This is a genomic window from Hydrogenimonas cancrithermarum, assembly GCF_030296055.1.
Lineage (GTDB): Bacteria > Campylobacterota > Campylobacteria > Campylobacterales > Hydrogenimonadaceae > Hydrogenimonas > Hydrogenimonas cancrithermarum.
In genome coordinates, this window is record NZ_AP027370.1 from 1352501 (window position 1) to 1410171 (window position 57671).

The 57671-nt window shown below is 52.0% G+C and carries 55 protein-coding genes, 1 tRNA gene and 1 rRNA gene (2 of these 57 running past the window's edge); 25 read left to right on the forward strand and 32 right to left on the reverse strand.

The window, feature by feature from the left end:
* Positions 1 to 762 (reverse strand): 16S ribosomal RNA (locus QUD54_RS06945) (it extends 767 nt beyond the left edge of the window).
* Positions 763 to 1148: 386 nt separating this feature from the next.
* On the opposite strand from QUD54_RS06945, the gene QUD54_RS06950 reads away from it, so the two are divergent.
* Both QUD54_RS06950 and QUD54_RS06955 read left to right on the forward strand, forming a co-directional pair.
* Positions 1149 to 1871, forward strand: coding sequence for a Bax inhibitor-1/YccA family protein (locus tag QUD54_RS06950; RefSeq protein ID WP_286336033.1), 723 nt, complete (start codon positions 1149 to 1151; stop codon positions 1869 to 1871).
* Entirely contained in the window at positions 1855 to 2262 is a 408-nt protein-coding gene (locus QUD54_RS06955; RefSeq protein ID WP_286336034.1) for a thiamine-phosphate pyrophosphorylase, read from the forward strand. The genes QUD54_RS06950 and QUD54_RS06955 overlap by 17 nt, the downstream gene beginning before the upstream one ends.
* Here the strand turns inward: QUD54_RS06955 and QUD54_RS06960 are convergent.
* The 9 genes from QUD54_RS06960 to QUD54_RS07000 form a co-directional block, all read right to left on the reverse strand.
* On the reverse strand, positions 2259 to 3200 hold the full coding sequence (locus tag QUD54_RS06960; RefSeq protein WP_286336035.1) for a D-2-hydroxyacid dehydrogenase: 942 nt from the start codon (positions 3198 to 3200) through the stop codon (positions 2259 to 2261). The two genes, QUD54_RS06955 and QUD54_RS06960, sit on opposite strands and share 4 nt — an antisense overlap.
* Entirely contained in the window at positions 3200 to 4027 is an 828-nt protein-coding gene (gene galU / locus QUD54_RS06965) for a UTP--glucose-1-phosphate uridylyltransferase GalU (RefSeq protein ID WP_286336036.1), read from the reverse strand. The genes QUD54_RS06960 and galU overlap by 1 nt, the downstream gene beginning before the upstream one ends.
* A 3-nt stretch (positions 4028 to 4030) precedes the next feature.
* Positions 4031 to 4846, reverse strand: coding sequence for a metal ABC transporter permease (locus tag QUD54_RS06970; protein ID WP_286336037.1), 816 nt, complete (start codon positions 4844 to 4846; stop codon positions 4031 to 4033).
* The gene (locus tag QUD54_RS06975; RefSeq protein ID WP_286336038.1) at positions 4839 to 5621 is read right to left on the reverse strand and encodes a metal ABC transporter ATP-binding protein; all 783 of its coding nucleotides are present in this window, start codon (positions 5619 to 5621) and stop codon (positions 4839 to 4841) included. Before QUD54_RS06975 ends, QUD54_RS06970 begins: the two co-directional genes overlap by 8 nt.
* Positions 5618 to 6364 (reverse strand): metal ABC transporter solute-binding protein, Zn/Mn family, encoded by a 747-nt coding sequence (locus QUD54_RS06980; protein ID WP_286336039.1) that lies wholly within the window; start codon positions 6362 to 6364, stop codon positions 5618 to 5620. Before QUD54_RS06980 ends, QUD54_RS06975 begins: the two co-directional genes overlap by 4 nt.
* 149 nt (positions 6365 to 6513) lie before the next feature.
* The gene (gene aroC, locus QUD54_RS06985) at positions 6514 to 7593 is read right to left on the reverse strand and encodes a chorismate synthase (RefSeq protein WP_286336040.1); all 1080 of its coding nucleotides are present in this window, start codon (positions 7591 to 7593) and stop codon (positions 6514 to 6516) included.
* Positions 7590 to 8273 carry a ribonuclease III gene (gene rnc / locus QUD54_RS06990; RefSeq protein WP_286336041.1) on the reverse strand — a complete coding sequence of 228 codons (684 nt, stop codon included), beginning with the start codon at positions 8271 to 8273 and terminating at the stop codon, positions 7590 to 7592. The genes aroC and rnc overlap by 4 nt, the downstream gene beginning before the upstream one ends.
* Positions 8266 to 8700 (reverse strand): ribonuclease HI, encoded by a 435-nt coding sequence (rnhA, locus tag QUD54_RS06995; RefSeq protein WP_286336042.1) that lies wholly within the window; start codon positions 8698 to 8700, stop codon positions 8266 to 8268. The genes rnc and rnhA overlap by 8 nt, the downstream gene beginning before the upstream one ends.
* Positions 8675 to 9715 (reverse strand): tetratricopeptide repeat protein, encoded by a 1041-nt coding sequence (locus QUD54_RS07000; RefSeq protein ID WP_286336043.1) that lies wholly within the window; start codon positions 9713 to 9715, stop codon positions 8675 to 8677. Before QUD54_RS07000 ends, rnhA begins: the two co-directional genes overlap by 26 nt.
* Before the next feature lie 134 nt (positions 9716 to 9849).
* On the opposite strand from QUD54_RS07000, the gene dnaG reads away from it, so the two are divergent.
* From dnaG to feoB, 7 genes are all read left to right on the forward strand, one after another.
* Positions 9850 to 11544 (forward strand): DNA primase, encoded by a 1695-nt coding sequence (gene dnaG / locus QUD54_RS07005; RefSeq protein WP_286336044.1) that lies wholly within the window; start codon positions 9850 to 9852, stop codon positions 11542 to 11544.
* Complete coding sequence (locus QUD54_RS07010; RefSeq protein WP_286336045.1) at positions 11522 to 12502, forward strand: argininosuccinate synthase domain-containing protein; 981 nt, start codon at positions 11522 to 11524, stop codon at positions 12500 to 12502. The genes dnaG and QUD54_RS07010 overlap by 23 nt, the downstream gene beginning before the upstream one ends.
* A 37-nt stretch (positions 12503 to 12539) precedes the next feature.
* Positions 12540 to 12615: transfer RNA gene (locus QUD54_RS07015), tRNA-Ala, on the forward strand.
* A gap of 193 nt (positions 12616 to 12808) precedes the next feature.
* Positions 12809 to 14071 carry an OprD family outer membrane porin gene (locus QUD54_RS07020; protein ID WP_286336046.1) on the forward strand — a complete coding sequence of 421 codons (1263 nt, stop codon included), beginning with the start codon at positions 12809 to 12811 and terminating at the stop codon, positions 14069 to 14071.
* 1 nt (position 14072) lies between these two features.
* The gene (locus QUD54_RS07025) at positions 14073 to 14294 is read left to right on the forward strand and encodes a FeoA family protein (protein ID WP_286336047.1); all 222 of its coding nucleotides are present in this window, start codon (positions 14073 to 14075) and stop codon (positions 14292 to 14294) included.
* Positions 14284 to 14568 (forward strand): hypothetical protein, encoded by a 285-nt coding sequence (locus QUD54_RS07030; protein WP_286336048.1) that lies wholly within the window; start codon positions 14284 to 14286, stop codon positions 14566 to 14568. Before QUD54_RS07025 ends, QUD54_RS07030 begins: the two co-directional genes overlap by 11 nt.
* Positions 14565 to 16631 (forward strand): ferrous iron transport protein B, encoded by a 2067-nt coding sequence (gene feoB, locus QUD54_RS07035; protein WP_286336049.1) that lies wholly within the window; start codon positions 14565 to 14567, stop codon positions 16629 to 16631. The genes QUD54_RS07030 and feoB overlap by 4 nt, the downstream gene beginning before the upstream one ends.
* A 131-nt stretch (positions 16632 to 16762) precedes the next feature.
* On the opposite strand, the gene QUD54_RS07040 is transcribed toward feoB, so the two are convergent.
* The 7 genes from QUD54_RS07040 to dnaA form a co-directional block, all read right to left on the reverse strand.
* Positions 16763 to 19150 carry an HD domain-containing phosphohydrolase gene (locus tag QUD54_RS07040; protein WP_286336050.1) on the reverse strand — a complete coding sequence of 796 codons (2388 nt, stop codon included), beginning with the start codon at positions 19148 to 19150 and terminating at the stop codon, positions 16763 to 16765.
* Positions 19151 to 19154: 4 nt separating this feature from the next.
* The gene (locus tag QUD54_RS07045; protein WP_286336051.1) at positions 19155 to 19772 is read right to left on the reverse strand and encodes a hypothetical protein; all 618 of its coding nucleotides are present in this window, start codon (positions 19770 to 19772) and stop codon (positions 19155 to 19157) included.
* Between the two features lie 2 nt (positions 19773 to 19774).
* The gene (gene queF, locus QUD54_RS07050; protein WP_286336052.1) at positions 19775 to 20164 is read right to left on the reverse strand and encodes a preQ(1) synthase; all 390 of its coding nucleotides are present in this window, start codon (positions 20162 to 20164) and stop codon (positions 19775 to 19777) included.
* Positions 20161 to 21597 (reverse strand): EAL domain-containing protein, encoded by a 1437-nt coding sequence (locus QUD54_RS07055; protein ID WP_286336053.1) that lies wholly within the window; start codon positions 21595 to 21597, stop codon positions 20161 to 20163. Before QUD54_RS07055 ends, queF begins: the two co-directional genes overlap by 4 nt.
* Positions 21597 to 23915, reverse strand: coding sequence for a DNA topoisomerase (ATP-hydrolyzing) subunit B (gyrB, locus tag QUD54_RS07060; RefSeq protein ID WP_286336054.1), 2319 nt, complete (start codon positions 23913 to 23915; stop codon positions 21597 to 21599). Before gyrB ends, QUD54_RS07055 begins: the two co-directional genes overlap by 1 nt.
* A gap of 13 nt (positions 23916 to 23928) precedes the next feature.
* Complete coding sequence (dnaN, locus tag QUD54_RS07065; RefSeq protein ID WP_286336055.1) at positions 23929 to 24996, reverse strand: DNA polymerase III subunit beta; 1068 nt, start codon at positions 24994 to 24996, stop codon at positions 23929 to 23931.
* A 205-nt stretch (positions 24997 to 25201) separates the two neighbouring features.
* The gene (dnaA, locus tag QUD54_RS07070; protein ID WP_286336056.1) at positions 25202 to 26536 is read right to left on the reverse strand and encodes a chromosomal replication initiator protein DnaA; all 1335 of its coding nucleotides are present in this window, start codon (positions 26534 to 26536) and stop codon (positions 25202 to 25204) included.
* Between the two features lie 122 nt (positions 26537 to 26658).
* On the opposite strand from dnaA, the gene ruvC reads away from it, so the two are divergent.
* The gene (ruvC, locus tag QUD54_RS07075) at positions 26659 to 27129 is read left to right on the forward strand and encodes a crossover junction endodeoxyribonuclease RuvC (RefSeq protein WP_286336057.1); all 471 of its coding nucleotides are present in this window, start codon (positions 26659 to 26661) and stop codon (positions 27127 to 27129) included.
* Positions 27130 to 27152: 23 nt separating this feature from the next.
* Here the strand turns inward: ruvC and thyX are convergent, their stop codons facing one another.
* Positions 27153 to 27767 (reverse strand): FAD-dependent thymidylate synthase, encoded by a 615-nt coding sequence (gene thyX, locus QUD54_RS07080; RefSeq protein WP_286336058.1) that lies wholly within the window; start codon positions 27765 to 27767, stop codon positions 27153 to 27155.
* A 54-nt stretch (positions 27768 to 27821) separates the two neighbouring features.
* Between thyX and QUD54_RS07085 the strand changes: the two genes are divergently transcribed.
* Positions 27822 to 28919 carry a deoxyguanosinetriphosphate triphosphohydrolase gene (locus tag QUD54_RS07085; RefSeq protein ID WP_286336059.1) on the forward strand — a complete coding sequence of 366 codons (1098 nt, stop codon included), beginning with the start codon at positions 27822 to 27824 and terminating at the stop codon, positions 28917 to 28919.
* Here the strand turns inward: QUD54_RS07085 and QUD54_RS07090 are convergent, their stop codons facing one another.
* From QUD54_RS07090 to fliK, 4 genes are read right to left on the reverse strand one after another with little or no spacing between them, the layout of a single operon-like run.
* Positions 28920 to 30677, reverse strand: a complete 1758-nt coding sequence (locus tag QUD54_RS07090; protein ID WP_286336060.1) for a flagellar hook-basal body complex protein — start codon at positions 30675 to 30677, stop codon at positions 28920 to 28922. It abuts the gene before it with no gap.
* A gap of 56 nt (positions 30678 to 30733) precedes the next feature.
* On the reverse strand, positions 30734 to 32032 hold the full coding sequence (locus tag QUD54_RS07095; protein ID WP_286336061.1) for a flagellar hook protein FlgE: 1299 nt from the start codon (positions 32030 to 32032) through the stop codon (positions 30734 to 30736).
* Between the two features lie 2 nt (positions 32033 to 32034).
* Positions 32035 to 32700 (reverse strand): FlgD immunoglobulin-like domain containing protein, encoded by a 666-nt coding sequence (locus QUD54_RS07100; protein ID WP_286336062.1) that lies wholly within the window; start codon positions 32698 to 32700, stop codon positions 32035 to 32037.
* A 14-nt stretch (positions 32701 to 32714) separates the two neighbouring features.
* Complete coding sequence (gene fliK, locus QUD54_RS07105) at positions 32715 to 34283, reverse strand: flagellar hook-length control protein FliK (RefSeq protein ID WP_286336063.1); 1569 nt, start codon at positions 34281 to 34283, stop codon at positions 32715 to 32717.
* A gap of 146 nt (positions 34284 to 34429) precedes the next feature.
* Between fliK and typA the strand changes: the two genes are divergently transcribed.
* From typA to QUD54_RS07125, 4 genes are all read left to right on the forward strand, one after another.
* Entirely contained in the window at positions 34430 to 36238 is a 1809-nt protein-coding gene (gene typA / locus QUD54_RS07110) for a translational GTPase TypA (protein ID WP_286336064.1), read from the forward strand.
* A 102-nt stretch (positions 36239 to 36340) separates the two neighbouring features.
* On the forward strand, positions 36341 to 36895 hold the full coding sequence (locus QUD54_RS07115; RefSeq protein ID WP_286336065.1) for a LemA family protein: 555 nt from the start codon (positions 36341 to 36343) through the stop codon (positions 36893 to 36895).
* Positions 36892 to 37839 carry a DUF3137 domain-containing protein gene (locus tag QUD54_RS07120; protein WP_286336066.1) on the forward strand — a complete coding sequence of 316 codons (948 nt, stop codon included), beginning with the start codon at positions 36892 to 36894 and terminating at the stop codon, positions 37837 to 37839. The genes QUD54_RS07115 and QUD54_RS07120 overlap by 4 nt, the downstream gene beginning before the upstream one ends.
* A gap of 2 nt (positions 37840 to 37841) precedes the next feature.
* The gene (locus QUD54_RS07125) at positions 37842 to 38471 is read left to right on the forward strand and encodes an NAD(P)H-dependent oxidoreductase (RefSeq protein WP_286336067.1); all 630 of its coding nucleotides are present in this window, start codon (positions 37842 to 37844) and stop codon (positions 38469 to 38471) included.
* Here QUD54_RS07125 and QUD54_RS07130 read toward each other — a convergent pair.
* The 7 genes from QUD54_RS07130 to secG form a co-directional block, all read right to left on the reverse strand.
* Positions 38468 to 39244 (reverse strand): TIGR04219 family outer membrane beta-barrel protein, encoded by a 777-nt coding sequence (locus QUD54_RS07130; RefSeq protein WP_286336068.1) that lies wholly within the window; start codon positions 39242 to 39244, stop codon positions 38468 to 38470. The two genes, QUD54_RS07125 and QUD54_RS07130, sit on opposite strands and share 4 nt — an antisense overlap.
* 35 nt (positions 39245 to 39279) lie before the next feature.
* Positions 39280 to 40392 carry an MFS transporter gene (locus QUD54_RS07135; RefSeq protein ID WP_320051515.1) on the reverse strand — a complete coding sequence of 371 codons (1113 nt, stop codon included), beginning with the start codon at positions 40390 to 40392 and terminating at the stop codon, positions 39280 to 39282.
* Positions 40393 to 40403: 11 nt separating this feature from the next.
* Complete coding sequence (locus QUD54_RS07140; RefSeq protein WP_286336069.1) at positions 40404 to 40889, reverse strand: RDD family protein; 486 nt, start codon at positions 40887 to 40889, stop codon at positions 40404 to 40406.
* Between the two features lie 9 nt (positions 40890 to 40898).
* Entirely contained in the window at positions 40899 to 41507 is a 609-nt protein-coding gene (pyrE, locus tag QUD54_RS07145; protein WP_286336070.1) for an orotate phosphoribosyltransferase, read from the reverse strand.
* A 92-nt stretch (positions 41508 to 41599) separates the two neighbouring features.
* Complete coding sequence (gene frr, locus QUD54_RS07150; RefSeq protein ID WP_286336071.1) at positions 41600 to 42163, reverse strand: ribosome recycling factor; 564 nt, start codon at positions 42161 to 42163, stop codon at positions 41600 to 41602.
* A gap of 11 nt (positions 42164 to 42174) precedes the next feature.
* Positions 42175 to 43125, reverse strand: a complete 951-nt coding sequence (locus tag QUD54_RS07155; protein ID WP_286336072.1) for a polysaccharide deacetylase family protein — start codon at positions 43123 to 43125, stop codon at positions 42175 to 42177.
* Positions 43125 to 43463 carry a preprotein translocase subunit SecG gene (secG, locus tag QUD54_RS07160; protein ID WP_286336073.1) on the reverse strand — a complete coding sequence of 113 codons (339 nt, stop codon included), beginning with the start codon at positions 43461 to 43463 and terminating at the stop codon, positions 43125 to 43127. The genes QUD54_RS07155 and secG overlap by 1 nt, the downstream gene beginning before the upstream one ends.
* A 76-nt stretch (positions 43464 to 43539) precedes the next feature.
* Between secG and QUD54_RS07165 the strand changes: the two genes are divergently transcribed.
* The 5 genes from QUD54_RS07165 to QUD54_RS07185 all read left to right on the forward strand — a co-directional run bounded on the left by QUD54_RS07165 (position 43540) and on the right by QUD54_RS07185 (position 50633).
* Entirely contained in the window at positions 43540 to 44226 is a 687-nt protein-coding gene (locus QUD54_RS07165) for a methyltransferase domain-containing protein (protein WP_286336074.1), read from the forward strand.
* A gap of 156 nt (positions 44227 to 44382) precedes the next feature.
* Positions 44383 to 45495: a M20 family metallopeptidase gene (locus tag QUD54_RS07170; RefSeq protein ID WP_286336075.1), complete on the forward strand. Its 1113-nt coding sequence runs from the start codon at positions 44383 to 44385 to the stop codon at positions 45493 to 45495.
* Positions 45492 to 46388 (forward strand): ATP-grasp domain-containing protein, encoded by an 897-nt coding sequence (locus tag QUD54_RS07175; protein ID WP_320051516.1) that lies wholly within the window; start codon positions 45492 to 45494, stop codon positions 46386 to 46388. Before QUD54_RS07170 ends, QUD54_RS07175 begins: the two co-directional genes overlap by 4 nt.
* 17 nt (positions 46389 to 46405) lie before the next feature.
* Positions 46406 to 47926: a helix-hairpin-helix domain-containing protein gene (locus tag QUD54_RS07180; RefSeq protein ID WP_286336076.1), complete on the forward strand. Its 1521-nt coding sequence runs from the start codon at positions 46406 to 46408 to the stop codon at positions 47924 to 47926.
* A 106-nt stretch (positions 47927 to 48032) separates the two neighbouring features.
* On the forward strand, positions 48033 to 50633 hold the full coding sequence (locus tag QUD54_RS07185) for a M14 family zinc carboxypeptidase (RefSeq protein ID WP_286336077.1): 2601 nt from the start codon (positions 48033 to 48035) through the stop codon (positions 50631 to 50633).
* Here QUD54_RS07185 and QUD54_RS07190 read toward each other — a convergent pair.
* A complete protein-coding gene (locus QUD54_RS07190) occupies positions 50602 to 52875 on the reverse strand; it encodes a sensor domain-containing protein (protein WP_286336078.1) in 2274 nt (757 codons plus the stop codon). The two genes, QUD54_RS07185 and QUD54_RS07190, sit on opposite strands and share 32 nt — an antisense overlap.
* Before the next feature lie 111 nt (positions 52876 to 52986).
* On the opposite strand from QUD54_RS07190, the gene QUD54_RS07195 reads away from it, so the two are divergent.
* Positions 52987 to 53367, forward strand: a complete 381-nt coding sequence (locus QUD54_RS07195; protein ID WP_286336079.1) for a DoxX family protein — start codon at positions 52987 to 52989, stop codon at positions 53365 to 53367.
* A 4-nt stretch (positions 53368 to 53371) separates the two neighbouring features.
* On the opposite strand, the gene QUD54_RS07200 is transcribed toward QUD54_RS07195, so the two are convergent.
* Complete coding sequence (locus QUD54_RS07200) at positions 53372 to 54184, reverse strand: EI24 domain-containing protein (protein ID WP_286336080.1); 813 nt, start codon at positions 54182 to 54184, stop codon at positions 53372 to 53374.
* Entirely contained in the window at positions 54162 to 54842 is a 681-nt protein-coding gene (locus tag QUD54_RS07205) for a hypothetical protein (protein WP_286336081.1), read from the reverse strand. Before QUD54_RS07205 ends, QUD54_RS07200 begins: the two co-directional genes overlap by 23 nt.
* 98 nt (positions 54843 to 54940) lie before the next feature.
* On the opposite strand from QUD54_RS07205, the gene QUD54_RS07210 reads away from it, so the two are divergent.
* The 4 genes in view from QUD54_RS07210 to QUD54_RS07225 are tightly spaced (each overlapping or abutting the next) and all read left to right on the forward strand, a layout consistent with a single transcriptional unit that may run on beyond the window.
* A complete protein-coding gene (locus tag QUD54_RS07210) occupies positions 54941 to 56554 on the forward strand; it encodes an FAD-dependent oxidoreductase (protein ID WP_286336082.1) in 1614 nt (537 codons plus the stop codon).
* Complete coding sequence (locus QUD54_RS07215; RefSeq protein WP_286336083.1) at positions 56551 to 56763, forward strand: hypothetical protein; 213 nt, start codon at positions 56551 to 56553, stop codon at positions 56761 to 56763. The genes QUD54_RS07210 and QUD54_RS07215 overlap by 4 nt, the downstream gene beginning before the upstream one ends.
* Positions 56760 to 57470, forward strand: a complete 711-nt coding sequence (locus QUD54_RS07220; protein WP_286336084.1) for a succinate dehydrogenase/fumarate reductase iron-sulfur subunit — start codon at positions 56760 to 56762, stop codon at positions 57468 to 57470. Before QUD54_RS07215 ends, QUD54_RS07220 begins: the two co-directional genes overlap by 4 nt.
* Positions 57470 to 57671, forward strand: partial view of a Crp/Fnr family transcriptional regulator gene (locus QUD54_RS07225; RefSeq protein ID WP_286336085.1) — the start only. It continues 476 nt past the right edge of the window; the window shows 202 of its 678 coding nt (coding positions 1-202); its start codon is at positions 57470 to 57472; its stop codon lies beyond the right edge, outside the window. Before QUD54_RS07220 ends, QUD54_RS07225 begins: the two co-directional genes overlap by 1 nt.

The window sequence follows — 57671 nt, forward strand, 5'->3', positions numbered from 1 at the left end:
ACGCTTTCACGCCTCAGCGTCAGTACTGTTCCAGCAGATCGCCTTCGCCATCGGTATTCCTGGTGATCTCTACGGATTTTACCCCTACACCACCAATTCCATCTGCCTCTCCCAGACTCTAGGTTCACAGTTTCAAGTGCAGTTCCACGGTTGAGCCGTGGGCTTTCACACCTGACTTACGAACCCGCCTACGCGTCCTTTACGCCCAGTGATTCCGAGTAACGCTTGCACCCTCCGTATTACCGCGGCTGCTGGCACGGAGTTAGCCGGTGCTTATTCCTGTCATACCGTCATTATCTTCCGACAGAAAAGGAGTTTACACACCGAAATGCGTCATCCTCCACGCGGCGTTGCTGCATCAGGGTTTCCCCCATTGTGCAATATTCCCCACTGCTGCCTCCCGTAGGAGTCTGGACCGTGTCTCAGTTCCAGTGTGGCTGATCATCCTCTCAGACCAGCTACGCGTCATCGCCTTGGTGGGCCATTACCCCACCAACTAGCTGATACGATACAGGCCAATCCCTTGGCGGAATAAACCGTTTCCCTATACGACTTGACGTCCTATAGGAATATGGGGTATTAGCAGCCGTTTCCAGCTGTTATCCCCCTCCAAGGGGCATGTTACCTATACATTACTCACCCGTGCGCCACTTAGCTGACACTCGAATCCCCCGAAGGTTCATCGAGCCGTTCTCGTTCGACTTGCATGTGTTAGGCACGCCGCCAGCGTTCACTCTGAGCCAGGATCAAACTCTCCATAAATGGACAATTTAAACCTTGTCGACTGTTTGTGTTGACTTTTACTTGAAAGTCACAAAAGCTTAAAAGCTCAAAGGTTCTTACTTATCTCTTACTTGGTTGTCAAAGATCTCGTCTGTCACTCTCGCAAATGACTCACTCACGACCTCTCGAAGTCCCTTACTCAAGGGCTCCATCGTTTGTGGACGGGAATTATAGCACCATACAAACCTCTTGTCAAGAGTTTTTTCACCGAATTTCGGAAAAAATTCGAAAAATTTCGAAATGTACCAGTTTTCTAAATTTTCTTTATTCTTTTAATATAATGTATACAGCTATCTTGATTTTCAAATGAACATAAGCTATAATCGCTTCGTAATAAATCTTAAATAAAAATAAAAGGAGACGATGTGTCACTCTACAACCGTGATTACGTTCACAACCAAGGTGCACACCGCCAGACAGAACGTGCATACGAAGAGCCGCAGATCAAAACAGAATCGGATCTTGCCGCGTTTGTAAAAAAGACTTATCAACTTTTTGCGGCTTCCTGTATCGCAGCAACGGCAGGTGCCTACCTCGGTACTGGTATGGCTGCAGCGATCCAGTCATGGTACTGGGGTCTAGTCATTCTTGAGTTCGCCATGCTCTTTGGGCTGATGTTCACACGAACCAAACCCGGCCTCAATCTGCTCATGCTGTTTGGCTTTACATTCATGACGGGTCTGACGCTTGCGCCGCTGCTTTCCACCATTCTGGCTCTACCGGGAGGAGGAAGCATTGTCGGTCAGGCATTTTTCCTGACAGCGGTCATCACAGGCGGACTCAGCCTCTTTGCGATGAACACGACCCGTGACTTCAGCGGAATGGGCAAAGGTCTTTTGATCGCCCTCGTCATTGTCATCATCGCATCGGTCATCAATATTTTTCTCGGCAGTCCGATGCTGCAGGTTGTCATCGCAGGTGTTGGGGCACTGCTTTTCAGTGCCTTTATCCTCTATGATACCCAGCGCATCATTCAAGGAGAGTTCGCAACACCGGTTGAAGCGGCGGTAGCGATCTATCTCGATGTTCTGAATCTCTTCATTTCACTACTGCAGCTTCTTGGTATTTTCGGTGGACGCGAAGAGTAACCCTCTCCAGTCGAAACTTTTTCGGCTGGTCGATGCGAATCTCAACCGCCTGAAGGAGGGGATTCGCGTCATCGAAGACATCAACCGATACCTCTACGATAATCAATCAATCGCTTCAAAGCTAAAATCACTCCGTCATCTTGCCAAAATCGACAACTACCTTGAACTACTTCCGCACAGAGACATTCAAAACGATGTGTTGAAAAAGAGTGTGAAGACAGAGATGGAACGTGAAGATATAACGAGTCTGCTCCTGGCCAACTACAAACGCGCCCAAGAAGCGGCACGCGTGCTCGAAGAGAGCTTCAAGCTGATCGATCCGGCAAAATCGGAAGATTTCAAGACGATCCGATACGAACTCTATGCGCTCGAGCAGGAAAATCTTGTTTAAATCGTGTGTTTTTTCAAAAACACGGCGATATTGTTGAAAATCCCTTTCACCAGTTCCTGACGTGCCTCGATACTCGTCCAGGCGATATGTGGCGTGATGAAAAGTCGATCGGGATTGGCCGCTTCAAAGAGAATGGAGTCTTCCGGCAGTGGCTCAATTTCTGTCACATCCAGCCCCACATAGATCTCTTTATCATCCATTACATGGACCAGATCGGTTTCATTGATGATACCACCGCGTCCAAGGTTGAGGAGGATCGATCCGGCCTGAATCTTTTCAAGACGCGTAAAATCGAGCAGATCTCTGGTCTTTTCATTGAGTGGTGCATGGATGGAGACAATATGCGAGGTGCTTAGAAGCGTATCGAGCTCCATGCGTGGATAGAGGGGATCATCGTTTTCGCCGCTGGTGGAGTAGTAGACGACCGTGGCACCAAACGCTTCGGCCACTTTGGCCACCTCTTTGCCGATCGTTCCGAAACCGATGATGCCCCACTGCTTGCCGCGAAGTTCGTGAAATGGCCGGTCGATACAGGTGAAGATACCCGATCGGCTCCAAGCTTTGCTTTTGACGTGGTTGTCGTAATAGGAAAGTTTTTCCATGAGATAAAAGAGCATCGCGAAGGTGTGCTGGACGACGCTGTGTGTGGAGTATCCGGCGACATTTTTGACTTCGATACCTTTTTCGTTGGCATATTCGATATCGACATTGTTCATCCCCGTCGCGGCGACACAGATGAGTTTGAGTGAGGGGGATGCGTCGATGACATCTTTATCGATAACCACTTTGTTGGTAATGACGATACCGGCATCTTTGCAGTGTTCAATCCTTTCACCCGGTGTCGTCGTCTGGTAGATCGTCACATCACCGAATGTCTCAAAGACGCTCAGGTCAATATCGTCACCCACTGTTTTTGCATCGAGAATGACCAGTTTCATCACTTTTCCTTGCTTTTCTCATAGAAATAGTTGGTCGCTTCGACAAAACCGTCGATGCTTCCGCAATCGAAACGGCGTCCCTTGAATTTGTACGCCATCACCATCCCCTTCTTCGCCTGTGCCATCAACGCATCGGTAATCTGTATCTCGCCCCCTTTGCCGGGTTCGGTCTGTTCAATCAGCTCGAAAATATCAGGAGTGAGGATATAACGGCCGATAATGGCGAGATTCGACGGTGCCTCTTCAGGCTCCGGTTTCTCGACCATCGTGTCGACCATATAGAGCCCGCTGTCGATTTCCTTTCCGGAAATCACGCCGTATTTGTTTACCTGATCCATCGGAACCTCCTGAACCGCGACAATGGAACATCTGTATTTTTCATACACCTTGACCATCTGTGCAAGAACACCGTCCCCTTCCGTATTGGTGCAGAGGTCATCGGCAAGAAGAACAGCGAAAGGTTCATTACCGATAAGCACGCGTCCTTTGTAGATCGCATCACCCAGACCTTTCATTTCGATCTGACGGGTATAGGTAAAAGTGCATTTGTTGATCAATTCCCTGATATCGTCGAGCAGGTGTTCCTTGGAACTCCCTTTGATCTGATGTTCGAGTTCATAGCTGATGTCGAAATGATCCTCGATTGCACGTTTTCCGCGACCTGTGATAATCGCCATGATATCCATACCGGCTTCGACTGCCTCTTCGACCCCATACTGAATCAGCGGTTTGGCCATCACGGGCAGCATCTCTTTCGGCATCGCTTTGGTAGCAGGAAGAAAACGGGTACCATAACCGGCAGCTGGAAAAAGACATCGTTTGATCATAGATTAACCTTTTTGAAATTTTAAAGTGTTTTTCATCATAAATAACGCAATTGTACCAAAGGCGGCCACGAGAATGACTGAAGCACCGGAAGAGAGGTCATACCAATAAGCGAAAAACAGACCCCCTACAATATAGCAAGCCGAAAGAAGGATAGAAAAAAGCATCATCCCCCCAAGCGACTTGACATAGCGTTCACTCGAAAAACTCGGCATTGTCAGCAGTGCAATGACCATGATAAGTCCCACAAGACGCATTGCCAGTACGACTGTAATGGCTACAAGTCCCAGTAAAAGCAGATGGAGCAGTTGTGTCTTCACCCCCTGAAGTTTCGCAAAGACCGGATCGAAACTAAGCGCCATAAAGTCATAATAAAAGAACCAAACCAGACCGAGTGCCACAATGTCGAAAAAGCCCATAATCCAGAGGTCGTCACTGCCGACAGCGAGGATGGAACCGAAAAGGAAACTCATCAGGTCGACATTGTAGCCCGGCGTCAAATCGCTCAAAATGACACCGATCGCCATACCGACGGCCCAGACGATTCCGATGGCGGTATCGGCACGGTGTGCATAACGGTAGGAGATGACGGAGATGACGGCGGCTGCCAAAAGTGCGGCAAGCGTCGCACCGAGCAGAATCGAAAAGCCGAAAAAGATGGCGGCACCGACACCGCCGTAGGTGGCATGGGCGATCCCGCCGCTCATGAAGGTCATTTTGTTGGCCATCGTCAAAGGACCGATGAGCCCGATCGCCACGGCGATCAGCACTCCGGCGATCAGCGCATGCTGGAAAAATGGCATCTGAAGCGCTTCAAGCATGTTTGCACTCCTCGGTACATTCGATTTTTCGGCCCATATCCTGCCAGAACTCCGCCCCGCAGTAGTGCCCTTCGTGGCCTTCGAGCTCATGTTTGATCTGGTATCGGGTATGGGGATCGATCGTGTGCATGACGACCGTTTTGTTGACATAGGCGGCATGCCTTGCGTATCCCATCACCATACTCATATCATGGCTGACGACGATCACTGTCATCGTTTTGTTGAGTATTTCGAGAAGTTCGAATATTTCGTGCTGACCATTGAAATCGATACTCGCCGTCGGTTCATCGAGCATCAGGATATCGGGATCGCTGCAGAGTGCTCTGGCGATAAGCACTCGCTGCCGCTGCCCGCCGGAAAGTTCGGCGATGCGGCGGTCGGAAAATTGATCCATCTTCACTTTTTCAAGTGCATCCAGCGCTTTTTTTCTCAAGTCACCGTCGTAGCGTCGTAACAGATTGCGACGGTGAAGTACCCCCATCAGCACTACATCGAGCACCGTGATGGGAAAATCGAGATTATGCCCCGTCTCCTGCGGTACATATCCAATGACCGCTCCGCTTGTCCGGGGCGGCTTTCCAAACAGAAGCACTTCACCGCGATCGGGCTTCAGGATGCCCATCATCAGCTTTAAAAGCGTGCTCTTTCCGCCGCCGTTTGGGCCGATTATCGCAAGGAAATCTCCTTTTTCGACCTGGAAAGAGACATCTTCGAGTACCGGCTGCTCGTTGTAGGAGAAGTAAAGATGTCGAACCTCGGCAGCAACCTGACTCATCGGGCGACTTCACAAACTTTTTTGGCGATACGAAGCAGGTTGTCGGACCAGTCGGGTGCCAGAGGATCGGCCATTACGATTTTCGCTCCAATCGACTCGGCGATCACCCTGGCCGTCCGTTTGGAAAATTGCGGTTGCACGAAGAGGGCTTTGACTCCCTCCTCTTTCGCTTCGCGTATCAGATGAACCAGTTCCCTTGACTTCGGCTCTTTTCCTTCGATTTCGATCGGAATTTGCTTGAGACCGTAAGCGTGTGCAAAATAGCCCCAAGAGGGGTGAAAAACCATCATCGCATTGCCATGGCACGGCTTGAGAATCTCACGAAGTTTCAGATCGAGTTCATCGATTTCCAACTCGAACTTTTCCAGATTTTTTTTATAGACCGCTTTGTGTGCCGGGTCGATGTTTCCGAGTGCTTCGGCGATATTTCTGGCCTGAATTTTGACAAGAGGTGGGGAGAGCCAAACGTGGGGATCGAGAGAGTGTTGAGTGTTGAGTGTTGAGTGTTGAGGATGTTTATGGTGATGATGGCTGGCCATGGGAAGTTTTTTTATGCCCCTGGTCGTATCGATGATTTGCATTTTGGGGTTTTGGGTCTTAAATCTTGGTAACCACGCTTTTTCGAAAGGGACACCTATGGCGAAATAGATTTGGGCTTTGGTCACCTTTTTCATCTGCGAAGGTTTTGGCTCATAGGTTGCAGGACTAGCTCCCGGTGCCACCATTACTGTAATATCAGCCAAATTTCCTGCTATCTTTTCTACAAAAGTCTTTTGAGGAATCACACTGACAACAACATTCACCTTACCCAACATAAAACTCGGCACAAAAACCAGAAATACTACGAAAAACCGTCTAATCCAAAATCCAAAATCCAAAATCCAAAATCCTTTCATTGCGCATAAGCGCGGCGCACCTGTTCCATCTTCCGCCCCATGTTCAGAAGGAGCATATCAGCCAGCACCAAAGCAGCCATCGCTTCGGCGACGACGGAGCCGCGGATGGCGACACAGGGGTCGTGGCGACCTTTGAGTTCACAGGTAACCTCTGCGCCATGAATGTCGAGGGTCTGCATCGGCTTGAAAATCGACGGGGTCGGCTTGAAATAGACTTTGATATCGAGTGTGTCTCCACTGCTGATGCCCCCCAGGATTCCGCCGGCATGGTGGCTGAGAAAACCTTCGTGCGTCATCTCGTCGTTGTTTTCACTGCCAAGCAGTTCAGCGCTGTGGATCCCTTCGCCGATTTCGACCCCTTTGACGGCGTTGATTCCCATCATCGCTTCGGCCAGGACGGCGTCGAGTTTGTAGTAGATGGGCTCGCCGAGACCCACCGGGACGCCGGTGGCACGAACGAGGGCCGCACCGCCGATACTGTCGTGCGCCTCTTTGGCGCGAAGCACGGTATCTTTCTGCGCCTGCTCCATCGACGAGTCGAGCGCGAAGATTTCACTGTTTCTGGCGTAGTCGAAGTCGTACTTCCTCGCTTCGACGTCACCGATTTTGAAAATGCCGCTTTCGACTTTCATACCGATCTCGCGCAGCATCAGCTTCGCCACAGCACCTGCTGCCACGCGTGCGGCGGTCTCACGCGCACTGCTCCGTCCGCCGCCGCGGTAATCACGGATACCGTACTTCTCCCAGTAGGTGAAGTCGGCGTGACCGGGACGGAAAAGATCCTTGATGTTGCCATAGTCTTTGGACTTCTGGTTGGTATTGAAGATTACCATCGCGATCGGCGTACCGGTACTTTTGCCTTCAAAAACACCGCTGAGAATCTCGACACTGTCGGGCTCTTTTCGTGCTGTGGCATAAGCGTTTTTACCCGGACGGCGACGATCGAGTTCACTCTGGATAAAGGCTTCGTCTATCTCGAGCCCTGCCGGTACCCCATCGAGAACGCAGCCGATCGCCTTGCCATGCGACTCGCCGAACGTGGTCATACGAAATCTCTTACCAAATGTATTGCTCATGACTTATCCTCATCTTTCAGCAGCTTGAGTGCTGTATGTGCCGCCTCCTGCTGCGCAGCTTTTTTACTCTTGCCTTTGGCTGTAGCGAGCAATCTGTCGTTGACGAAAACCTGTACTTCGAACTCTTTGTTGTGGTCGGGGCCTGTCGCATCTTTGAGGATATAGTCGGGAATGACGCCGAACTTCGCCTGCGTCAACTCCTGCAATGTCGTCTTGTAATCTTTAAAAAGCGAACCCAGATCGATCTTCGGATAGCACGCCTCGATCAGGTCGATTGTAATGCGTCGTACCTCATCGAGACCCGATTCGAGATAGATCGCCCCCATCAGCGCTTCGAAGGCGTTGGAAAGCAGTGAAGGTTTTTCACGCCCTTTGTTGTTCTCTTCCGCGGCGGAGATATAGATATAATCACCCAGATGCAATGCGTCGGCCAACTTCTTGAAACCCGCTTCGTTGACGAGCGATGCACGCATCTTGCTCAATTCCCCCTCTTTCGCTTTCGGGAATTTGTCGTAAAGATATTCACCGACCACCAAATCGAGCACCGCATCTCCTAAAAATTCAAGGCGCTCGTTATTGTAAGGCTTTTTGTAACTTTTGTGGGTTAACGCTTCTACAAGCTTTTGCCGGTCTTTGAACTTGTATCCAAGCTGATCTTCAAGAGGCTTAAGCTCATCCATGTAAATTCTCCTTAAATTTTTCCGCGGTCGTGCGTGCCAGCTCGTCACACCGCTCGTTTTCCGGGTGACCGTTGTGGCCGCGTACCCATATCGCCTTGACTCTGTGCGGCTTAGCCGCTTCGATATAGGCTTTCCACAAGTCGGGGTTTTTCACCTTTTTAAAATCCTTTTTGATCCAGTTGTCAAGCCACTCGTTGATCGCATTGACAACATAACTGGAGTCGCTGTATATCGTCACGTCACACGGCTCTTTGAGAGCTTTGAGACCTTCGATGACAGCCAACAGTTCCATTCTGTTGTTGGTCGTCATCGGCTCACCGCCGGTGAGTTCCTTCTCTCTATCACCGTAACGAAGAATCGTTCCGTAACCACCCGGGCCAGGATTGCCCAGACTCGAACCGTCAGAGAAGATTGTAACCTGTTTCATTTCCCGCCTTTGTAATTTCCCTCTCCACGACTACACTGTCGAGCGCCATGCATCTCGGACAACGCTCAAACGGCACCGGAAACTGCTGTTTGCAACTTTTGCACAGATAAGCGAACTGCAACGTCGCTTCGTTGAAGCCTGTCTTTTTCAGATGGTTGAGCATATCGATCAAAAACCACCCGATCGGAGGACTCGGCTCGATATCGCCGCGCGCCCCGTAAATGGCACGCAGCTTTGGACTCTCCTTGATTCTGTCATAATCCATAAAGGAGGCCGGAAGAAACCAGAAGATGTCGATGAGCCGCTCTATATTGGCCTCCTGCACCATCTCCCATGCCCGCTGCGGTTCGTTTTTGAGCAAATATTCAAACACTGTCCGTTCATATTTTTTGTGGGCTTTGTAGAGCGATATCACCTTTTCGATCTTCTTTTCATGTTCGATCTGCGAATCGGCCAGAACGATCTTGAGATCGAGATAGAGTTTGAGGTCATCGACCTCGACTCCAAGCGCCTCGAGCGGTTCGATCACCTCTTTGGCACGTTTGAAATCCTGCAGTCGCTCATAGACCACCATCAGATCGTTGAGTACCTTCTTGTTGCGCGGATTCGACTTGAGAATCTGCAAAAAAGTGGAACGTGCCCGCTCCAGAAAACCGGCATGCATATAGGTTGTGCCCACGAGCTCCATCAGCTCGTATGTGGTCGGTTCATCCTGGCAGTGTTCGAGCAGATAGCGCCCGATCTCGATCGCGTTGTTGTATTCGCCACTCTTTTCATAAGCGCGCGCCAGCAACACCAACGGCTGAGTCATTGCCGGCGTATAGGGCATCGATTCGAGACTCTTCCTTACCCCATGCGTTTCGAAACGCTTCAAAAAGCGCTGCAGGCGGCGTGATTTGCGTGACTTGACGTAGACACCCCACCAGTAACTGACGAAAGCGATGACAAAGACCATCCCTGCAATCAGCAGCACGGCAAACAACGGATCACGATAATCTATGAGGAGCGCATCCACTGACCGACCTTTTCGAGCGTAGGTAGTGGGTAGTGGGCAGTAGGTAGCATCGAACGCTTTTCGCTTTTCGCTACGCACTACTCACCACTCACCGGCACTCTGCAAAGAGTACTTATTTATTATATAATAAAACAATGATAGATAACAACTCCATTGAGCAGCTGAAGCAGACCATCGACATCGTCGACGTGGTCGGCAACTATGTCGAACTCAAAAAAAACGGCTCCAATTTCAAAGGGCTCTGCCCCTTTCATGACGAGAAGACACCGAGCTTCATCGTCAGTCCCACCAAACAGTTCTACAAATGTTTCGGATGCGGTGCCGGCGGGGATGCGATCAAATTTCTGATGGAGTATGAAAAGCTCAATTACCCCGAAGCGATCGAGAAACTGGCGCAGATGTACAACTTCACGCTCCGATACACGGAAGGCAGAGAAGGCGGTGGTGAAGAGAAACGGATTCTCGAGACGGTCGGCCAGTGGTACCGTGCCAACCTCGAGCACCATGAAGGGGCGAAAAACTACCTGAAAGCGCGCGGCGTCTCGCTTGCGAGCATCGAGAAGTTCTCGCTCGGTTACGCCCCCTCCTCCGAAGAGACGCTTCATTTTCTGCAAAAAGCGATGATCCCGATGCAAAAAGCTGAAGAGGTGGGCATATTGGGCCACGACCGCGGGCGCTACTATGCCAGACTGATCGACCGCATCATCTTTCCGATTCACTCGCCGTCGGGTATGCCCGTCGGTTTCGGCGGTCGGACGATGGGCAGCCATCCTGCCAAATATATCAATTCCCCACAGACGAAACTCTTTAACAAGTCGCGTCTTCTTTACGGCTACCACCTGGCCAAGGAGCAGATCTACCGCAAAAAACGGCTCATCGTGGTAGAAGGGTACATGGATGTCATCATGCTCCACCAGGCAGGTTTCGGCACCGCCGTCGCGACGCTGGGAACGGCATTAACGAACGATCATTTGCCTCTTTTGAAAAAAGGGGAGCCCGAAGTGATCGTCGCCTACGACGGTGACAATGCGGGTATCAACGCCGCGATGAAAGCGGCCCTGCTGCTGAGCAGCCACAACTTCGAAGGAGGCGTGGTTCTCTTTGGCAACGGGATGGATCCGGCCGACATGGTCAATGCCGGCAATGCCGATGCCATCGAAGCGCTTTTCTCCAAACCGATCCCCTATGCACAGTTCGTGATCGACCAGATCGTCTCGCAGCACAATATTCATACGCCCAAAGGGAAAGAGGATGCTTTCCATACGGTGAAAAACTACCTCGCTACACTCTCGCCGTTCGTACAGGAGAAGTATCTTCCCTACGCGGCACTGCGTCTTGGCGTCAACGTGGCGATGCTCGCACCCAAAACGGAGAAACCGGTATATCGCCAATATTCACACGACAGAAGAGGGACACAACAGCCGTCCCAACCGCAACCGTTTCTCACCCTTACGGATGTCGCCGAAGAGAGTATCATCAAAACACTGCTCAAGATCCCGACGCTTACCGATATGGTACTCGATACGATGGACAGCTCGATGTTCGGTGTCCACCGCGAAGCTTTCGAAGCGCTACTCCAAGGTGGAGAACATGAAGATCTACTGCGTATCGAACTGGATGATACGATCGTCACCTACAGTGAAGAGGAGCTCAAAAAACAGCTCGTCTACTTTCTGCAGCGCTACTACAAAAAAGCACTTGACAATATAAAAAAAGATGATAGACTTCCATTCGAAAAAAAGATTTTTTATATTCGCAAATATCAAGATTATATCAACCATTTGAAACGAGGAGAACTTGTCCCTTATGAAAGCAATCGCACTTTTTAGCGGCGGTCTCGACAGTACCCTGGCGATCAAACTGATCAAAGACCAGGGGATCGAGGTGATCGCTCTGAATATCGATATCGGATTCGGCAGTACCAAAAGCAAACTGGAGCATATGCAGAATATGTGTGATCAAGTCGGGGTGGAGCTACGCACGCTCGATATCCGAGATCAGTATCTGCGTGAAATCCTTTTCGACCCGAAGTACGGCTACGGCAAAAACTTCAACCCCTGCATCGACTGCCACGGTAACATGTTCAAGATCGCCAAAGAGTTGATGGAGCCGTGGGGAGCCAGTTTCCTCATCAGCGGCGAGGTGGTGGGCCAGCGGCCGATGAGCCAGCGGCGCGATGCGCTCGACCTGGTGGCGGGCCTGTCGGAGACCGAAGATATCCTGCTTCGGCCGATGAGTGCGAAAGTACTGCCGCCGACACTTCCCGAGCGCGAAGGGTGGGTCGACCGCGAGAAGCTGCTCGGCATTACCGGACGAAATCGGGAAGTGCAACTGAAGATGGCGGAAGAAATCGGGCTCAAAGATTTCGAAAAACCGGGTGGGGGCTGTCTTTTGACCGATGAAAACTTTTCCAAAAAAATCGAAGAGTTCATCAAATACGATACGCTGGAAGTCGAAGATATCGCACTTTTAAAATGCGGGCGCCATCTTCGTCTCCCTGACGGCTCCAAACTGGTGATCGGACGGCACAAAGAGGACAACGAGATGATCGATGCGGCAATCACACCGAAATACAGAAAAATTCGCCTGATCGATGCCATCGGCCCCATCGCAGCCATCTCTGCCAATGCCGGCGAAGCCGACAAAGAACTCGCTGCCAAACTGACGGCAACCTACGGAAAAACTAAACCCGAAGAGATGTATGAAGTCGCTGTCGGAGATCAAATCTACACCGTAAGTCCTTACGATTCGAAAGAACCTGCCCAAAAATATTTTATCAAAACTTAAGAGAATTTGAAGTAAAATTCGATTCTCTTAAGCATGTGGGGCATTAGCTCAGCTGGGAGAGCGCCTCGCTGGCAGCGAGGAGGTCAGCGGTTCGAGCCCGCTATGCTCCACCATTTTCTTCTATTTATTTTATTTCTCCATTTCATAAATACAATCATTGTTTTTACCCAGCCTACCTTTCCCATTTTCCATATTTTTCGATATTTTATATGATAACCATTATCATTTTAATCATTTATTAAGCTTGTTTTCGTCATGATGCCGACATAACTTTTGATATCGATTATCATTTTAAAGGATTACGTTATGAAACTTTCACTCTGTTCCATCGCTGTTGCGACACTCCTCTGTACCTCTCTTATGGCAGAAGTTGTGACAGAACAGTCCATCGAAATCACGACGGTCCGTGGCATTCTCGGTAAAGTGGAGCCACTGGAACATACGACAGCCCAGCTTCGTGCCGGCTACATCGACCTGAATATGAAAGGCTCCAGCACCGATCCCGACAGCGACGCCTTCGCCGTCGGCGGCCATGTGCACCTGGACTCGAAACGGTGGTACGGCATCATGGTGGGTGCCGAAGGATATTTCGTCGAGGATATGGGGCTGCAAAGCGACAACCCCGACAAGGTCAACGGCGACTTCTTCGATGACGGCAAAGAGGGATTCGCCACACTCAGCCAGGCTTTTCTAGACGGCAAATGGGGCAACACCGAAATCAAGATCGGACGGCAGATGATCGACACGCCCCATGCCGACAGTGACGACATCCGTATGATGCCCAACTACTTCATGGCCTACCTGCTCACCAACACCGACTGTGAGGGCCTCACACTCACACTCGGACAGGTAGATCAGATGGCCGGATGGGAGAACGGCGTGGACGCCAAAAAATTCGTCCCCGTCGAAAAAGTGATGGGAAGCGACGAGAAGACGAACGGCATCTATCTGGCTTCCGCCATCTACGAGGGCTTTGACAACCTGACGCTTCAGGCGTGGTACTACGACATCGACGACATCGCCGACGTCATCTATCTGGAAGCGGGCTACGAGCTTCCCACGGAGCTGGCCACCTTCACTTTCGGAGCGCAATACGACACCGCCGGTGAGCGGGGCGACGAAGTGCTGGGTGACATCGACAGCCAAACCTGGGGTGTGAGCTTGGAAGCGGCCTTTGAAAACGGTCTGATGCTGCTGACAGCCTACAACGCCGCGGGCGGCGACACGGGCGCTTTCGGAAGTCTGGGCGGCGGACCCTTCTTCACCTCGCTGGAGGATCAGACCCTCGATGCCGTGGGGCAAAAGGGTGACGCATGGATCGCGGGGGCGGGCTACGACTTCGCCGGGCTGGGCCTCGATGGGCTGAATGTGGGCGTGGTCTACGGACATTTTGCAGCCGACGAGAGTGACGACTACGAAACCGCCGAAACCGACATCGCCGCCGAATACGCCATCGGCGAACGTTTCACCGCTACCCTGGCCTACGCTCTCATAGACGACAAAACCGACGCCGACGAAGATTACGACCAGTTCAGAATCATTCTCAACTACAACTTCAAGGCGCTTTAAAATGAAACTGAGTGAACTGCCGATCGGCAAGCGTGCCAGAATAAGAAAGATCGTGACCACCGACGACGCCATCAAAAACAGGCTCCAATCCCTGGGCATCGTCAAAGGAGAGGGCATCGAAATGCTCAAATTTACACTGGCGAAAGGGACCTACGAAGTGATCGCGGGCGACAGCCGCGTGGCTCTGCGTAGAACCCATCTCAAAAATCCCCATGATCGGTAACGGAAGCGATTTTGCTTCCTGTCGCGGCGGTTCGACGCAGGCGTGGCCAAAGCCACGTCAAGGAGAAGCAACAAAGAGAGGGGGCAAAATCGCTCCGCCCGTAGGGTGGCCCGCAAATGGCACGCTGACCACGTTGAAAATGCTCGACGTAGCTTTTGGCTACGCCTTGCGCTTTTCGTCTCGTTATCGCACCATTTGCGGGCCATTCCCGGTCATGTGGATTTTTGAGATGGGTTCTAAAGAGGAAGCCGAAAGTGTGGAGGTGGAAGTATGAAAACGATCAAAATCGCCCTGGTCGGCCAGCCCAACGTGGGCAAGAGCCAACTGATCAACGCCATCAGCGGGGCCCATCTGCATGTGGGCAACTTCGCCGGTGTCACGGTGGAGTACAAAAAGGTGGAATTTACCAGAGGCGACTACCGGATCGAGATGATCGACCTGCCGGGTCTCTATTCTCTGGAGACCTACACCCCCGAGGAGGAGGTGACAAAAAGCTATCTCTTGAACGAATCGTACGATCTGATCATCAACGTCGTCGACGCCAACACGATCGCACGAAACCTCAATCTGACCCTGCAGCTGTGTCGTCTCGGCAAAAAGATGGTGGTCGCCTTCAACATGTACGACGAAGTCGTGAAGCTTGGCGGCGCCATCTATACGGAGCGTTTCCGCGACATCACGGGAATTGCAGCAGTCAATACTTCTGCCAAAGAAAAAGAAAATATCGACGCGCTTTTTACGGCGGCGATCGGGGCCTACAACGATCTCGACTACCGCTGCAAACTCAGCTACGACGAGCGGATCGAAGAGGAAGCCGAAGCGATCGCGAAAATTCTCGAAAAAGAGAACTTTCCGCTTCCCGCGCGTTTCATCGCCATTCGGCTGCTTCAGGAGGACAGGGATATCTACCGGATGGTCCACGACCGCCCTATCTTTCTCGAAGTCCACGAGCCGCTACAAAAAGCGATGGAGCGGCTGAAGATCGAGTTCGACGAAGAGAACGTCAAGGATCTCTTCGCCGACGAACGGGTGGCCCTGGCCAAGGGGATCGTCCACCAGATCCTCAAGGCGCCCAAAAGAGAGACCCTCACCGACAGGATCGATAATATCCTGATCCATCCGGTGCTGGGGCTGCCGCTCTTTCTGCTTTTCATGTATACGATCTTCTGGCTCACCTTCGAGATGGGATCGATCCCGATGGATTACATCGACGAAACCTTCGGCAACATCTCCGAAGCGGTGGGCGCCATACTGCCCGAGGGCTTTTTGTCCAAAGCGATCGTCGAGGGGATCATCCCCGCCGTGGGGGCTGTGGTGATGTTTCTGCCCAACATCCTGATCCTCTTTTTCGGCATCAACATTCTGGAGCAGACAGGCTACATGGCCCGGGCTGCCTACGTCATGGACGGGATCTTGAAAAAGTTCGGCCTCCAGGGAAAATCCTTCATCCCTCTGGTGAGCGGTTTCGGGTGTACGGTGCCCGCCTACATGGCGGCCAGGACCCTCAAAAACCCCAAGGACCGGCTCATCACGATGCTGGTGCTGGGCTTCATGAGCTGCGGGGCGAGACTGCCGGTCTACGTCCTGCTGGTGGGCGCCTTCTTCGCACCCGAAGTGCAGGCGAACGTGATGTTCGGCATCTACATCGGCGGGGCGTTCCTGGGTCTGGTTACTGCCAAGGTACTGCGGCTGACCCTTTTCAAGGGCGAACCCGAACCCTTCGTCATGGAGATGCCCAAATACCGCTTCCCCTCCCTCAAGGCGCTGGGGCTCGATCTGTGGATCAAGACGAAGATGTACCTGAAAAAGGCGGGAACCTTCATCGCGGCCGCCGCCTTCATCATCTGGTTTCTGAGCAGCTACCCCGTCGACGACACGGCCGTAGCCGATTTCGAGAAGAAGATCGAACTGGCCCAGAGCGACGAGCAAAAGAGCGCCGTAGAGACGGAAATGAACGCCTACATCCTCGAACACAGCTACCTGGCCGACATGGGCCGGGCCATCGAACCGGTTCTCGCTCCCATCGGCTTCGACTGGAAGATGAGTGTGGCCGCCATCTCGGGGTTGGCGGCCAAAGAGGTGGTCGTCTCGACCCTGGCGGTGCTCTACCACACCAGCGACGAGGATGAAAACCTGGGCGACGTGATCAAGGCCAACATCTCCTTCGCGGCGGCGATCTCGATGATCATCATGATCATGATCTACTCGCCCTGCCTGGCGGCCATGAGCACCTTCTACGCCGAAATCCCCCAGTGGGCCTGGCGGAGCTTCTACACGGTCTACCCCAACGTCCTGGCGTGGATCCTGGCTTTTGTGAGTTATCACATTCTTATATGAATAGGTTTGGCGGAAATCTATACAATCTCTCGGCTATTTAGCGAAGCTGACGCTGAGTTCCCATCGTTCATCGAGCGAATGGGCCAGGCAAGAGGCTTTTTGCCTCGGGCCCAATGACAAGCCGTACCATTTCACCCATGAGCGATACCCAGCAGCGCCTCGACATCGACATCGTCGATCTGCTCTCTCTCCAGATATTTCCTGGCATATTTTTTATAGATCTTCGCCTCTAAAAAGAGGGTGAAGAGCTCGCCGTCCAGATGGCCGTTTTTGACCATATAGGCCATGATCTGCAGCGCTTCGGAGAGCTTTTTCGCCTTTTTGTAGGGGCGGTCCGATGCCGTCAGTGCTTCGAAGATATCGGCGATCGCCATGATTCTCGCCGGGATGGAGAGCTCTTCTTTGCTCAAACGTCTCGGATAGCCGGTGCCATCGACCGTCTCGTGGTGCGTTCCCGCATACTCCGGAATCCGCTTCATCGATTTTGGATAAGGGAGTCGTTCGAGCATCCGGATCGTCATGATGACATGCTCTTCTATCTTGAATCGCTCTTCCGGGGTGAGTGTACCTTTTTCGACACAGAGATTGTAGATCTCTCCCTGGTTGTAAAGGTATGTGGGGACTTCGAGTTTAAAGCCGAGGCGATCATACTCCTCCTCATCGAACCCAACCCGTTCGACAAGATGCTCCGGACGGTCCGAAAGAAGCTTCTCTTCAGCCGGAAGGTCGTTTTCTTTTGTATCGTTCAAGCGCATCTTTTCGATTTCGGATAGACCGATCCGGTTGTCGAAATGGCGCATCCACCGACGTTCGGAAATCTCCTTGATACGGTTTTTCTTCTCTTCGTCCATAAACTCTCCGCCGATATTGCACGCAGCGACAAACGCAAAATCGTCGAGAAGCTTTTTATGCTCCTCCTCTTTCCATTTTGCGAGTTTCTCCCTCTCTTCTCCTGCCAGAAGCCTTATGTAATATTCGATATCGATATCGCGCCAAACCACTTCGAAGCGGGTACGAATCTCATGAATGCGGTTATGGATGGTTTCGAGTTTCGTCGCCTTGTCGACAACGAATTCCGGCGTCGTGATTTTTCCACAATCATGCAGCCACGCACCCATCTCGAACGCCTCAAACTCCTCGTCGTTTTTAAATGCGAATTCCCTACACTCCCCTTCGTCAGACTTTTCAGCCGCTTCGGCCAGCATTCTCGCAATCTCCGGCACCCGTTTACAATGACCGCCGGTATAAGGCGATTTGGCATCGATCGCATCGGCGATCAGCCTGATAAAAGCGTGCATCATATCTTTAAGCGATTTTTCATAGGCCTGTATACTTCGCGACAGTGATATAAGCGACTCGGAAAGCTCGATCAGCTCGATAATGTTGGTTTTGACCGGCCTGACCTCGTCGTAACGGCGTGCCTTGATCTTCTCGTTCTCGTACATCAATGCCTTGATCGGCCTGACAATGCGGGAGGTGGTAAAGAAAATCAGCGGGATCGACAAAAGCAGTGCGATAAAAGCGGCACCGAAAGCGTAGTAGATCTTTTGCATATAGGGTGCAAGCATCGTTTCCGCATCGACACTGAAGCCGAGATAGCTGTTTTTTCCGAGTTCTTCGGATAGTTCGGTTACCATGACGAATTCTCTGCCGTGTGATGTATCCGAAAGAACGACTTTACCGACATCGCCTGCTTGCAAAATGCTGTAAAGCATGGGGCCGATGCGTGCCGATCCGTCGGATGACGCGATCACCGATCCATTGTGGTCGAACATGACGATTTTAGCCGTCGGGGCGAAAACCTGCTCTTTGAGAACCCTGTTCATCTCGTCGAGTGTAAGATCGAGTGCGATGACCGTTTCACTCCCCTCCACCTTTTTGGAATAGGTGATACCTTTTTCACCAAGATTACTGAAAAGATAGGGGGCGCTGCGTACGGCCTTGTCGCTTTTCATTGCCTGCAGATACCATGGGCGCACCGTTACACCATAGTTGGAAGGTTCACTTCTCGAACCGATCAGATGCATCGATTTATCGAGGTAGAGAAATTCCCGAACCCTCTTTCCCATCTTGTCGTAGACCCTTATTACCATCCAGCGGCAGGAAAGCGGCGCACGATATATTTTATAGAGCCGCTCATCCATCTTCATATTGACCACTTCGAAAAGATCGCCGTCCGGATATCCCAGGTAGATTGCATAGATTGTATTGATCGACTGCATCGTCCGGGAAAATCTTCGAATCGTTTCGAAAGGAAGTGGACGTTTCGGTTTCGAAGTGAGACCGGGATAGAGCTCCATCTGATCGATAATCGTCTTGGCAAGTCTGTCGCCATCTTGAAGATGAAGCGTGATTTTCCCGGCGGCATCGGCAAAAGAGTTTCGGGTCGCATCCAGAACCATCGTCTGTGAAAAGCGGTATTGTAGCCACAAAAGTACCCCCGCCACAATCGTGACGACGATCAGGATATTGGTCAGGATATTGGTACGGATCGTGATCTTGCGAAATATCCCGACCATGGGGCTACTGTTTCATTGGAAGATTGCGGTTCGAACCCGAAAACGACTCCAGCAATTTCTGTTGTTGTACTTCGGAGAGATTTCCGCTTCCGAGTGCTTCTATCATTTTTTCGGTTATACGTGCCTGCAGCTCTCTCTCCTGCAGCTCTTTTTCATGCCTGAGCCGCTCTTCGAAAAGGCGGAGCTTCTGTCTTTGGTGATCTCTGAAGAGTTTGTAAGCGATCCACACGAGCAAAAAGAGGAAAAGTGTTGCCAAGACGATCATCCACCCTTTGATTTTCTGATCACCGAGGAACAGTTCACGCTCCATTTCGACTTTTTTGAGTGCGATCTCTTTTTCCGTCTGAAATTTCGATCCTTCGCTCTGTGCTTTCAAGCGGGCTATCTCCAGCTCTTTTTCGGCATGGAGCATTTCGATCTCTTTTCGGGTCTGAAGCTCCATCTTTTTGAGTTTTAATTCATCGGTTTTCGGCTGAGTCGAACGATTGAGCATTCTTTGGGCATAAACGAGTTTATCGTTCTCCTGCCCGAGCACTTTCGGCCGTCCCTGTTCCTGAGACTGGCATCCGCTGAAAAGAAAGAGTAGCACACCCATACAACTAAGGAGGAGCGCCCTTTTCATGGTTACACCTCTTTTTCGATATGGTCGCTGTCGATTTCGATAAGGGTATGGACATTCCCACGGGGATTGAAATCTGCCGTCAGTTTCATCCATTTTGGCCGAAGTTTCTGGTAAAGTACATCGAAAACTTCATTGGCGCTCTCTTCATGACTGATATGACGATTTCTGAAAGAGTTGATATAGAGTTTGACCGCTTTGAGTTCGACCACCCATAAATCGGGAATATACTCCAGTTTGAACGTCGCGTAATCGGGGTAGCCACTCCGCGGGCAGAGACAACTGAACTCCGGTAGCGTAATCGTTATTTTGTAATTTTTCCGGAATTTGTTCGGCCAGATCTCCAAATCCTTGTCGATATCGAAATTCTCTACGATCTTTTCACCGTATCTCATCTATTTCCTCCATATTTTTTAATCAGATGTTCACTATCCAACGGACGGTTCGAGATGTTAAAACCCTGAATGTAATCGACACCCAACTGTCTGAATCTTTCCATTGACGCTTCACTGTCGACCCATTTCACCAATGTTTCGATTCCCATGTTTCTACATGCCTGGATATACCCTTTGAGCAGCGCCGCGATTTTCGGATTGTTGTATGAAACCGTAAAATCTCTATCGAACTGTACCATATCGACTGGGAGTTTTTTGATATACTCGAAACTGGCGTTCGGTGCGCCGAAATTGTCCAGTGCGAACTTCACGCCAAGCTCTCTAAGCTCCTCCAGCACCAATCTGTAACGCTTCAGATCTTTGAATGCACGATTCTCGAAAAGTTCGATGACAATACGATCATACGATACCCCCTCTTTCCCTGCAATCTCTTTGATCGTCTCTACAAAATCTTCATTACGAAGCGAAAAGGGTGAGATGTTGAAACTGAATCTTATACCCTTTTCAACCTTTTTGGCATCCCGGCAAATGGCGTGGAAGAGTTTTTCGTCGAATATTCTCTCGTAGCCCAGACGATTGACGACCGGAATGAACTTTTTCGGCGGCAATATGCCGTTGTGTGCGGTTTTCAGTTTCACACCCACTTCGAACAGATCGATCGTATCGGTTTTGGTATGAAATGTCGGGATATAGTGAAGAAGGAGGTCTCCGTTCGTCACCGCTTCGACGATCTCCTTTTCGAGCACTCCTATGTCCACTCTCTGTTTCTGTTTCAGGGCACCGGGATTGCGTTGCTGAGAGAGTGTATCGTAAAGGTGGGTAATGAGCACCTCTATATCTTTCGCTTCATCTTTCTCGCCGAGAGCGTATTTGAACTCCATGGCGGTATGGTTGATCTCTTTGTAGGTCGAAACGAACTCTTCGAGAAGTTCCAGCCCCCTTTTTCTTTCGAGCGGCACCCCGACAATGAAGTCACCTCCATGATACCTTCCGATCACGGCATCCTTGATATCGTGAAGTTTGAAAAACTCATCCAGAAGATGGACAAAGATACGAAGAAGCTTGTCGGCACGGTCGATTCCGTAATGATCGTTGATAAAAGAGAGATTGTCGATGCGAAGCAATATAATCGTATAGTGGCGATGGCCACGAATTTGCTTTTTCAATATTTTAAGAAGACAGTTCCTGTTGAAAGCTCCTGTCATACGGTCGATATAGGTTTCCGACTGTCCAAGGTTGATCAGAAAAAAGAGAAAATAGACGGAGATGAAAAGAATCGCGATAAATATTACAAGGTCGATCGAAGTGATCTCGAATTTGTTCTTCCAAAAAAAATAGAATAGGACAACTCCGATCAGAAGGAGGATGGGAATTCCCATCCTCAATGCCAGCTGAAAGCGTCTGGAGCGCTCCTGCTTTTCAGAATAGAGCATCAGACGTCCAGATGCTTGACATCCTTTGCATGCTCTTCGATGTACTGGCGGCGCGGTTCGACCTCATCGCCCATGAAGAGTGTAAAGACGTCACTGGCGGATTCTCCATCCTCGATGGTCACTTTCAAAAGGCGTCTGTTTTCCGGATTCATCGTCGTCTCCCAAAGTTGTTCGGGGTTCATTTCACCGAGACCTTTGTAACGCTGTATATAGGCACCTTTTTTGGCGCTTTTTTCGATCTCGTCGAGCATTTGGAGCAGATCTTTATCTTCGAAAATGCTCAAATCCCGTTCACTGATCTTGTCGAAAATGTATCGTGCTTCGTTGTAGAAAGGATTGGTGAAGAGCTCGTCATCGATAATAATCTCTTCCAACCCTTCATCTGTCTGAACATAGAGGTGAATGACATCGTCACTGACATGTTTGTTGAGTATGTTATACCCCATTCCGTCGAGATAGACTTTGATCTCTTCGAAAAGCGCCTGATTGTCGAGCGCCAGGAGATCGGGGTGTTCGATCAAGTAACGGACCACTTCGACGAGCGAGAAGCGCTTGTCGAGCTCTTTGAGCGTCATTCGGTAGAAAGCGACCAGCTTGAAGAGTTCGGTCAAATCTTTTTTTCCCATCCCCTGCACTTCGAGAGCGTCGATGCCCCGTTCGATCAGGAATTCGCTCATCGCCTTGTCGTCTTTGAGGTAGATCTCCTGTTTGCCCTTTTTGTAGCGGTAGAGCGGCGGCTGGGCGATGTAGAGGTACCCCTCTTCGATGATGGGGCGCAGGAAGCGGAAAAAGAAGGTCAGCAGCAGCGTCTGAATGTGGCTTCCGTCGACGTCGGCGTCGGTCATGATGATAATTTTGTGATAACGCAGTTTATCGGGGTTGAACTCTTCGCCGATTCCACATCCGAGCGCCGTGATCATGTTCTTGATCTCTTCGGATTTGAGGATTTTGTCCAAACGCGCCTTTTCGACGTTGAGAATTTTACCCTTCAGCGGCAGAATCGCCTGAAAGACACGGTCACGTCCCTGCTTCGCCGAACCGCCCGCCGAGTCGCCCTCGACGAGATAGAGTTCGCTGATCGATGCATCTTTGCTCTGGCAGTCGGCCAGTTTGCCCGGAAGCGTTCCGACGGTCATCGCATCTTTGCGGCGTGTCAGTTCACGCGCTTTTTTCGCCGCTTCACGTCCTTTGGCCGCCAACAGTGCTTTTTGCATGATCGCTTTGGCGTCGTTGGGGTTCTCTTCGAAATACTTCATCAGCTTTTCATAGGTCAGCTTCTGAACGAGCGGTTTGACATAGCTGCTTCCCAGTTTTCCTTTGGTCTGCCCTTCGAACTGCGGTTCCGGTACGCGGACACTGACGACCGCGACAAGACCTTCGCGCACGTCGTCGCCGCTGATCTTCGTATCTTTTTCCCGCGCGTTGGCATTCTCCTGAAGGTAGCGGCTCACGGCACGTGTCAGTCCCGCCCTGAAACCGCTTTCGTGCGTTCCGCCGTCGGGTGTGCGGATATTGTTGACGAAGCTGAGCAGTTTCTCATCGTAGGCGGTCGTATATTCGAATGCGATATCCACTTCGATGTCATCCGCCTTTTCGGAATAGCTGATGACGGAGCAGATCGGCTCTTTCCTGGCCATATCCTGAACGAACTGGTTCAGCCCCCCTTCGAAGTGGTAAACCTCTTTTTTGCCGATACGCTCGTCTTCGAAGGTGATGGAGATACGCGGATTGAGGTAGGCGAGCTCTTTGAAGCGTTTCGCAAGAATGTCGAATTGGAAATCGACCGTTTCGAAAATCGTCGCATCGGGCCAGAACTGAATCGTCGTTCCGGTTTTTCGTGTCGTGCCCGTCACTGTCAGTTCATTGACGGGTATCCCTTTTTCGAAATCCTGTTCGTGAATCTTTCCTTCACGGTAGATCGTCATATGCAGACGTTCGCTCAGAGCGTTGACGACACTCACGCCGACACCGTGCAGGCCGCCGGAGACTTTGTAGGTATCTTTGTCGAACTTTCCGCCGGCATGCAGAACGGTGAGAACCACTGTGGCGGCCGACATCTTTTCGGTCGGATGCATGTCCGTCGGAATACCGCGGCCGTTGTCGCTGATGACGGCACTGCCGTCTTTTTTGAGAGTCACCTTTATTTTGTCGCAGTAGCCGGCCATCGCTTCGTCGATCGCATTGTCGACGACTTCGTAGATCAGATGGTGGAGACCTTTGACAGATGTGTCCCCAATGTACATTCCCGGTCGTTTACGGACCGCTTCGAGCCCTTTGAGGACCTTGATATTGCTTGCGCCGTAATTTTGGTTACTCATTTATCTACAATCCTTAAATGATGATGGGCATGATGACCGTCGAGAAGTTGCCGCTTTGAACGATAAAGGGCAGGTTCGGTTCGTTTAAACCCATCGTGAAATTTTCTGTATCGATATGGCTTAGAAAATCGAGCAGATAGCGGCTATTGACAGCGAGGACGAATTTCTCTTCGAAGCCTGTTGGAACATCGATTTCGGTCTGTGCTTCCGAGTTTTCGTCTCCAAGACTTTTGAAAACGATGGAGTTGGGTTCGAACGTCATCTTTATCTCTTGGGAGATAGTCGTAATCTGCTTGATTGCTTCGATGATTTTCGTCTTTGGAAGTGTCAGGGAGTATTTGACGCTTTTTGGGATGATTCGCTCATAATCGGGGTATTTTCCGTTGATAAGACGGGTAAAGAAGTAGTATCCGGGTGCCGTGATGATGAGATTGGTTTCGTCATAGTGAATTTCGATCTGATCGAAAAAGAGCTTTTGAATTTCGAGAATCGCTTTTTTGGGGATGATCATCGAAAGCGTGGTATTGCTTTCGTTCGGTATCTTACCGATCGCGAGCCGTCTTGTATCTGTACCGACGACATCGATTTCATTCTCTTTGATATTGAGGAGTGCACCGTTGAGTTCATATTTCGGATTGTTTGTATCAATGGCCGGTGATACCTTTTTGAACATCTGAATCAGCTGCATCGAATCGAGCTCTATCGAAGGAAGATCGTCGATTTCCGGAAAAGTCGGAAATTCGTCCGCATTGAACATCGGGAGCTTGAATTTCGAGTTCTCCTGTTTGATGTGGAGCGTGTCTTCGATGGTTTCGAGAATGATGTCGCCCTCTTTGAGTATGCGAACGATGTCAAGCAGCTTTTTTCCGTTGGCTGTGGCTTTTCCGTCTAGTTGAATGCTGACGTGCTCGGTATCGATTTTGAGTCCGATCTCCTGGTCTGTAGCCTTGGCAGTCAAATGGTTGTTCGATGCAATCAGCAGAACGTGAGAAGTGATCTGGGAGGTATCCTTCTTTTCCAGAAATGGCTGAAGATTGATAAGCAGAGATTCGAGTGTGCTTTTGGCCACAGCAAGTCTCATCGGAACTCCTTTTATATTTTTAATATTTTTAGTAGCAGTAGTCGTATGGCGTGTTTATGTGAAAAGCGGGCGGTAATCCCATTTTTCAGGGGTTTGTTCATTCATCTGCCGAGTCGGGGCTCTTCACCTTTTTTCACTGGTATTTATTATATCTTTTTTTCACGTCAAAATAAATAGAAGCGTCCGCTATTTGGGGTTTACTTCGTCACTCGTTCGTAGCGGACGTTATTTTGTGGCTCAACTCTTCGATTTTGGCCTTGAACGTCTCGTCGGAATCGATCATTTCGTTGATCTTTTTCATCGCGTGGCTTACGGCGGTATGGTCTTTCATACCAAAATACTGGGCAAGACTCGGCATCGAGTTGGGTGTGAGCGAACGGGCGAGGTAGATGACGATACGGCGGGCGGCCACGATGTTCTTGCTTCGGCTTTTGCTTTTGATCTCGCTCGGTTTGACGTTGAGCTCTTTTGAGACCACTTTGACGATATCGTCGATCGTGATGTTTTCGCTTCGCTCTTTGAGCTGGTTTTTTACGACGTTTTTGGCGAAATCGAGGGTGATGTTCTGGTTCATCATGTTCGCGAAGGCGTTGAGCTGGATGATGATTCCCTCGATTTCGCGGATATTGTTGCCCATGTTGGCCGCGATGTAGTTGACGATGTCGTTGTCGAGATGGATGCCGTTGAGTTCGCATTTTTTCTTGATGATAGCGATTTTGGTCTCCAGCTCCGGCGGTTGGATATCGACGATGAGTCCCCATTCGAAGCGGCTTCTGAGGCGCTCTTCCAGTCCCGCGATCTTCTTGGGATGCTGATCGGAGGTCATGACGATCTGTTTGCCGGCTCCGTGAAGCTCGTTGAAAGTGTGGAAGAGCTCTTTTTGGGTCTCCTCTTTTCGGCTGAGAAACTGGATATCGTCGAGCAGCAGGATGTCGCAGCTTCGATACTTGTCGCGGAAACGGTCCATTGTATGGTTCCGCAGATGGTGGGTAAACTGGTTCATGAATTGTTCGAGCGAGGTGAAGATGACCTGACGGCCTCGCGCGAGGTTGAAGTTGCCGATCGCGTGCAGAAGGTGGGTTTTTCCAAGGCCCGCACCGCCATAGATAAAGAGCGGATTGTAGAGTTCACCCGGTTTCTCGGCGACCCGCTGCGCCGCTGTATAGGCGAATTGGTTCGAGCTTCCTACGACAAAACTCTCAAACGTGTAGGATGGATTGAGAATCGTACTTTTGGATGAGGGTTTGGATGTGCCGATCTCCGACAATTCACCCCCTTTGGAAGTTACGCTCTTCTTTTTCGGGCTTTTGATTTCGACGACGACTTGGGGTTTTACGCCGGTCTTGATCTCGAAAAGATGGGAAATCTTCTCTCCATAGCGTGTTTTCACCCATCGTGCGATGAGTGGATTGGGTGCGTAAAATATCGCGATATCGGATCTCGAGGCCTCTTCGTCATAGCGAAGCTGTTTGATATAGCGATCGTATTCTATTTGAGGAATCTCCTGCTTGAGAAGTTCCAAAATCTGTTGTCCGAGCATCGATTCAACCTGTGAATAAAGTATGTGAAAAACTTGGAATATTTTATCCCAATTACGTTAAAATGAGGTTAGAAAAATGTGAATAGTGAGTTATTCACAGTGTGAAAAAGAGGGTGAATAACGTGAATATTCTGGGAATCGACCCTGGCAGCAGAAACTGCGGGTATGCCATTATCAAGAAAGAGGGGCGGACACTTCGCTTGATGGAGGCGGGGCTTATCAAAATCAAAGAGAGAGAACTTCAGCATCAGATTGTCGAACTGGTGGAGGGGCTGGATCTCATTTTGCACTCTCATACAGTCGATCAGGTGGCGATAGAAGATATCTTTTTCGCTTTCAATCCCAAAACGGTGCTGAAGCTGGCACAGTTTCGGGGAGCACTCAGCCTGAAAATTTTACAAGAGCTGGGAAATTTCGCGGAATATACGCCACTGCAGGTAAAAAAGGCGCTCACCGGAAACGGGAAGGCGGCGAAGGAGCAGGTGGCGTTCATGGTGAAACGGATTCTGAAGATCGATCGGGATATCAAACCGCTCGACATCACCGATGCGATGGCCGTGGCGATCACGCACGCGCAACGGCTGAAGTCATAGAGACCGGCCGGGTGTGTAGAGTTTCAATCGTATGTTTTAACGGTGAAAAGATATTTGTGCTCTTCCGGGAGTGTCTCGTAGACGGCATAGGCCAGATCACGTATCTCCCAAAGGGCCGCTTTGTCGCTTCGCAGCAGCAGGAAATTCTGTAGGCTTCTGGCATTGAGTGTCCAGGTGAGTTCGGTTTTGTAACACTCCGGCAGGGCATATTTGGCTTTGTCGTTCGAGATGCCGGCAACCAGAAGCTGACGGAGGTTTTCGAGCGCTTTGATGCTCATCTCGTTGACCAGTGCATTGTCGGTCATGACGACGTATTTTTCGGCGCGTTCGATATCTTCCGCCGTAAATGGCACCTCTTCTTTCAGCTCTTTGAGGGTATAGCGGGTGCTTTTTACGCTGAGACTCGCCATGCGATGGCGTGCGAGTTCCTGCAATACGGCACGGCTGATATCCTGAATGTAGAAGGTGTAGACCAGATGTTCGAGCGTACTGGCGTGTTTGAACTTGTTGCCGACGCGGTCGATCAGCTCCTTGTCCTTTTCGCCGCCACCGTCGCTCTTGTCGAAGCTCTGCCAGCAGGTGCGGATGGCATGGGCGCATATCTCCAGTGGCGTGTTGTGAAGAAGTGTGACTTTCATGCGCATCCTTTTTTGGCTAAAATTTTGCCAATTATAATATAAAAAAGGCCGCTTATGAAGTGTACCGAGCGTTTCCATCCCGCCATTCCCGATTTCCGAGACCCTTTCGCGCGCGACCGCGACCGCGTCATCCACACCAGCAGTTTTCGCCGCCTGGAGTACAAGACGCAGGTTTTCATCAACCATGAGGGGGACTACTTCAGAACGCGGCTGACCCATTCGTTGGAAGTGAGCCAGATCGCCCGGGCGATCGCCAATGCGCTTGATTGTCACGAAACGCTTGCCGAAACGATCGCCCTGGCACACGATCTTGGGCACACCCCCTTCGGGCATGTCGGCGGCGATACGCTCGATCGATGCCTCAAAGACGATGGCAACAAAAACGGATTCGAACACAACTTTCAATCTTTCAGGGTCGTGACCAAACTCGAGAAGCGATACGCGCCCTTCGACGGACTCAACCTCACCTTCGCCACGCTGGAAGGCATCCTGAAACACTCTTACCCTTACAGAAAACCTTTTCTGACAGAATGGTACGACGAGGTTTTCGGGCTAAACTATCACCCCTCGCTCGAAGCGATGATCGTCGACCATGCCGACGAGATCGCCTACATCAGCCACGATATCGATGATGGGATTCAGTATGGCCTCATCCGTTTTGAAGATATTCTCGAAAACGAACTGGTCGCTTATATCGATGAAAAGGTTCGGGCCGAAGGGTTGGAGCGGGGAACGAAACTTCACCGTTATCGCTTCGTCGGGATGCTTATCAGCCATCTGGTGACGGAACTCATCGCCTCGAGCCGTCCAAATCTTCCGAAATACGATACGGTTCTCTGCCGTACCATTCCCGCTTCCGAACCGGTTCCGATTGCGTTTGAAAAAACGCTTGCGACACAGATCAAAAGACTCAAAAAGATGATGTTCGACAAACTCTATCGTCATGAAAGGATCGTCAGCAAAATGCATGCAGGCAAAGAGTGCATCAAAAAACTCTATGGTGCGCTGACGGAAGATGTCGATCTTTTGCCCAAAGCGTACAAAGTGCGTCTCGAGAGGGAGAAGATGGAGCGGGTCGTTGCCGATTTTATCGCGGGGATGAGTGACCGGTACGCGCTGATGCGGTACCGGGAGATTTACGGATTGGAGTGATTACTGCTTCAACTGAAGAAGCGTCTGCAGCATCTGGTCGGAAGTGGTGATCGTTTTCGAGTTGGCCTGGAAACCGCGTTGTACGACGATGAGTTGTGTAAGAGAACGGCTCAGATCGACGTTGGACATTTCGAGGGAGGAGGCCTGGATCAAACCCCGTTTGCCCGTCGAAGCTTTGCCGATGATCGGATCGCCGGAGTTGGAGGTCTGGATGTAGGTGTTGCCTCCCGAACTCTCCAATCCGACGTTGTTGGCGAAACTGGCCATCGCCACCTGGGCCAGACCGAAACTCCTTCCGTTGGTGAAACTGCCGATGAGGGTGCCGCTTTCGTCAACCCGGATCCCGTTGAGATCACCGCCGGGATAACCATCCTGGCTGATGCCGGAGGTACTAGAGGGGTTGTCGAAACTGGTCATGCCGTCGAAGAGGTTGGCCGTACCCAGATCGAGGTTGACCGTCTGTTTCGGCCTGGAACCGTTGTTTCCGGTAAAACTGATATTGGTGGGTGAAAAGCTCGACAGGGAGCCGTCGGAATTGAAAGAGATGCTCCCCACCAGGTAGTTTTTGGGATCGGTCGTATTGATTTCCGACGGCTGCGGGACGCTGAGGATCATCATCCACTCCGATCCGCTGGTATTTTGGGCCGTTTTCCTGAATTCGAAACGGAGCGTATGTTTGGTGCCCAGAGAGTCGAAGATGTCGATGCTCGAAGCGTGGGTCGCCGAATAGAGCGACTGAGAGATCTTCGAGTCGCCATCAGGAATGGTTCCCTCCAGGGGCGTGAAAACATCGAGCAGTTTCTGATTGAGGTTATGGCCCGCACCGGTCGGTTCTCTGACAAGTACCTGCATATCGGCGCCGGAGTTGTTGATCAGCTCGTATTTTCCCTGTTCATTGATAACGACCTGTACACCGGAGTCGTTTTGCATCTGACTTCGCAAATCTTCGTTGGTGGTGAAAACAGCACCGGTCGGTGACCCGGGGATGTTGGGGTCGTCATAGACATACTCGTGCCAATTCGTTCCGCCGTCGTAGGAGACGCTGAAGGCGTCACCCTCCTGCAGGGCCAGAGACTCGCCCGTTCCGTCGAAGAGGGTTTTGAAATCGAGATAGTAGGATTTGCCGGCATTGGCGATCGCCCGGGCTTCGTCGCTGGTATTGGTGCCAGTAGTATCGAGGGCGAAGACGGTCGATTTGTTCTTGATCATCTGACCGGAGTTGAGGTTCGCTTTCAACGCGACCGTGGAGGTGGCGTTGGCAGGGGTCGTGAGTCCCGGCGGAATCGTGATGTTCTGGATCGGTCCCGTGGAGTCGATCTCGTTGGTTTCGGGGTCTCTGAGCCACCCCTGGACGATATAGCCGTTGTTGTCTACGAAGTTGCCGGCGGCGTCGAAGACGAAATCCCCGTTTCTGGAGTATTTGTAGGTTCTGCCGCCGTCGGAGCTGATGACGAAGAAGCCGTCGCCCTGGATGGCCAGGTCGGTATTTTTGTCCGTCGTTTGAACTGATCCCTGTTTGAAAATTTTGGTGATGGAGCTTACCTGGGTGCCCAGCCCCACCTGCATCGGGTTCTTGCCGCCCAGCTCCCCCTGGGGCGCCGTGGCGATCTTGCTGGTCTGATTCAGCAGATCGGCGAAGTTGACACGGCTGTATTTGAAACCGGTGGTATTGACGTTGGCGATATTGTTGCCCTCCACGTCCATTGCGATTTGGTGGGCTTGAAGTCCGGACACGCCGGCCCATAGTGAGCGCATCATGAGGCTATCCTTTGATAGTGATTTTTATTCTTTTTATCGTTAAGCAAAATTCGTTCCTATTTCTTCATATTGATCGCTTTTTGGATCATCTGATCGGCAGTCGTAATACTTTTGGCATTGGCATCGAACGCTTTTTGCATAACGATCAGTTCCGTCAAAGCGGTCGCCAGGCTGACGTTGCTGTTTTCGAGGGCATTGTTGATAACTTGTGCTCCGAGTACGGTGTTGCCCTCGTTATCGGTGAAAAAATGCGGACCACCGCTGTTGGAAGAGGTGCGAAAGATATTTCCGCCGGCTTTTTCCAGACCCTGATCGTTTTGAAAATGGAACACCGCAATTTTACCTATACTGCTGAGCCTCCCGTTGTCGAAAGAGGCGATGATATTGGCCTCCTGATCGATGCGGTAACCGTCGAGATACCCCTCCGGAAAGCCGTCCGCGACGGAAGAGGATGCGATGTCGGCACCGGCGATGGAGACCAGGCCGTCGTAGGGTGTCGTCCCGAGTGTCACCATGACCGGCCCCCCGTGATTATCGATGGAGAAGGTTGCGGGGAGTGTTTTCAGAGCTCCCCGTTCGTCGAACTCCAGAGTGCCGAGGACTTCCGAAGAGGGGGTTCCCTCCTCGTCGATATAGGCACGATATTTCCAGGAAGTTCCAAGTTCCGGCTGTTCGGCACTTTTGGTGAAGGCGATGGTCAATGTATGTTTCGATCCGTCCGGTGCGATAAGGCCGGCCCGGAGATTGAAAATCTGCCCTGTCCCATAATCGACGGGAAGGTTGGCTTTGAATTCAGCTTTGGTCGAGGCTTCGGGTGGATAATACATGCGTGTGGGAAGCTGCAGTTTCCCCTGCCCCTGCGGTGTGGTAAGGTTGACGTATTCAACCGATTTGGTGAGTACGGGAATGGTTTTCGTCGGGTCTTCCGGGTCGGGCATAAGGCCGATGTTGTCGGCACTGGTTCCGAGCAGGAAGTTCCCGCTTCCATCGACGATGTACCCTTCGGCATTGGTCGAGAAGTTGCCGCTTCGGGTATAAAACTGCTGATTGTTGATGCCGCTTACGCCGAACCATCCGTCTCCTTGTATGGCAAGGTCGAGTGCATTGTCGCTCTGTTGGAGCGTTCCTTGATTCATGCTGATCGCCGTCGATGCCAGTCTCGAGCCGAGTCCCGTCTGATCCTCCGTGGGGGAGTTGTTTCCATCGACGAGAGTCTGAGAAAAGATGGATCCGAATTCCGGCAGGTTGGCTTTGTATCCGACTGTGTTGACATTCGCGATGTTGTTGCCCCAGACGTCGATTCCGCTTTGATAGGTTTTGACACCCGAGACACCGTTATAGAATGAGGTATTCATCGTTATCCTTCATAAATCTCTTCGATCTGAGCCAGAGGGACATAACTGTTTCCGAGTTTGAAATAGGCTTCGTTGTTTTCGAACCGGACCGATTCGATCGGATAGACTCCGACGCGGCTTTTTACTTCGTTTTCATCGGGAGTGACGTAAGAGATGGAACCGTGATAGATTCCGCTATCGACTCTGTTGCCCTGGTCGTCCGTTCCGTCCCACTCGAACTGTTGCACACCTTGTGCAAGATTTTCGAGTCTGATGGTTTTGACGACATTTCCGCTCACATCGGTGATCGTGAATGTTCCCGCCTGCAACGCTTCGGGCAGGTAGAGATCGAATCGTGTCGATCCGCTCTCATCGAGACGAATATCGTCATTGCCGAGATCGGCAAGTTTGCCGATGGCGGTTACGGCACTCAAATTCTGAGAAGCTCCAAGCGTTGCAGCCAAATCTTCGAGGGCCTTGTTCGTGTTTTCCGACGATTCCAGTGATGCCAGTTCCGACGTTTGTGTCAAAATCTTTTCCGTATCCATCGGGTCGGTAGGATCCTGGTAGCGCATTTCGATAAGCAGAAGTTGTAAAAAATCGTCTTTTCCCAAAATACCGTTCGGGTTTTGGATGGTATCGTTTGCGGTGGAAATCGATGGGGTGGCCAGTGTATTTGTCACATCCATGGTCTGCTCCTTACTTAAATGTATTGGGGGATGATCAGGTCGAGCGATTCATAATTCTCGGAAATCTCTTCCATCTTAAGATAGCGGTTCTCCGCTTCCGAGCGGCGTTGGTGTTGGTGTTGCTGCTGCTGATTCATATTGAATTGCATCTGGACATCGGTGAAGCCCATCGATACGAGCTGGTTCTTCAACTCCTGCCCCTGCGTCGCCATGATTCCGATGGCGGTAGGGTTGGAATTGACCTGGATATGAAGATTATTTCCCCGGCTTATCAGCGTCACTTCGACGCTGCCGAGATCTTTGGGATCAAGTGTAAGCTGCATACGGGTAAAGGGCGGTTTGTAGTTTTCGACCTCCCTTTGCAGATTTTGTGCAAAATGGCGTATCGTCGTTTTTGCATCGGCGATTTTCTGATTCAGATGTTCCGACGTTTTTCTCTCTATCTCGTTTCGTGCCGTTTCCACTATTTCCAGATCGCTCTGCCGCGTTTTGGAAGTCGAAGATGGAATTTTTGCCTCTTCGTTTCCACTGGAACTTTGTAGTGTATTCGTCTCTATTTTTCTGTTTCCGCCGCTCTGTTCGACCGTTGAAAGAAGGTCTCTGAAGTCAGGGTTTCGCTGAGGTTTCGAAGGAGATTTCACTCGTGAAATCCTGCCATCCGAGGAAGATTTCGGAAAATCCACCGATGATCGGTTTTTCTCATGCTTGGCGTTTTCGTTCAAAATTTTCTTCTCTGTTTTCACTTTATCGAGCAGAGCCTGAAGGGTGGGTCGAGTCTCGATGGGACGGGATGCGGCCGTTTCGGCTCTTTTCGGCTGCCGGACCAGGGTGGCAACGCTTTTTGATAGATGTGGAGCGTGTTGTAAAAGTGTCTGTAGAGGTATCGGATTCTCTTTCACCGCTGCTGGAGATCGAAAGCTCTGTATGGAGACGCCGGGTTTCTCTATTTCGGACTTTATCTCTATGGCTTTGGGATTGAGCCCGAAATCCTCGGCACGTTTGACGAGGTCGCCGATCCCTTTCGATGATTTGATCGTTTGAACCGCCTCCTCTTTTTCCAGATTCCGGTTCAGCGAAGCCAGGGAAAGGATCGCGTTTCGTCGCAAGGGTATGTCGGTATGCTCTTTTGGTAGATCGCTTGAATGTTTCGTTGGATGTTTTGTCAGAAATTTCGGTAAATGTTCCAACGATAATGAACGTGTGAGAAGCTGCAAAACCGTATTTTCGAATTTCTTTGGCACCCTTTCCTCGACATCTGGACTTTTTGCATTTCGTAGGGTGGATTTGGATTTGACGAAAGGAAGCGTCTCGTTCGGCTTAAGACGAAGGTGAGGCTTTTTTGGGTCTTTTTCGGTTTTCGATTCGGAAATCAGCGATTGCATTGGTTGCATTGACGGCTTCCGCTCCCTCTTCGATACGTCGAAAAGGGAACGCGGTTCTCTCTCTTCATACGACTCGCTTTGAATCATGCTCAGAAGCTCCCTGAAAAGCTCGGGATTTTTTGTCGAATCGGAAATTTCCGGAGTTTCGGCCAATATCTCTGCCTGCACCGTTTTCAAAGGAGGAAGAATGGATGTGGCCATACGAAACCTTTCCGTTTTTTTTAAGTGTCTAAGCAAAAGATGTTCCATAACGGCATAGAAAGATGATATTTTCCGATAAGCTGCTTATATGAAGTATTTTTGGATATAATGGCGCAAATTTACAAAGTTAGTAGGAAATAGTACATATGCAAAATATTCGCAATATTGCCGTTATCGCACACGTCGACCACGGTAAGACGACACTGGTTGACGGGCTGCTGCAGCAATCGGGCACATTCGAGGCCCACAAAGAGGTGGCCGAGCGTGTCATGGACAGCAACGACATCGAAAAAGAGCGCGGGATCACGATTCTCTCCAAGAATACGGCGATCCGCTACAACGACTACAAGATCAACATCATCGACACCCCGGGCCATGCCGACTTCGGCGGGGAAGTGGAACGGGTACTTAAAATGGTCGACGGCGTTTTGCTACTGGTAGATGCCCAGGAAGGGGTTATGCCGCAGACGAAATTCGTCTTGAAAAAGGCGATCGAACTGGGCCTTCGCCCGATCGTCGTCGTCAACAAGATCGACAAGCCGGCCGCCGAGCCCGAGCGTGTCGTCGACGAAGTCTTCGACCTGTTGGTCGCCCTCGAAGCGGACGAAACGCAACTCGACTTTCCTGTTCTCTACGCCGCCGCGCGCGACGGGTATGCCAAATGGAACATGGATGACGAAAACAGAGATCTGACGCCGCTTTTCGATGCGATTTTGGAGTATGTACCGGCTCCCGAAGGAAGCCCCGACAATACACTTCAGACACAGATCTTTACGCTCGATTACGACAATTACGTCGGACGTATCGGTATCGCGCGTATCTTCAACGGGCGTGTCAAGGCGGGCGAGCAGGTGCTTTTGGCCAAAAGCGACGGGGAAAAAGTCAAGGGGCGCATCAGCAAACTGATCGGATTTTTGGGGCTCGAGCGTATCGAGATCGATGAGGCGGAAGCAGGCGATATCGTCGCGATCGCGGGTTTCAACGAGATTGATGTGGGTGACACGATCACCGATCCGAACGATCCGCAGCCGCTCGATCCGCTTCATATCGAAGAGCCCACCCTGTCGGTTATCTTCAGTGTCAACGATGGTCCGTTCGCCGGCCGCGAAGGGAAGTTCGTCACCTCAAACAAGCTCAAAGAGCGTCTCGAAAAAGAGATGCAGACCAACATCGCGATGCGCCTCGAACAACTGGGTGAAGGAAGTTTCAAAGTCTCCGGCCGCGGGGAGCTGCAGATCTCGATTCTTGCGGAAAATATGCGCCGTGAAGGGTTCGAATTTCTGATTTCCCGCCCCGAAGTCGTCATCAAAGAGGAGAACGGTGTTCGTATGGAACCGTACGAGCACCTCGTGATCGACGTACCCGAAGAGTTCAGCGGGTCGGTCATCGAGAAGCTTGGCCGCCGCAAGGCGGAGATGACTTCGATGAACCCGATGCCGGACGGTACGACGCGCATCGAGTTCGAGATTCCGGCACGCGGGCTTATCGGTTTCAGAACGCAGTTTCTGACCGATACCAAAGGCGAGGGGATCATGAACCACTCCTTCCTGGCCTATCGCCCCTTCGTCGGCAATGTCGAACACCGTGCCAACGGTGCCCTTATCTCGATGGAGAACGGCAAAGCGCTGGGTTACTCGCTTTTCAACCTGCAAGACCGTGGCACACTGTTCATCAAACCGCAGACTGAAGTCTATGTGGGGATGATCATCGGAGAACATGCCCGTCCCAACGATCTGGAAGTCAACCCGATCAAGGGCAAGAAACTCTCCAACGTCCGTTCTTCCGGTGCCGACGATGCGATCGTTCTCGTGCCGCCGCGTGAAATGACGCTCGAGCGTGCGATGGAGTGGATCGAAGACGACGAACTGGTCGAAGTGACACCGGAAAACATCCGCGTGCGCAAACGCTATCTCGATCCGCACGTGCGCAAACGTATGGAAAAACAGAAGAAGTAGTCCGCTTTCCCTTTGTCGGAGACTGCACTCGCGGTCTCCTTCTCCTCTCGATTCATTCCCATTTTGGTATACTAAAACAAGATCAAAAAAAGGGATTTTTCCATGAATTTTCTTATCGGCATCGGTGTGATACTCCTGATAGGGGTACTGATCTACAACACGCTCGTTTCCCGCCGCAATCAATGTGACAATATTTTCGCTTCGATCGACGCGCTGCTCAAAAAGCGTTACAACCTCATCCCGAATCTCGTGACGTTGATGAAAGAGTCGATGAAATACGAGAAGGGTCTGCTCGAAAAGGTGACCGAGCTTCGTTCCAAAGCGATGCAGCCAAACCTCACGCGGGAGCAGAAGATCGCCATCGCCGATGAGCTGACCCAGCCGCTGCACGGTTTGATGGTAGCGGTTGAAAACTATCCGGAGCTCAAGGCGAACGAACAGATTATACAGTTGATGCATACCCTCAACGAGATCGAAGAACAGATCGCCGCGGCAAGGCGCGCCTACAACCAGGCGGTGACCGACTACAACAACACCCGCCAGATGTTCCCCTCTTCGCTGATCGCAAACTGGTTCAATTTTGGACCTAAAACGCTTTTCGAAATACCGGAAATCGAACGCAAAAACATCGATATCAAAGAGCTGCTTGAACCGTGAAATTCAATACGTCGGATCTGCTCGATTACTACTATGAAGGGCTTTATCCGGAGCTTGAAGCGCTCGAAAAAGAGCGGAAGCGGATTGTCCGGCAGATCGTTGTCGTTTTCATTGTCGTGGCGCTTGCCCTCCTTTGGATTCTTTCGCGGACGGGAGGCAACGCAGAGACCTTCCTTTTCCTAGCCTTCGGTGCGTTCGTACTTCTCGGTTTTGTGATCAATTGGCTGATGGGCTCCTACCGTCGGCGATTCAAAGAGCGGATTTTCAGAAAAATCGTTACTAGAATCGATCCGAATCTAATTTACATTCCGGACGGAATGATCCCAAAAACCATTTTTCGGCTCAGTGGCCTCTTCAGTGACGATATCGACCACTACGACGGCAACGACCTGATCAGAGGGAAGATCGGTGAAACGCCGATCGAGTTCAGCGATCTGACGGTGGAGAAGGAGACGACCGATGCGAAAGGCAGAAAAGATCGCCATACCATCTTTGCGGGCACTTTCATCATGACGGAATTTCACAAATCGTTCAAGCATACTACGATGGTGTTTCCCGATATCGCGGAGAGATATCTGGGAGTTTTGGGTGGCTGGTTGCAGGGCATGGCCAGTAAAAAGCTGGTCCGTATGGACAATCCTGCGTTCGAAAAGGAGTTCAAAGTCTATGCGGACGACCCGATCGAGGCACACTATCTGTTGACGCCGATTATCATGGAGAAACTGGTGGCCTTGAAAAAAAGGGCCGATGCACCCCTCTATCTCTCCTTCAAGTACGACAAACTCTTCATCGCCATCGCCAACGGGGGCGACTGGTTCGAACCGACACTGCTGAAGTCACTTTTGAGCATCGACATTTTCAAAGCGTACATAGAGAATCTTAATCTTATTCTCGGTATCGTAGAGGAGCTCAATCTGAACCGACGAATCTGGAGCAAGGAGTAAAGATGGAGAATAGAGAGGTTTTTCTAAAGGCGATGCAGGAACGATATTCCTGCAAGCGATTTGACGAAAACAGAAAGATCCCCAAAGAGGATCTGGAGATGATTTTGGAGTTCGGCAGGCTCAGCCCCTCATCGTTCGGGATGGAGCCGTGGCGCTTCAGTGTCGTGCAGAGCCAAACGCTGAAGGAGCGGATCAGACCGCTCTGCTGGGACCAGCCACAGATCACCACCTGCAGCGATCTGGTGCTCGTCAAATCGATCCTCGGACCGCTGGCCCCCGGCAGCCGCTACAGCAGGGATATGCTCTCCCGACGCGACCTTCCCAAAGAGAAGGTCGAAGCCTACTGTGACTTGTACGATACCTTCGCCGCGCATAAACTGGCGACGGAGGGGCTGTTTTGCTGGGGATCGAAGCAGTGCTACATCGCGGCGGCCAACATGATGACGGGTGCGGCCGCAATGGGGATCGACAGCTGCCCGATCGAAGGTTTCGAGAAGGAGAAGGTGGAGGCGCTGCTTGAAATGGACCCGGCCAAAGAGGAGCTTGCGCTTATCATCGCTTTCGGTTATCGGGTCAAGCCGGCGCCGGAAAAGATCCGGCTTCCGCTCGATCAAATCGTAGAGTATCTTTAAAAATCCCAGACGGCGCCGACGAAAAACCCTTCGATGTCGACGTCGCTGCTGGTATCTTCCACATCGTCGAGCTTGTATTTCTGAGCCCGATATCCCGCTTCGACACCCAGCCCCATCGTGAAGGTATAGCGCAGGTCCGCCTGCAGATCGTAGACGGTGCTTCCGTCGTAGGTGATGTAGTTTCCTTCGGCACCGACGGAGAGACCTTCGAAAAACGGAATCGGAACACGGACGTTCGCGTAAATGAGCGGGAGAACGAAGGAGAGATCGCTTTTGTCGTGCTGTTCGCCAGGGGTACCGGGGTTGACGGTGATATCGGTATATCCGTCGATATAGCGTGCCGTGATACCGAGATCCAGATCCATTCCGATATCGATGATTTCGTAATAGAAAGTCGCATCGTAACTGTTGAGCTGGGCATCGGTCGATGTCTTGGAGCCGGCGGGAATCGTGATATCTCCAAACTGATAGTCGTTCGTCGATTCTCCTTCTCCACTGCTGGTCGCCTGGGTGTAGGCGAGTTTTATGTTGGGCAGTATAGGAATCGGATGTTCGATTTTCGCACGAATGTAGATTTCACTTTTTGTATCGAGGTTCAGATCTTTGTTCAGATCGATCTTGTTGGCATCTGTCGGGTTCGACGGGTATTGGATCCAACCGCTCGGTTCGTGGTTCCATCCTCCGACGGCGATCTCCCCGCCGATGGTATCGGCCGTTGCCGTTGTCGCCGTGAACGCGATCACGGCGGAAGCGATGAGGGATATTCTTTTCATCTGTATCCTTGTTTCTTGAGATTGTTTTTATACGGCTATATCGGCCGATTCGACGTGATCGTTATGCCCTTTTGAAGTTTCAGGATCGAAAAGGCCGTGAGCGCGATCATGGATTCGATAAGAAACAGATACTCGCCATAGATCTGTCCGGCCAGAATAGCTCCGACAAAACCGCCCAGCCCATAGGAGATGCCCAGAAAAAATTGCTGTGCCAGCGCTTTTTGGCGGTAGAGTGAATAGAGCAGCGTGATCGATGCGCTGTGATAGAGTGCGAAACCGAGCGCATGGAGGCTCTGGGTGGCGAAAGTCATTGCCAGGGAATCGGGAAAGAGCCATAGCAGCATCCACCGCAGTGCCGTGACGGCGATCGTGATCTGCAGAATGACGAGCAGATTTTTATGGAGTAGCGGACCCTGGAAGTAGAGCATGGCGATTTCACAGATGACGCCGAAACTCCAGAGCCAGCTGGTCATCTCGAGTCCGATGCCGTGGCTGGTCTCGTAGATCGTGAAAAAGTTGTAGAATCCTCCGAAACTCACCTGCATTAGAAAGAAGCTGAGCCACAAAGGCCAGAAGCGCAGGATCGAAAAGTTTGCGCCACTCCCCTTTTTTTCGCTTTTGGCGTGGTGTGGTTTCAGGCCGTAGACGATGGCCAGCCCACTGAGCGTCGTCATCAGAGTCGTGCCAAGGAGGTAGTGGAGCGCATCCAGAGGTGTTTCCAACACTTTCCCGAGCCACAATGCAATCAGCATAAAACCGATGGAACCGAAAAGCCTCGAACGCCCGTAGATGTGCCTGTCGAGCACTTCGAGCGCCCGGGCTTCGACAAAGGGCAAAGAGATACTGATGGAGGCACCGAAAAGGAGATTGACCGCGAGGAGTGCCTTGAAATGCTCCAGTGCCGGGTAGAAAAGAAGGACCGAGATGGAGAGGATGATCAGTGAAAGAGTATAACTCTTTCGATCGAGTTTGATATGCTTGAGAAAAAAGAAGGGGACCAGAAACCGCATCAGCGGTGCCGCCGAAAGAAGCACTCCAATCTGTGCACTCGAGTAACCGGCCATCTGCAGCGCTTTGGGAAAGAAGATGACATAGACGCCGATAATGGCGAAATAGAAGAGATAAAAAGCCGAAAGCCGCCAGAACATGATGGTGGGACTTAACGCGGTCTGTAGACGATGCAGGTACCGGAGACCAGGTCGTGCAGCCCCTCTTTATGCCGCATGATAAAGGGTAGGAACATACCGAAAAAGGAGAGAATGGCGGTTTGAAGCATCACATAGCGCAGGAACAGTTTGACGATGCCGGGTTTTTCTCCCGTTTGCGGATCGATAAGGGTAAGGTCGTATGCCTTCATTCCCGGTGTCTGGGCTTTGAGTTTCCAAAAAAGCAGCGTTGCCGCCATATGCACGATGAGAATGATGAGCCACCCCTCTCCCATGTGTTCGCGGAACCCTTCGCGGTCTCCCATGACAAGATAGATGACGATGTAGAGTATCGGCATCGTAATCATGAAAGTGTCGGTCAAAAAGGCTTTGAGGCGCAGAGTGATCGGAGCGCATGGCAATGCGGTTTCATCGGAGGTTTTTCTCTTTTCTCTTCGCTTCCCGATCTTTCCCTGTTTGACTTTGCGCCAGCGCCCCATCGGTTTTCCTTAGTTGCCGCGGCTGCCGGGCTTGATCGCTTCGCTGCCCGCTTTGCACATCGGGCACTCCTCCGGGCTGTACATCGGGAAGTCGAAGTCCGCAAGTGCGAAGAAGGGTTTGTCTTCGGGCAGTTTGCAGTTGGGTTTGCGGTCCAAGTCACTGCCGATACGTTTGCAGAAGCCGCGGTTGGCGAGTGCCGCGAACCCGACGACTTTCGCACCCAGCCTCTCCACTTCGGCTGCCGCTTCCATCGCGGAGCCGCCGGTGGTGATGATATCTTCGCAGATGAGGATCTTCTCATTCTCTTTTACCTCGAATCCGCGGCGCAGCGTCATGGTGCCATCGACCCGTTCGGTAAAGATGTAGCGGCAGTCCAGTGCCGTCGCCAGCGCGAAGCCTGCAATGAGCCCACCGATGGCGGGTGAACAGACGGTGTCGACCTCGAGCCCGTATTCCCTGATCTGCGCCGCCAGCGCTTCAGCCAGAATTTTGGCGGTCTTCGGGTCTTCGAGGACTTTGGCCGACTGAAGGTAGTATTCGGAGTGGTTGCCGGAGCTCAGTTTGAAGTGGCCGTGCAGCAAGGCATCGGCATCCATATAGATCTGTTTGATATCCATCGTTTCAATATCTCCTTTTCATTCGAGCGAAGCTCCAATGAAAATTCCTTTCACTAAAGCTACGCCATACGGCGAGACGACGCAAGCGTCGGTTAGACCTTCAGGACTTCGGCTTCTTTCGCTTTGACCAGTTCGTCGACCTTTTTGATGTATTCGTCGGTGATCTTCTGGACCTGGTCATGCCCTTTTTTCTCTTCATCCTCTGTGATCGTCTTCTCTTTGGCCAGTTTTTTCACTTTGTCGTTGGCGTCGCGGCGGATGTTTCGAATGGCGATTTTGGCCTTCTCTCCCATCGCTTTGGCCTGCTTTGCGCTCTCCTGGCGTTGTTCGACCGTCATCGGCGGGAAAAAGAGCTTGATCGTCTCGCCGTCGTTGTTCGGGTTGACACCGATATTGGCCTGCTGGATCGCGTGTTCGATCTCCGGAAGCAGGTTTTTCTCCCACGGTGTGATCGTGATGGTTTGTGCATCGGTGGCGATGACGCTGCCCACCTGGTTGAGTGGAGTCGGCGTACCGTAGTAGTCGACCTTGATGCTGTCGACAATGTGTGTCGAGACACGGCCGGTGCGGATCGTGCTGAAATCTTTTTTCAGGACGTCGAGGCTTTTTTCCATATGCTCCTTGGCATACTCGTATACTTCGTTGAGCTCTTCCATGATCGTTCTCCTTATGGCTTTACCAAAATTTTTGTGCTTATTTTATCGTTATCAAGCTTTAAAATGAGACGGCTTCGGCGGTTTTTGAGCGGTTTGTCGAGCGTGAGGTTCACTTCACCGTCATTCAAATCCACCCATCGCCATCCGTAGCCTGTAAGGTACAGCTGAGCCCGTTTGGCGTTGGTTGGAATGTCGATTTTGATGCGGACATCGCGGACGATGCCCTCTTTGGGCCACGCTTTGGGTTCGATCCATTCTGCCGGCAGGAATTTTATGCCGAGTTTGCTTTTCAGATCGGGATCGCCCGTGAGCGCGATCCGGTCGAGATCGTATGGGTCCGAGGCTTCCGATACGGCGCCGACATTCTGGTTGCAGATGGCATCGAAACCGAAACTCTCGGCAATCGCTTTGACACGCCCGTCATACTCGCCGTACGGGTAGGCGAAATATTTCGGACGTTCCCCGGTTCGCAGTTTCATCAACGCGAGACCGGTCTCGAAATCTTTTTCGAGGAAGGTGTCGCTTTGGGAAACCATGTGGGGATGGGTATGCGAGTGAAAGCCGAGTTCCCCGTACTTTTTGGCATCGTTGATCTGCTCCCACGTCATGAAGTCACCGTAGTGCGATTCGGTTCCTTTCGTATAGACAAAGAGGGTAAAAGGGTAGCCGTAGGCTTTGAAAATCGGCAGGCCGTTGACGTAGAAGCTTTTGAAACTGTCGTCGATCGTCAATACAACCCAGTTGTCGGGAATGGGCCGTTTGGCTTTGAGCGCCGTGACGAGTCGTGAAAGTGGAACGATCTCGTAACCGTGTGCCTTGAAATAGTCGAACTGTTTTTTAAGTACGTCGATCGTCGTATCGGTCGAGGGGTGGCGGGTGTCGCCGAAACGGTGGTAAACGAAGATGTGGGCATCGGCCCAGAGGCTCGTCGCGATGAGCCAGAGTCCGATGAAAAGGCGCATTATTTGGTGGCAGGCGCCATGGGTGCTGCCGGTGCGGCAGGCACAGTAGGTGTAGCCGGTGGTGTCGGGACACTGCTTTCGGTTGTGATCTCGTCGACGACCGACTGGTTGTAGATTTTGTTGTACATGTAACCCAGTGCGATCGTGTTGAGGACAAAAAAGAAGGCGATGGTGAAGGTCGCTTTGACAAGAAAGCCGGCGGGGCCCTTCGCGCCGAATACCGACTCGTTGGAGCCACTGTAGGCGCCCAGGCCGATCGATGAACTCTTTTGAAGCAGAACGAGAATGGTCAATACGACGGCCAGTACGATTTGAAGTGCAAATAAAACGGTAATCATTATGAAAAAAGCCTTTACAAGGTGTGGGTGGTATAATTAGCGCGCTATTATATCCAAAACATTATTGAAAGTAAATATGGCTGCACATAGAGAGTTTCGTCGTTTTGCCCGCAGTTACGGCCGTTATAACCTTATACAGACCCGCGTGGCGGAAGCACTGGCCAAAAAGGTGCCGAAACCCTTCTCCCGCATTGTCGACCTCGGATGCGGGACGGGCGGCTTTTTCAGAGCCTATGAACATCCGTTCATAAGCTATCTGGCCATCGATATCGTTCCCGAAATGACGGCGATCCATCCCAGTGGGTCCGGGGTCGAGACGATGGTCGGAGATTTTAACGACCCGGCACTTTTCGAGAGGCTCAAAAGTAGAGATTTCGACCTGCTCGTCTCCTCTTCCGCTCTGCAGTGGAGCCGGGATCTCGACTGGACGCTCGCGCAGATCAAAGATCTCGGCCGTCCCGTCGCCCTTGCGATTTTCACTTCCGGTACCTTCGCCGCACTGCATGAAACGGCGGGTATCGCCTCTCCGATCCGCTCCAAAGATGAGACGATCGCACTCCTGCACAAACACTTCGATGTGCGGATCGATATTTTGAAATATAGACTCTATTTCAAGGATACACTCTCGATACTGCGTTATATCAAGCGAAGCGGCGTAAGCGGCGGAACGCGCAGGCTCGGTTACAGGCAGACCCGGCAGATTCTGCAGGAGTATCCGCTTGCCTATCTGCAGTTCGAAGTGGTTGTGGCGGTGGGAAAATAGCGGACAAGGGCCGTCCTCTCGATGCCGTGCGGTAGATCCGGAAAACGGCAGTGGCAAGATGGAAGAGACGACCGTTTTCATCCATGGAAGCGAACCTCGTTTTATGGTATTATTTGTGGATTATTCGTGAATTTAATAAATATATGGAACGCTGACGTGGCACAACGATGGAAAAAAAATCTGAAAGAAGCGGTCTGCATCAACTCCTATACCCACAATAAGAGAGGGGTCGATGCGACAGGGGGGCTTTTTCGCAACTGGTTGGAAGAGATAGGCTTCGAAACGCGGGTCTATCCGCGTGAATTGATTGGCGACCATCTTCATTTCGTCTCTCCCAAAAGTGGCGGGAGAGAAAAAATTCTGCTGCTGGGACATCTCGATACCGTCTTCCCTCCCGGCACGTTCGAGGGCTTCGAAGAGGATGAGAGATGGGTTTATGGCCCGGGAGTTTGCGACATGAAAGGCGGTAACGTCGTCGCGCTCGAAGCGCTTCGGGCGATATATGCCGCCAATGGGACGATCGAAGATATCGATCTGCTTTTTGTGAGTGACGAAGAGACCGGAAGCGACGATTCGAAGCAGCTCACAGGCGAATTGGCCAGAGGTTACGACAAATGTTTCGTCTTCGAGGCGGCGGGAGAGCATATGGAAGTGGTGGTTGGCCGCAAAGGGATCGGAACGTTCGAAATCACGATCGAGGGCAAAGCGGCCCATGCCGGCACAAGTTACGCGAAAGGGGTCGATGCCAATCTCGAAGCGGCGCTGAAGCTGCAGAAGCTGGTTGAACTGACCGACCTCGAAAAGGGTTCGACCGTCAATGTCGGAAAGATCGAGGGTGGCATCGGAGCCAACACGATCAGCCCGCATGCCAAATTGCTTTTCGAACTTCGCTACGCCAACCATAGAGAGAAAGAGAGAGTGATGCGCGCTCTGGACGAAATCGTCTCGACCGACTTCGTCGAAAGGACTTCGTCGCGTCTTGGCGGGTCGATCCAGCGAGACGTGATGGAACCCAATGTGTGGCAAAAAGCGTTGATCGAGGCGATGGAGCGCATCTCAGGGCAGAGGCTTCCTGTCGAAAGCCGTGGTGGCGTGAGCGACGCCAACATCGTCGCATCCGCCGGTGTCGTGACGATCGATGGGCTGGGCCCCTACGGCGATGGGGACCATACCCCAAAAGAGCGGGCGTTGAAAACGAGTTTCGATGAGCGGATCGATTTGATGACGAAGGTGCTGATGCATCATCAAAAATATGGAGAGATAGTGTGAGACGAATCGGGATTTGGATGTATCAAAACGGTGGCGGAGATCTGATCGAGAAGAAGATCGTCGATCGGTTGAAAGAGCGCGGTATCGAGGCGGTGACGGGGCTCAACCTTCGCCAAGCCTATGTGGAAAACGGTACCACGATCTGCAACGGCACGAAAATGGAGGAGCTGGATCTGTTTTTCAGTTACAATGCGGGCGAACAGACGCAGTACCAGATGTTTCTTTACGAGGCGCTCGACCGGGTCGTTCCATGCATCAACAATTTCCGCTCGTTTGCGCTGACAGAAGACAAATTCCAAACGGCACATCTTCTTCGCAACAACGGCGTTCCGACGGCCGATTTCCGTCTCTGCCACCGTGACGACAGCGCGCGTCTGCGGCAATTCATGAGAGAGTGGAAACAGATGGTTTACAAACCGACCGACGGCTGGGGCGGCGTGGGGCTGACGAAGATCGATTCGCAGGAGACACTCGATATGCTGATGCCCTTTTTGAACCAGATGGATCTGCGGTTCTTCTATGTCGAAAAATTCATCGACTACGACAACACCGACTACAGGGTCGACATCGTCGATGGTGAATATATCGGTTGTTACGGCCGAAAAGCGGGCGGTAGCGACTGGCGCACCAATGTCACGAGCGGCGGCAGCGTGTTTTTGCGGGAACCGGAGGACGCCGTTGTCGAATTGGCGCTCAAGGCCGCGAAAGTGACGGGTCTGGAAATCGCAGGCGTCGACATCATCTATGACCGGTCCAAAGAGGAGTACATCGTCCTCGAAGTCAACGGCATTCCAGCGTTCGCGATACCGGAGCAGGAGAAAATCGGACTCGATTTCAATGACAAAAAGATCGACAAAATCGTCGATCTGATCGACAGAAAAACGAAAAAATAAAACAAGGACAATAGACAATGGCTAAAAACAAGAAACTTCCGAAGCTCGGGCTTCTTTACCTGGATTACGTTTTGCGGTTCTTCGACCGCTCCAACTTCAAGGGGTGGCCCGACAAGATCGAGCAGGTGGTTTATCACTGGGGGAACGACAAAGATCGTTTCATCGAAGAGGTAAAAAAGAAGAAGATCGACATTCTCATAGGCAACATTCCCGCAACGGCGTACGAAACCTTCCGTGAAATCGCCAAAGCGCTTCCGCATGTACGTTTCGTTCCCTCGATCGAGACGCAGTTCGCGAACAAGTCCAAAGAGAATGTCACCCTCTTTTGCGAAAAGCACAATCTCTCGCATCCGAAGACGAAAATATTCTACAACCGAGACGAGGGGTACAAATACCTCGAAACGTGCGACTATCCGGTCATTGTCAAAAGAAGTTACGGCCCCTCCAATTACGGCGGCTACTATGTCCACAAAGTCAAGTCCAAAGAGGAGGCGAAGAAGCTTTTCGACGAGAAGAAGTATATGCCGATGTACATCCAGGAGTGCATTCCCCTGCGCGCCGACATCCGCGTCATGCTGATCGGCCACAAACCGGCATGTGCCTTCTGGCGTGTCGCGGGTGAAGATATGGATCTGACCAATACCTCGCAGGGTGGCTACATGACATACGACGGCGTGCCGATGGGTGCGCTGGAGCTGGCGGTCGAGGCCTCCAAAGCGGCCAAAGCCGAATACTGGGCATGCGACATCGCCGAATACGACGGCAAATACTACATTCTCGAATGTGCGACGGCGTTTGCGGCGTTTCCCTACTTTCGCGACTGGATCGGGCAGTATCTGATGTGGGACTTTTCCGAGGGGCGTTTCCCGAAACCGCACATTCCGCTCTACAACTGGGAAGAGCTCGGCAAGATCAATCCTCAGCTGTTGCGTACGATGCGTCACATCGGCTTCAGCAAATATGTCCCTTCGACCGATGGCGCTTGCTACATCAACGACAAAGATGGCGAGTGGGATGTCGAGCTGACGGAGGAGAGTCTCCCCGAAGATCTTCCTGACAACAGCCACCTTTTCGAAACCATCGAGAACGAAGAGGAGCTGCCGGAAGTGATCAAGCAGGAGGCGAAGCACGGTGAAGCGATCCACAGCGATCTGGACGAAAGTGAAATGTCGCTCGAAAGCGTCACGCTGACGGAGTTGATGACGCTGCACGGAATGGAGGAGGAGATCGCCGTCGAAGTGATCCGCTACATCCACAGCCACGATATCAAGAGTATCGACGAGCTCTTCGAAGTAGAAGGGATCGACAAGCAGATGTTGAAAGTGTGGGCCGAAGAGCTGCACAGCAAGACGGATGTCAACAGAGCGGGCGTCAAAGCGCTCGGAAAAATCAAGTCGATCGGCAAAAAGCTGGCCGAAAAGATTGTCGAGTATCGCGAAAAGCACGGCCCTTTCAAAAGTTTGGAAGATATGTTGGAAATAAAAGGTCTGGGTAAAAAGAAACTCGCTAAAATCCGCGACCACATCGCGATCAAGTAAGCGAGATGCAAAAGCGCGGTTGACCCGCGCGAGCCAGCCGCTGACGCGAATCCAGCGTTGGCGTTGCCGAAGGAGCCCGTCTTCTTCGGCGTATGTAAGGGATTCAATGAAACAACTCTACCACTCCTACGACGATGCGGTCGCGCTTTTCCGAAATCTGGCCGAGTGCCGACCCGATCTCTTCGCTCTCGAGGTGATCGGCCAGACGTGGGAAAAGCGTGACATCATCGCCGTCACGATCAGCCAAAACGTCGAAAATGCCGATACCAAACCCGCACTCCTTTTCACCGGGACGATCCATGCCCGAGAGTGGATCGGGCTGGAACTGGCGATCGGGTTCGCACAGCACGTGGACCGCAACATCGCCTACGACCATGCGATCCAGGAGGCGTTGCAAAACGCCGCCATCTATATGGTACCATGTGCCAACCCCGACGGATTCGAGTATTCGCGCAACCATTTCTCGTTCTGGCGGAAAAATCGCCGTCAGAATGCCGATGGCAGCTACGGCGTCGATCTCAACAGAAACTTTCCTGTCGGATTCGTCAAAAGCAACAACCCCACCTCCAACATCTACGGCGGGCCGGAACCTTTCAGCGAACCGGAAACCCGTGCATTGCGCGATTTTATAGAGAGCCATCCCAACGTCGCCATCGCACTCGACTACCATTCACAGGGCAACGTCTTTTTCCCCGCCCACGATTTTCGCCATGAAGATACGATCGATACGACCGACATGAACGTGCTCTGTGCCAATATGGCCGAAGAGATCCGAAAGATCAGCGACCGTGAATACGGTATCCATCAGGGGAAGCCGCCGGCGAAGCTGATCAGCGGCAGTGGGCGGGAGTTCTATTACTCCAAGGGGATCGTCGCATCGGTCGTCGAGGTGGGGACACGCAATATCTCCGACTACCTCGACGATATGATCGAGCATATACGAGAGCATATCCCCGCCCTCCTGGCGGCACTCAAAGAGGCACCAAACTACGCCAAAGAGGGGGCGATGCCGCGGCCGGATAACTTTCGGGCGACGTTCGTAGGCGTCGACAATGTCACACTCGAGTGGGAACCCTGCCCCGGCACGCGGGAGGATGATGAGATCTATTTCGAGATCTATCGAAGCCGGCGAGAAAAGTCCTATTGCCGCCCCTTCAATCTGATGGGTTTGACACAGGCGAATCGTTTCGCCGACAGTAATCTGCAAAGCGATACGCCCTACTTCTACCATATCCGTGCCGTCGACAAGGCAAGCGGCCGGAAATCGCCGTTCGCACCCGTGCTCGCGATCCGGACCCATGTCGGTGACGACGAGTTTCACCGCACCTATTTCCCTTGGCCGGAGAGGACGGGTTACGTCGCCGAAAAGCTCAAAGAGAACGCGTCGCATTTTGGTGTCAACTCACTCTTCGTGGGTGTCAACGAGACAAAGGGTGTCAGCTACGCCGTCGTGACGATCCCCCTCAGGACGATCCCGAAAAATGCAGTCATCAAGCGGGCGCGTCTACGCCTTTATCCCCTAAACCGCGTCGGTGTGACGGTCGAGAAGTTCGGTGAATGGGATGTCGGCATCGTCGATCCCGAAAGTATCGGAGACATCACCAAGTTCGAGGATGTCGAGGCGATGAAAATCCGCTCCTATGTCGGTCGGCCGACACCGTCGAACCATCTGACACAGGGGATCTGGCGAAGCTGGGAGTTCAGCGAAGCGGAGTGCCGGGTACTGCAGGAACAGATTGCCGTCGAAGCGGTCACCTTCCGCATCGAAGGTCCGAAAACACTCAATATCGGGCGTACGTCGCAGATGATGCAATGGGACATAGGATATGGAAAATTCGGGGGCGGCCTGGCGTTTCGGCCCCACCTGGAGATCACCTACACGCTCGAGCCCAATCGGATGGAGCTTTTCCCCAGGCAGAGTTTCACGGTACGGGCGGACGGGATCGAAGAGGGGAAAATCGTCAGCGGATTCGATGGTGGCGGCAAAAAGATCTACGCCACGTTCGATTTCGAACTGGGATCGCTTCCAAACTGGGAATTCATGCAGATCACCCGCGCCTATGTGGTTCTCAATCCGGTCAAAGTCTATGCCAAAGAGAACATTCGCTTCCATCTCGAGATGATCGATGCCGATGCCGAACGCGACTACGATGCGATCAAAGCGCGCCGCATTATCGAAAACATCGGCTACGACGTCAGTGTCAACGAGCTCAAGAACCAGGAACAGGTTTTCGTTTTCGACACCTACGCGATTCAGGAGTTCGGCAATCGTTTACGCGACAAGAAGAGCATCGCCTTTTTGTTGCGTCCGAGCAGTGCCCAGAAACTGGTGAAAAATTCGGCCGTCGAGTGGCATTGCGCCCATCCGGAGTTTACACCGAAGCTCGTGATCGAGTATCTGCACAAACGCCGCCGTCCCGTGGCGCCGGTGAGCCATCTGACCTACAAAATCGAAAACGGAAAGATTCGCCTCGGTTGGAAAAATCCCGACGACAAGGACTTCAAAGGAGTTTTCGTCATCAAAAACCCGTTCAGAAAACCGATCTCGCCCTACGACGGCGAGAAGCTCTACGGTGGGCCCGACAACTGGACCTACGACGACTTCGGCGCACTCGATGTGAAAAAGTATTACGCTCTTTTTACCTACGACGACGTTCCCAACTTCAGCGAGCCGGTCATTCTGGAGTATCTGCCGAAAAACCGTTAGCTTCGGGGGTGGCCCCGGTATTGAAATGATGATAAAATCGCTCGAACTCTTTGGCGGGCATCGGTTTGGCGAAGTAGAATCCCTGCACGATGTCGCATCCGCTTTTTTTGACGAACTCGAGCTGCTGTTTCGTCTCGATCCCTTCCGCGACCGTCGCTTTCCCCAGGCTTTTGCCCATCGAAACGATGGCGTTGACGATGGCGCAGTCCTCCTCGCTTTCCGGGATGTTTTTGATGAAAACCCGGTCGATCTTCAGCATATGCACCGGAAGCTTTTTCAGGTAGTAGAGGGAGGAGTAGCCGGTCCCGAAGTCGTCGATCGCCGACTTGATACCGAAACGGTTGAGCAGCGAAATTCCCGCTTCGGCCAGCTCCAGATTTTCCATGATCAACGATTCGGTAATCTCGACATGGAGATATTTCGGATCAATGCCGGAGCGCTTGACACGTTTTAACAGGTCGTGGAAGAACTTCTCGTTTCTGATGATCTGTTTGGGTGAGATGTTGATGGCGACGGGGATGTCGACATCTATCTTTTCGTTTCGCCATACCAGTATCTGCCTGCAGACTTCGTTGATGACCCATTTGCCCACTTTTTCGATGAGGCTCGACTCTTCCAGATGGGGTAGAAAACTGCCCGGCGGCATCATCCCTTTTTGGGGATGGTCCCATCGGATCAGCGCTTCGGCACCGCAGATCCTCATGGTTCGTAGATCGATTTGCGGCTGGTAGAAGAGCGTGAATTCTCCGTTGTGAATCGCTTTGGTCAATTCGTTTTGGTTTTGAATGGAAGCCTGGGTCGTGGTGTTGAGCTCTTTGGAGTAGAAGAGGAACGTATTGCCGCCCTGCTCTTTGGCGTTTTTGAGTGCGGTTTCCGCCGCCGTTCTCAGATCGTCCGAGCTTTTCGCATCTTTCGGAAAGAGCGAAATGCCGAGACTGAGCGTCACATAGAGCTCTTCGCCATCGATGAAGAGAGGATCCGCGCAGATGTCGTTGATGCGTTGAATCAGCTCCAGCAGCTCATGTTCGTTCTTGACATCGAAATAGAGGATGGCGAACTCGTCGCTGTCGTAGCGTGCCAGGATATCTTTTGGGCGAACGAGCAGTTTGAGGTGTTTGGCGACATGCTGGATCACCTTGTCTCCGAAACCGTAGCCGAACGTATTGTTGATCAGTTTGAATTGGTCGATATCGATCAGAATCAGCGCGAAGGCCTCTTTCGTGTAGTGGGAGCTGTAGATCGCCAGGTCGATACGCTCTTTCAGAAAATGGCGGTTCGGAAGCTGTGTCGCCAGGTCGAAACTGCTGATATATTCGAGCTTCTCTTTGTTCTCGAGCATCGTGATGGCGTAGGAGATATCGTCGGCGATCTCTTTGAAAAGGCGTATCTCCTCTTCGGTAAAAGCGTCGAACTCGTCGGAGTAGATCTTCAAGATGGCACGAATCTCCTTTCCGTGGTAGAGCGGAATGCCCACATTCTCCTTGTCGTGCCAGATCGGAACGGTGAGCTTTTGGTGCAAGAAGCCGGTTTCTCTCTTTTCCGACAGGCTGATATGGCCTTTTTGCTTGAGGTCGTCCACGAGGCTGGCGATATCCTCTTTGGCGAAATTGAGAAGATTCTGTTCGACGTTCCTGTAATAAAACGCGACATCGTGGTAGGCGGCCGGCGTGATGCGCTCTTCGTCTTCGATCTCTCCGATCCATGCGAACTTGAAACCGCCCTCTTCGACGATGATGCGGCAGATGGCTTCGTAGAGTTCGTTTTTCGTTCTCGATCGGACGATCTGTTCGTTGACCGAGATCAGAACGCGGTAGAGGCGGTTGAGGCGATAGAGCTTTTTTTGGATGGAGAGCCTCTCCTGGATATCCCGCATGAGCATGAGAATATAGAGCTCTTCACCTATGACGAATTTCGAAAAGGTCACTTCGACGGGAATCTTTTCTCCGTTTTTCGTCAAGAGATAGATTTCCGGAAGGAGCCCCTCTTCCTCTTTCGAGATGGCTCGCAGCGCTTTGTGGACGATTTTTCTGAATTCAGGGGGATGGAGAGTGAAGAGTTCCTTTCCCCTCAGCTCTTTGGCATCGTAACCGGTTATCTTCTCGAGACGGGGATTGACTTCGTCGATGATGAAATCCTTCGCCCTGACGATGAGCAGTGCATCGTGCATGGCGCGAATGATCTTCAGATATTTCTGATTCAACTGTGCTAAACGTTCTTTTTCCGTTCCGGCAGGATCTGGCATTTCGATTCTTTCGGTTTTTTTATGAAATTCTGTATAGTATAACATTTTTGAAAAACGGATTGGCAATCATGCGGTTGTAGTATGATGAAAAATGTGTCGAAAGGTTGAACGATGATGGTCGAATGGGGAAAATTTTTGCTGCGGTTGGCGATCGGCGGATTGCTGCTTTTTCATGGAATTCATAAAATTATCCACGGCATCGGCGGGGTTCAGGCGATGCTTGCGGCACACTCGCTTCCGGCATGGATCGGTTACGGTGTCTATGTCGGCGAGGTGCTGGCACCCGTCGCGCTTATCGTCGGCTTGCGTCCGCGTATCGCAGCGCTGGTGATCGCTTTCAACATGGCTGCCGCCATCGCCCTGGCGTATGGGGGAAAACTCTTCGCGCTGGGTATGCACGGCGGCTGGATTGTCGAGACGCCGCTTCTCTATTTCGCGGGTGCACTCGCCATCGCGATGATCGGGGGCGGAAGAATCGGCCTGAAGTGGTGAGGGGCTATGCGACGGTGACGCGTGAGCCTCTCAGCCTCGAGGCTTCCTGGAAAAACTGATGGGCAAGGACGATGACGAAAAAGACCTGTCCCAGGACTCCCACACCGGGAATGAGGGAGAGCAGGTAGAGGATGAATGTCGTCGTCACGATGCGCCATTTCGCTTTTTTGAATAGACTCTGCATCTCCTCTTTGTCGAAAATCTCCCCTGCCACGTCGCGTGTCAGCAGGGTGTGGAAGAGATAATAGAAAGGGGCGTTGACGGCAACGAGGTTGACCAGCGGGATGAAATAAAACGGCAACGAGACGAAGAAAAAGAGCAGGAAGAGCGCGAACCGTCCCAGCATGAAAAGGATGTAGTCCCACATGGGTACGGTCGCCTTCCGTTCGATGTCGGGGTAGTGGCGTCTTTGTATCTCCGCGACGATATAGGGGGTGAAGAAGCCGACGATAACGACGGCGAGAATCACCGAGACGAGCACGGCGAAACCGCCGCCGACGATGTAGAAGAGTGCGCCGGCGACCGCTTTGAAGATGAAGCTTCCCAAAATCGTCGCCATGATCGGGTACTCTTTGGCGAACTGCGCCAGCTCGTTCTGTGCCTGGGCGGCGTCGGGATTCTGCGCCGCCTGCGCCGCGACACTCAGCATGTCGAAAAACTCTCCCGAGAGGTAGTAGAGGAAGCCGAACGCCAGCACCATCGTGATGATGAAGGGGGCGGTGCTCAGCACCAAAAATTTGGTCGTGAAAAAGTCGGAGACCGCTTTGGTGAAGAGCGCCCCTTCGGTGTAGCCACTATTTGGCCGGTTTGTCGTCATGGTCGCTCTCCTGTGGTTCGACGATGATGGTTCCATCGTCGTTTTTCTCCTCGATGAGGTGCTGCGGCTCCTCCTCCGGCGTATGCGGTTTCGTACCTCCGACCGGGCCGTGAAGCGCTTCGATCAGCTTCGTCTTCTGTTCGATCCCCAGATCCTGCGAGGCGACGGTGTCGAGGATCTTTTCGGCGATCTTGACACGCGCTTCGTTCTCTTTTTGATGGAAATACTTTTTAAGATTGTCCTCGTAGGCGCGCAGTTTGTCTTTACGCCGTTTGTCGAAGTACCACAGTAGGGCCGCTCCCAGAAGCAAGAGCAGAAGGATCCCGCCGATCAGTGCATAGCGCTGCATCGCCTGTTCGTGCTCCAGTGCCAGCAGCCGCTCTTTCTCTCTCAGCAGTTCGAGCTCCTTCCTCTTCTCCAGTTCCAGCTGCTTTAGCCGTGTTTCGCCGGTTATCTTTTCGAGCTCGATACGCTTTTTCGCTTCGATCTCGGCAAGCTCTTTTTGGGTTTTGAGCTCCTCGTCGCTGACGAAGGTGCGATATTTGGTCCGTTTCTCTTTCGCTGTCTCTTTGACGTCGAAACCGCCGTTTTGAGTCTGTTCGCCTGTGCATCCTATCAAAATCGCGGCCAAAAAAATAGAACATAAGAGTTTCGTCATTCTCCATGCCTCATCATTGTTTTTTATATAGTATAGCATAGGGTCTTGCTATAATTGCTCCAGAATTCATCTGACAAATATATGGGACAGGATTGCGAATGATCGACATATTGATAATCGGAGGCGGCGGGGCCGGGCTTTCGGCCGCGCTCGCCGCGCACGAGGAGGGAATGAAGGTTGCGGTACTTGGCAAAACGTACCCGACCCGCTCGCAGACTTCGATGGCGCAGGGCGGCATCAACGCGGCGTTGGGCAATGTGGGCCCCGACAGTCTGGAGGCGCATATCGCCGATACGCTGAAATCTGCCCACACGCTGGGTGACGAGGCGATGATCCGAAGGCTTTGCGAGAAAGCGCCGGAGGCGATCGCGTGGCTCGATGAACTCGGTACTCCTTTCAGCCGTCTCGAGGACGGCAGGGTGGCACAGCGAAGGCTCGGCGGTGCCAGCGGCAAGCGCGCGTGCTACGCCCAGGACTATACGGGGCTCAAAATTCTCCATACGCTTCATGACGCGGCGTTGAAAGCCGATATCGAATTTCTCGGCGAACATTTCCTGCTCAACTTCATCGTCGAAGAGAACCGTGTTCTTGGCGTGACCGCGATCGAGATGAAGAGCGGGGAGGTAAAGGCGATCGGTGCCAAAAGCGTCGTCGTCGCCAGCGGTGGCTACAGTGGGCTTTACCGCGGGTTTACGACCAATTCGACGGCGACGACGGGCGACGGTGTCGCGGCGGCGATCCGCGCCGGATGTGTGCTGAGCGATATGGAATTCGTGCAGTTTCATCCGACGGCGCTGAAGGGCAGCGGTATACTGATAAGCGAGAGTGCACGGGGTGCGGGCGGCAAGCTGCTCAACGGCAAAGGAGAGCGTTTCGTCGACGAGTTGAAGCCCCGTGACGAGGTGGCAAAAGCGATCTGGGAGCAGCTCGAGAGCGGCGAAGAGGTCTTTTTGGATATTCGCCATCTCGGTGAAGCTTTCATCGAGGAGAATCTTCCGCAGGAGCGCAAACTCGCCAGGCTCTACGAAGGCGTCGACCCCATGAGCGACCTCATCCCGATCAAGCCTGTGGCCCATTATACGATGGGTGGCATCGAAGTCGACCGCAACCATATGACGAAGGTGGAGGGACTCTTCGCCGCCGGCGAATGTGCCAACGCCTATGTCCACGGCGCCAATCGGCTGGGCGGCAATTCGTTGCTCGAAACGGTCGTCTTCGGGCGCGAAGCCGGTGAGAACGCGGCGAAATTCGCACGCGAAAACGGCGAAGTGGCACCGAAATCGAGCGAACAGTTCGAAAAAGACAGAAACTTCGTCGCGGCGATTCCTCACTTCACGAACCAGATCGACTTTTACGAGAAGCGGGAGTTTATGGGCAAGATATTCTACCGCAACGTCGGAATCGTCCGCAACGAGATGGGGCTCAAAGGGGTGTTGGCCGTGATCCGCCAGATGCAGAAAGAGCTGCCGTTCATGGGCATTGCCGACAAAAGCAAAGAGTACAACACCAATCTGCTGGAGTTCATCGAGTTCGGCAACATGGTCGAGCTGGCCGAAGTGGTGCTGGTGGGCGCCATCAGCCGAAACGAATCGCGCGGGGCGCACCAGCGGGAGGATTTTCCGCGTGAAGACGACGAGAAATTCGGCGGTGTGCACTCGCTTTCGTGGAAAGAACAGGGTGTACTGTGTAACGAATTCGAAGGAATGGCATGATGGAGGATGGAGCGTTGAGAATGGAGAATGGAAAAGAGGGGGTGTTGACGGCCGAAAAGCTGGAGAGAGAGCTGGATGAAGCCCAGAGGAAGCTCGAAGAGGTCGAAAAACTGATCGAAACGGTCGAAAAAGAGCTTCAGCCGTGGGAAGAGGAGTATGAAACGGGCGGCAACTGCTGTGAAGATTTCGATGACGAGGAGAATGGATGATAAAGATTTCTATCAAACGCTACCATGCGACCCGGCAGCCGCCGGAAATGGTACAGGAGTGGGAAGTCGAAGAGGGGATGACGCTGCTCGAGGCACTCAGTTTCATCAAGGAGAAGAGAGATCCGACGCTCAGTTTCCGCTTGGGTTGCCGAAGCAGTGTCTGCGGCAGCTGTGCCGTCCGCGTCAACGGCCGGGAAGTCTTGGCATGTGCCTACAAGCCCAAAAACGGCGATGTCGTGGAGCCGCTTCGTTTCTCTCCCGTGATCAAAGACCTCATCGTCGATCAGGACGAAAGCTTCGCGACGTTGAAGCGGGCGAAGGCATGGCTCGAAGTTCCAAACCCCGAAGCCGTCGTCACTCCCGAAGAGGAGAAGCGTACCGAAGTGCAGAGCGACTGCATTCTCTGCGGCGCCTGCTACAGTGCCTGCCCGGTCTATGAAACCGACCCCGCATTTCTCGGGCCCTTCGCCTTGACACGCGACTGGCGATACGTCGCCGACCCGCGCGAAGAGGATGCAAAGAGCAAGATCGATACGATCCAGCGAAACGGTGTCTGGGACTGTACGCTCTGTGGCGAGTGTACGGCGGCCTGCCCACAGGGAATCGACCCCAAATCCGATATCCTGATGCTTCGGGCCAAAAGTACGCAGATGGGCCATATGGATCCCAATATGGGCAGCTTCGGCAGCTTCGGACTGGATTTTTGATGTTGCATCTGACGAAACTCGAACCCTTCGAGGGGCTCGGTGGCCAGCTGATCGACGAAATCAACCGTATCGGCGTAATACGGGAGTACCGGAAAGGTTTCCCGGCGATGGATCCGGACGATACCCTTCGCCACTTTTACATCATTATCGAAGGGCGTATCAAGGTTTACCGGTACAATCCCGAGACCAATCGGGAACAGA

Coding starts and splice junctions, on each gene's coding strand:
- QUD54_RS06960 (WP_286336035.1), bottom strand. CDS start 3,200: ATGAAACTGGTCATTCTCGATGCAAAAACAGTGGGTGACGATATTGAC.
- galU (WP_286336036.1), bottom strand. CDS start 4,027: ATGATCAAACGATGTCTTTTTCCAGCTGCCGGTTATGGTACCCGTTTT.
- QUD54_RS06970 (WP_286336037.1), bottom strand. CDS start 4,846: ATGCTTGAAGCGCTTCAGATGCCATTTTTCCAGCATGCGCTGATCGCC.
- QUD54_RS06975 (WP_286336038.1), bottom strand. CDS start 5,621: ATGAGTCAGGTTGCTGCCGAGGTTCGACATCTTTACTTCTCCTACAAC.
- aroC (WP_286336040.1), bottom strand. CDS start 7,593: ATGAGCAATACATTTGGTAAGAGATTTCGTATGACCACGTTCGGCGAG.
- rnc (WP_286336041.1), bottom strand. CDS start 8,273: ATGGATGAGCTTAAGCCTCTTGAAGATCAGCTTGGATACAAGTTCAAA.
- rnhA (WP_286336042.1), bottom strand. CDS start 8,700: ATGAAACAGGTTACAATCTTCTCTGACGGTTCGAGTCTGGGCAATCCT.
- dnaG (WP_286336044.1), top strand. CDS start 9,850: ATGATAGATAACAACTCCATTGAGCAGCTGAAGCAGACCATCGACATC.
- QUD54_RS07010 (WP_286336045.1), top strand. CDS start 11,522: ATGAAAGCAATCGCACTTTTTAGCGGCGGTCTCGACAGTACCCTGGCG.
- QUD54_RS07020 (WP_286336046.1), top strand. CDS start 12,809: ATGAAACTTTCACTCTGTTCCATCGCTGTTGCGACACTCCTCTGTACC.
- QUD54_RS07025 (WP_286336047.1), top strand. CDS start 14,073: ATGAAACTGAGTGAACTGCCGATCGGCAAGCGTGCCAGAATAAGAAAG.
- QUD54_RS07030 (WP_286336048.1), top strand. CDS start 14,284: ATGATCGGTAACGGAAGCGATTTTGCTTCCTGTCGCGGCGGTTCGACG.
- feoB (WP_286336049.1), top strand. CDS start 14,565: ATGAAAACGATCAAAATCGCCCTGGTCGGCCAGCCCAACGTGGGCAAG.
- QUD54_RS07040 (WP_286336050.1), bottom strand. CDS start 19,150: ATGGTCGGGATATTTCGCAAGATCACGATCCGTACCAATATCCTGACC.
- QUD54_RS07045 (WP_286336051.1), bottom strand. CDS start 19,772: ATGAAAAGGGCGCTCCTCCTTAGTTGTATGGGTGTGCTACTCTTTCTT.
- queF (WP_286336052.1), bottom strand. CDS start 20,164: ATGAGATACGGTGAAAAGATCGTAGAGAATTTCGATATCGACAAGGAT.
- QUD54_RS07055 (WP_286336053.1), bottom strand. CDS start 21,597: ATGCTCTATTCTGAAAAGCAGGAGCGCTCCAGACGCTTTCAGCTGGCA.
- gyrB (WP_286336054.1), bottom strand. CDS start 23,915: ATGAGTAACCAAAATTACGGCGCAAGCAATATCAAGGTCCTCAAAGGG.
- dnaN (WP_286336055.1), bottom strand. CDS start 24,996: ATGAGACTTGCTGTGGCCAAAAGCACACTCGAATCTCTGCTTATCAAT.
- dnaA (WP_286336056.1), bottom strand. CDS start 26,536: ATGCTCGGACAACAGATTTTGGAACTTCTCAAGCAGGAGATTCCTCAA.
- thyX (WP_286336058.1), bottom strand. CDS start 27,767: ATGAAAGTCACACTTCTTCACAACACGCCACTGGAGATATGCGCCCAT.
- QUD54_RS07085 (WP_286336059.1), top strand. CDS start 27,822: ATGAAGTGTACCGAGCGTTTCCATCCCGCCATTCCCGATTTCCGAGAC.
- QUD54_RS07090 (WP_286336060.1), bottom strand. CDS start 30,677: ATGATGCGCTCACTATGGGCCGGCGTGTCCGGACTTCAAGCCCACCAA.
- QUD54_RS07095 (WP_286336061.1), bottom strand. CDS start 32,032: ATGAATACCTCATTCTATAACGGTGTCTCGGGTGTCAAAACCTATCAA.
- QUD54_RS07100 (WP_286336062.1), bottom strand. CDS start 32,700: ATGGATGTGACAAATACACTGGCCACCCCATCGATTTCCACCGCAAAC.
- fliK (WP_286336063.1), bottom strand. CDS start 34,283: ATGGCCACATCCATTCTTCCTCCTTTGAAAACGGTGCAGGCAGAGATA.
- typA (WP_286336064.1), top strand. CDS start 34,430: ATGCAAAATATTCGCAATATTGCCGTTATCGCACACGTCGACCACGGT.
- QUD54_RS07115 (WP_286336065.1), top strand. CDS start 36,341: ATGAATTTTCTTATCGGCATCGGTGTGATACTCCTGATAGGGGTACTG.
- QUD54_RS07125 (WP_286336067.1), top strand. CDS start 37,842: ATGGAGAATAGAGAGGTTTTTCTAAAGGCGATGCAGGAACGATATTCC.
- QUD54_RS07130 (WP_286336068.1), bottom strand. CDS start 39,244: ATGAAAAGAATATCCCTCATCGCTTCCGCCGTGATCGCGTTCACGGCG.
- QUD54_RS07135 (WP_320051515.1), bottom strand. CDS start 40,392: ATGTTCTGGCGGCTTTCGGCTTTTTATCTCTTCTATTTCGCCATTATC.
- QUD54_RS07140 (WP_286336069.1), bottom strand. CDS start 40,889: ATGGGGCGCTGGCGCAAAGTCAAACAGGGAAAGATCGGGAAGCGAAGA.
- pyrE (WP_286336070.1), bottom strand. CDS start 41,507: ATGGATATCAAACAGATCTATATGGATGCCGATGCCTTGCTGCACGGC.
- frr (WP_286336071.1), bottom strand. CDS start 42,163: ATGGAAGAGCTCAACGAAGTATACGAGTATGCCAAGGAGCATATGGAA.
- QUD54_RS07155 (WP_286336072.1), bottom strand. CDS start 43,125: ATGCGCCTTTTCATCGGACTCTGGCTCATCGCGACGAGCCTCTGGGCC.
- secG (WP_286336073.1), bottom strand. CDS start 43,463: ATGATTACCGTTTTATTTGCACTTCAAATCGTACTGGCCGTCGTATTG.
- QUD54_RS07165 (WP_286336074.1), top strand. CDS start 43,540: ATGGCTGCACATAGAGAGTTTCGTCGTTTTGCCCGCAGTTACGGCCGT.
- QUD54_RS07180 (WP_286336076.1), top strand. CDS start 46,406: ATGGCTAAAAACAAGAAACTTCCGAAGCTCGGGCTTCTTTACCTGGAT.
- QUD54_RS07185 (WP_286336077.1), top strand. CDS start 48,033: ATGAAACAACTCTACCACTCCTACGACGATGCGGTCGCGCTTTTCCGA.
- QUD54_RS07190 (WP_286336078.1), bottom strand. CDS start 52,875: ATGCCAGATCCTGCCGGAACGGAAAAAGAACGTTTAGCACAGTTGAAT.
- QUD54_RS07195 (WP_286336079.1), top strand. CDS start 52,987: ATGATGGTCGAATGGGGAAAATTTTTGCTGCGGTTGGCGATCGGCGGA.
- QUD54_RS07200 (WP_286336080.1), bottom strand. CDS start 54,184: ATGACGACAAACCGGCCAAATAGTGGCTACACCGAAGGGGCGCTCTTC.
- QUD54_RS07205 (WP_286336081.1), bottom strand. CDS start 54,842: ATGACGAAACTCTTATGTTCTATTTTTTTGGCCGCGATTTTGATAGGA.
- QUD54_RS07210 (WP_286336082.1), top strand. CDS start 54,941: ATGATCGACATATTGATAATCGGAGGCGGCGGGGCCGGGCTTTCGGCC.
- QUD54_RS07215 (WP_286336083.1), top strand. CDS start 56,551: ATGATGGAGGATGGAGCGTTGAGAATGGAGAATGGAAAAGAGGGGGTG.
- QUD54_RS07220 (WP_286336084.1), top strand. CDS start 56,760: ATGATAAAGATTTCTATCAAACGCTACCATGCGACCCGGCAGCCGCCG.